The organism is Mucilaginibacter sp. (genome assembly GCF_965277465.1).
GTDB lineage: Bacteria > Bacteroidota > Bacteroidia > Sphingobacteriales > Sphingobacteriaceae > Mucilaginibacter.
In genome coordinates, this window is record NZ_CBDICW010000001.1 from 173,014 (window position 1) to 230,684 (window position 57,671).

The 57,671-nt window shown below is 41.1% G+C and carries 57 protein-coding genes (1 of these 57 running past the window's edge); 27 read left to right on the forward strand and 30 right to left on the reverse strand.

Annotated features, from left to right (window positions below; genetic code table 11):
- Together cysM and epsC are read right to left on the reverse strand one after the other, a co-directional pair.
- Positions 1–343, reverse strand: the start of a protein-coding gene (cysM, locus tag ACQY4U_RS00700) for a cysteine synthase CysM (protein WP_428327435.1). 530 nt of this gene lie to the left of the window's left edge; only the first 343 of its 873 coding nucleotides appear in the window; its start codon is at positions 341–343; its stop codon lies beyond the left edge, outside the window.
- 5 nt (positions 344–348) lie between these two features.
- Entirely contained in the window at positions 349–1,158 is an 810-nt protein-coding gene (gene epsC, locus ACQY4U_RS00705; RefSeq protein ID WP_428327436.1) for a serine O-acetyltransferase EpsC, read from the reverse strand.
- Between the two features lie 289 nt (positions 1,159–1,447).
- On the opposite strand from epsC, the gene ACQY4U_RS00710 reads away from it, so the two are divergent.
- The 10 genes from ACQY4U_RS00710 to ACQY4U_RS00755 all read left to right on the forward strand — a co-directional run bounded on the left by ACQY4U_RS00710 (position 1,448) and on the right by ACQY4U_RS00755 (position 10,845).
- Complete coding sequence (locus tag ACQY4U_RS00710; RefSeq protein ID WP_428327437.1) at positions 1,448–2,332, forward strand: sugar phosphate isomerase/epimerase family protein; 885 nt, start codon at positions 1,448–1,450, stop codon at positions 2,330–2,332.
- 209 nt (positions 2,333–2,541) lie between these two features.
- Positions 2,542–3,084, forward strand: a complete 543-nt coding sequence (locus ACQY4U_RS00715; protein ID WP_428327438.1) for a peroxiredoxin — start codon at positions 2,542–2,544, stop codon at positions 3,082–3,084.
- Positions 3,085–3,122: 38 nt separating this feature from the next.
- Positions 3,123–3,995 (forward strand): acyl-CoA desaturase, encoded by an 873-nt coding sequence (locus ACQY4U_RS00720; protein WP_428327439.1) that lies wholly within the window; start codon positions 3,123–3,125, stop codon positions 3,993–3,995.
- Positions 3,992–4,327, forward strand: coding sequence for a DUF1475 family protein (locus tag ACQY4U_RS00725; protein WP_428327440.1), 336 nt, complete (start codon positions 3,992–3,994; stop codon positions 4,325–4,327). The genes ACQY4U_RS00720 and ACQY4U_RS00725 overlap by 4 nt, the downstream gene beginning before the upstream one ends.
- Complete coding sequence (locus tag ACQY4U_RS00730) at positions 4,320–5,114, forward strand: DUF1295 domain-containing protein (RefSeq protein ID WP_428327441.1); 795 nt, start codon at positions 4,320–4,322, stop codon at positions 5,112–5,114. The genes ACQY4U_RS00725 and ACQY4U_RS00730 overlap by 8 nt, the downstream gene beginning before the upstream one ends.
- Before the next feature lie 121 nt (positions 5,115–5,235).
- On the forward strand, positions 5,236–6,270 hold the full coding sequence (locus ACQY4U_RS00735) for an SAM-dependent methyltransferase (protein WP_428327442.1): 1,035 nt from the start codon (positions 5,236–5,238) through the stop codon (positions 6,268–6,270).
- Positions 6,267–7,409, forward strand: coding sequence for an alpha/beta hydrolase fold domain-containing protein (locus tag ACQY4U_RS00740; protein WP_428327443.1), 1,143 nt, complete (start codon positions 6,267–6,269; stop codon positions 7,407–7,409). Before ACQY4U_RS00735 ends, ACQY4U_RS00740 begins: the two co-directional genes overlap by 4 nt.
- 1 nt (position 7,410) lies before the next feature.
- Complete coding sequence (locus ACQY4U_RS00745; protein WP_428327444.1) at positions 7,411–8,697, forward strand: NAD(P)/FAD-dependent oxidoreductase; 1,287 nt, start codon at positions 7,411–7,413, stop codon at positions 8,695–8,697.
- Between the two features lie 15 nt (positions 8,698–8,712).
- A complete protein-coding gene (locus ACQY4U_RS00750; RefSeq protein WP_428327445.1) occupies positions 8,713–9,522 on the forward strand; it encodes a DUF1365 domain-containing protein in 810 nt (269 codons plus the stop codon).
- A gap of 84 nt (positions 9,523–9,606) precedes the next feature.
- Positions 9,607–10,845, forward strand: a complete 1,239-nt coding sequence (locus ACQY4U_RS00755; protein WP_428327446.1) for a class I SAM-dependent methyltransferase — start codon at positions 9,607–9,609, stop codon at positions 10,843–10,845.
- Between the two features lie 9 nt (positions 10,846–10,854).
- Here ACQY4U_RS00755 and ACQY4U_RS00760 read toward each other — a convergent pair whose 3' ends face one another.
- The 10 genes from ACQY4U_RS00760 to ACQY4U_RS00805 form a co-directional block, all read right to left on the reverse strand.
- The gene (locus ACQY4U_RS00760) at positions 10,855–12,372 is read right to left on the reverse strand and encodes a S41 family peptidase (protein WP_428327447.1); all 1,518 of its coding nucleotides are present in this window, start codon (positions 12,370–12,372) and stop codon (positions 10,855–10,857) included.
- A 61-nt stretch (positions 12,373–12,433) separates the two neighbouring features.
- Positions 12,434–13,798, reverse strand: a complete 1,365-nt coding sequence (locus ACQY4U_RS00765) for an MFS transporter (protein ID WP_428327448.1) — start codon at positions 13,796–13,798, stop codon at positions 12,434–12,436.
- Between the two features lie 73 nt (positions 13,799–13,871).
- Positions 13,872–16,031, reverse strand: a complete 2,160-nt coding sequence (locus ACQY4U_RS00770) for a xanthine dehydrogenase family protein molybdopterin-binding subunit (RefSeq protein WP_428327449.1) — start codon at positions 16,029–16,031, stop codon at positions 13,872–13,874.
- A 6-nt stretch (positions 16,032–16,037) separates the two neighbouring features.
- Positions 16,038–17,018, reverse strand: coding sequence for an FAD binding domain-containing protein (locus ACQY4U_RS00775; protein WP_428327450.1), 981 nt, complete (start codon positions 17,016–17,018; stop codon positions 16,038–16,040).
- A complete protein-coding gene (locus tag ACQY4U_RS00780) occupies positions 17,015–17,164 on the reverse strand; it encodes a 2Fe-2S iron-sulfur cluster-binding protein (RefSeq protein ID WP_428327451.1) in 150 nt (49 codons plus the stop codon). The genes ACQY4U_RS00775 and ACQY4U_RS00780 overlap by 4 nt, the downstream gene beginning before the upstream one ends.
- Positions 17,165–17,208: 44 nt before the next feature.
- Positions 17,209–17,658 carry a (2Fe-2S)-binding protein gene (locus tag ACQY4U_RS00785; protein ID WP_428327452.1) on the reverse strand — a complete coding sequence of 150 codons (450 nt, stop codon included), beginning with the start codon at positions 17,656–17,658 and terminating at the stop codon, positions 17,209–17,211.
- 192 nt (positions 17,659–17,850) lie between these two features.
- Positions 17,851–18,855 carry a glycoside hydrolase family 43 protein gene (locus ACQY4U_RS00790; protein WP_428327453.1) on the reverse strand — a complete coding sequence of 335 codons (1,005 nt, stop codon included), beginning with the start codon at positions 18,853–18,855 and terminating at the stop codon, positions 17,851–17,853.
- 12 nt (positions 18,856–18,867) lie between these two features.
- A complete protein-coding gene (locus tag ACQY4U_RS00795) occupies positions 18,868–20,076 on the reverse strand; it encodes a DEAD/DEAH box helicase (RefSeq protein ID WP_428327454.1) in 1,209 nt (402 codons plus the stop codon).
- Between the two features lie 98 nt (positions 20,077–20,174).
- Positions 20,175–21,242 (reverse strand): acyltransferase, encoded by a 1,068-nt coding sequence (locus tag ACQY4U_RS00800; RefSeq protein WP_428327455.1) that lies wholly within the window; start codon positions 21,240–21,242, stop codon positions 20,175–20,177.
- Between the two features lie 45 nt (positions 21,243–21,287).
- On the reverse strand, positions 21,288–21,716 hold the full coding sequence (locus ACQY4U_RS00805) for a CBS domain-containing protein (protein WP_428327456.1): 429 nt from the start codon (positions 21,714–21,716) through the stop codon (positions 21,288–21,290).
- Positions 21,717–22,370: 654 nt separating this feature from the next.
- Here ACQY4U_RS00805 and ACQY4U_RS00810 point away from each other — a divergent pair.
- From ACQY4U_RS00810 to ACQY4U_RS00820, 3 genes are all read left to right on the forward strand, one after another.
- Positions 22,371–23,033: a 3-keto-disaccharide hydrolase gene (locus ACQY4U_RS00810; RefSeq protein ID WP_428327457.1), complete on the forward strand. Its 663-nt coding sequence runs from the start codon at positions 22,371–22,373 to the stop codon at positions 23,031–23,033.
- A gap of 92 nt (positions 23,034–23,125) precedes the next feature.
- Complete coding sequence (locus ACQY4U_RS00815) at positions 23,126–24,865, forward strand: GMC oxidoreductase (RefSeq protein WP_428327458.1); 1,740 nt, start codon at positions 23,126–23,128, stop codon at positions 24,863–24,865.
- A gap of 21 nt (positions 24,866–24,886) precedes the next feature.
- The gene (locus ACQY4U_RS00820) at positions 24,887–25,534 is read left to right on the forward strand and encodes a gluconate 2-dehydrogenase subunit 3 family protein (protein WP_428327459.1); all 648 of its coding nucleotides are present in this window, start codon (positions 24,887–24,889) and stop codon (positions 25,532–25,534) included.
- A gap of 137 nt (positions 25,535–25,671) precedes the next feature.
- On the opposite strand, the gene ACQY4U_RS00825 is transcribed toward ACQY4U_RS00820, so the two are convergent.
- Positions 25,672–26,154 carry a hypothetical protein gene (locus tag ACQY4U_RS00825; protein ID WP_428327460.1) on the reverse strand — a complete coding sequence of 161 codons (483 nt, stop codon included), beginning with the start codon at positions 26,152–26,154 and terminating at the stop codon, positions 25,672–25,674.
- Complete coding sequence (tilS, locus tag ACQY4U_RS00830) at positions 26,151–27,488, reverse strand: tRNA lysidine(34) synthetase TilS (RefSeq protein WP_428327461.1); 1,338 nt, start codon at positions 27,486–27,488, stop codon at positions 26,151–26,153. The genes ACQY4U_RS00825 and tilS overlap by 4 nt, the downstream gene beginning before the upstream one ends.
- 101 nt (positions 27,489–27,589) lie before the next feature.
- Here tilS and ACQY4U_RS00835 point away from each other — a divergent pair, with 101 nt between their 5' ends.
- Positions 27,590–30,055 carry an OstA-like protein gene (locus tag ACQY4U_RS00835; protein ID WP_428327462.1) on the forward strand — a complete coding sequence of 822 codons (2,466 nt, stop codon included), beginning with the start codon at positions 27,590–27,592 and terminating at the stop codon, positions 30,053–30,055.
- 9 nt (positions 30,056–30,064) lie between these two features.
- Here the strand turns inward: ACQY4U_RS00835 and ACQY4U_RS00840 are convergent, their stop codons facing one another.
- Together ACQY4U_RS00840 and ACQY4U_RS00845 are read right to left on the reverse strand one after the other, a co-directional pair.
- Positions 30,065–30,643 (reverse strand): non-canonical purine NTP diphosphatase, encoded by a 579-nt coding sequence (locus tag ACQY4U_RS00840; RefSeq protein ID WP_428327463.1) that lies wholly within the window; start codon positions 30,641–30,643, stop codon positions 30,065–30,067.
- 3 nt (positions 30,644–30,646) lie between these two features.
- The gene (locus ACQY4U_RS00845) at positions 30,647–31,192 is read right to left on the reverse strand and encodes a hypothetical protein (protein WP_428327464.1); all 546 of its coding nucleotides are present in this window, start codon (positions 31,190–31,192) and stop codon (positions 30,647–30,649) included.
- Positions 31,193–31,372: 180 nt separating this feature from the next.
- Here ACQY4U_RS00845 and ACQY4U_RS00850 point away from each other — a divergent pair, with 180 nt between their 5' ends.
- Together ACQY4U_RS00850 and ACQY4U_RS00855 are read left to right on the forward strand one after the other, a co-directional pair.
- On the forward strand, positions 31,373–32,758 hold the full coding sequence (locus ACQY4U_RS00850) for a peptidylprolyl isomerase (protein ID WP_428327465.1): 1,386 nt from the start codon (positions 31,373–31,375) through the stop codon (positions 32,756–32,758).
- A gap of 8 nt (positions 32,759–32,766) precedes the next feature.
- Complete coding sequence (locus tag ACQY4U_RS00855) at positions 32,767–33,729, forward strand: AAA family ATPase (RefSeq protein ID WP_428327466.1); 963 nt, start codon at positions 32,767–32,769, stop codon at positions 33,727–33,729.
- Positions 33,730–33,770: 41 nt separating this feature from the next.
- On the opposite strand, the gene hemH is transcribed toward ACQY4U_RS00855, so the two are convergent.
- From hemH to ACQY4U_RS00870, 3 genes are all read right to left on the reverse strand, one after another.
- Positions 33,771–34,790, reverse strand: a complete 1,020-nt coding sequence (gene hemH, locus ACQY4U_RS00860; protein WP_428327467.1) for a ferrochelatase — start codon at positions 34,788–34,790, stop codon at positions 33,771–33,773.
- A 166-nt stretch (positions 34,791–34,956) separates the two neighbouring features.
- Positions 34,957–35,808, reverse strand: a complete 852-nt coding sequence (locus ACQY4U_RS00865; RefSeq protein ID WP_428327468.1) for a 4-hydroxy-3-methylbut-2-enyl diphosphate reductase — start codon at positions 35,806–35,808, stop codon at positions 34,957–34,959.
- Between the two features lie 68 nt (positions 35,809–35,876).
- Entirely contained in the window at positions 35,877–36,965 is a 1,089-nt protein-coding gene (locus ACQY4U_RS00870) for a glycosyltransferase (protein WP_428327469.1), read from the reverse strand.
- Positions 36,966–37,207: 242 nt separating this feature from the next.
- On the opposite strand from ACQY4U_RS00870, the gene ACQY4U_RS00875 reads away from it, so the two are divergent.
- Positions 37,208–37,840 carry a hypothetical protein gene (locus tag ACQY4U_RS00875; RefSeq protein WP_428327470.1) on the forward strand — a complete coding sequence of 211 codons (633 nt, stop codon included), beginning with the start codon at positions 37,208–37,210 and terminating at the stop codon, positions 37,838–37,840.
- 47 nt (positions 37,841–37,887) lie between these two features.
- Here ACQY4U_RS00875 and ACQY4U_RS00880 read toward each other — a convergent pair whose 3' ends face one another.
- The gene (locus ACQY4U_RS00880; RefSeq protein WP_428327471.1) at positions 37,888–39,114 is read right to left on the reverse strand and encodes a 3-deoxy-D-manno-octulosonic acid transferase; all 1,227 of its coding nucleotides are present in this window, start codon (positions 39,112–39,114) and stop codon (positions 37,888–37,890) included.
- 112 nt (positions 39,115–39,226) lie between these two features.
- On the opposite strand from ACQY4U_RS00880, the gene ACQY4U_RS00885 reads away from it, so the two are divergent.
- Genes ACQY4U_RS00885 through ACQY4U_RS00905 form a run of 5 tightly spaced genes read left to right on the forward strand, consistent with a single transcriptional unit; the run spans position 39,227 to position 44,359 of the window.
- Positions 39,227–40,540 (forward strand): UDP-glucose dehydrogenase family protein, encoded by a 1,314-nt coding sequence (locus tag ACQY4U_RS00885; RefSeq protein WP_428327472.1) that lies wholly within the window; start codon positions 39,227–39,229, stop codon positions 40,538–40,540.
- A 4-nt stretch (positions 40,541–40,544) separates the two neighbouring features.
- Positions 40,545–41,531: a UDP-glucuronic acid decarboxylase family protein gene (locus tag ACQY4U_RS00890; RefSeq protein ID WP_428327473.1), complete on the forward strand. Its 987-nt coding sequence runs from the start codon at positions 40,545–40,547 to the stop codon at positions 41,529–41,531.
- Positions 41,531–42,553: a UDP-glucose 4-epimerase GalE gene (gene galE, locus ACQY4U_RS00895; RefSeq protein ID WP_428327474.1), complete on the forward strand. Its 1,023-nt coding sequence runs from the start codon at positions 41,531–41,533 to the stop codon at positions 42,551–42,553. Before ACQY4U_RS00890 ends, galE begins: the two co-directional genes overlap by 1 nt.
- A gap of 10 nt (positions 42,554–42,563) precedes the next feature.
- Positions 42,564–43,616 carry a dTDP-glucose 4,6-dehydratase gene (rfbB, locus tag ACQY4U_RS00900; RefSeq protein WP_428327475.1) on the forward strand — a complete coding sequence of 351 codons (1,053 nt, stop codon included), beginning with the start codon at positions 42,564–42,566 and terminating at the stop codon, positions 43,614–43,616.
- 2 nt (positions 43,617–43,618) lie between these two features.
- Positions 43,619–44,359, forward strand: a complete 741-nt coding sequence (locus tag ACQY4U_RS00905; RefSeq protein ID WP_428327476.1) for a tyrosine-protein phosphatase — start codon at positions 43,619–43,621, stop codon at positions 44,357–44,359.
- Positions 44,360–44,446: 87 nt separating this feature from the next.
- Here the strand turns inward: ACQY4U_RS00905 and ACQY4U_RS00910 are convergent, their stop codons facing one another.
- Positions 44,447–45,688 carry an ABC transporter permease gene (locus ACQY4U_RS00910; protein WP_428327477.1) on the reverse strand — a complete coding sequence of 414 codons (1,242 nt, stop codon included), beginning with the start codon at positions 45,686–45,688 and terminating at the stop codon, positions 44,447–44,449.
- 167 nt (positions 45,689–45,855) lie between these two features.
- Here ACQY4U_RS00910 and ACQY4U_RS00915 point away from each other — a divergent pair, with 167 nt between their 5' ends.
- Positions 45,856–46,575 carry a TlpA family protein disulfide reductase gene (locus ACQY4U_RS00915; protein WP_428327478.1) on the forward strand — a complete coding sequence of 240 codons (720 nt, stop codon included), beginning with the start codon at positions 45,856–45,858 and terminating at the stop codon, positions 46,573–46,575.
- Positions 46,576–46,636: 61 nt separating this feature from the next.
- Here the strand turns inward: ACQY4U_RS00915 and ACQY4U_RS00920 are convergent, their stop codons facing one another.
- Entirely contained in the window at positions 46,637–46,990 is a 354-nt protein-coding gene (locus tag ACQY4U_RS00920; protein WP_428327479.1) for a HesB/IscA family protein, read from the reverse strand.
- A 91-nt stretch (positions 46,991–47,081) separates the two neighbouring features.
- Here ACQY4U_RS00920 and ACQY4U_RS00925 point away from each other — a divergent pair, with 91 nt between their 5' ends.
- The 4 genes from ACQY4U_RS00925 to ACQY4U_RS00940 all read left to right on the forward strand — a co-directional run bounded on the left by ACQY4U_RS00925 (position 47,082) and on the right by ACQY4U_RS00940 (position 51,544).
- Positions 47,082–47,612, forward strand: a complete 531-nt coding sequence (locus ACQY4U_RS00925) for a hypothetical protein (RefSeq protein ID WP_428327480.1) — start codon at positions 47,082–47,084, stop codon at positions 47,610–47,612.
- Positions 47,613–47,617: 5 nt separating this feature from the next.
- Positions 47,618–49,165 (forward strand): acyl-CoA mutase large subunit family protein, encoded by a 1,548-nt coding sequence (locus tag ACQY4U_RS00930; RefSeq protein ID WP_428327481.1) that lies wholly within the window; start codon positions 47,618–47,620, stop codon positions 49,163–49,165.
- 421 nt (positions 49,166–49,586) lie between these two features.
- Positions 49,587–51,014, forward strand: coding sequence for a chromosomal replication initiator protein DnaA (dnaA, locus tag ACQY4U_RS00935; protein ID WP_428327482.1), 1,428 nt, complete (start codon positions 49,587–49,589; stop codon positions 51,012–51,014).
- Between the two features lie 71 nt (positions 51,015–51,085).
- A complete protein-coding gene (locus ACQY4U_RS00940; RefSeq protein WP_428327483.1) occupies positions 51,086–51,544 on the forward strand; it encodes a nuclear transport factor 2 family protein in 459 nt (152 codons plus the stop codon).
- 5 nt (positions 51,545–51,549) lie between these two features.
- Here ACQY4U_RS00940 and ACQY4U_RS00945 read toward each other — a convergent pair whose 3' ends face one another.
- The 8 genes from ACQY4U_RS00945 to ACQY4U_RS00980 all read right to left on the reverse strand — a co-directional run bounded on the left by ACQY4U_RS00945 (position 51,550) and on the right by ACQY4U_RS00980 (position 57,546).
- On the reverse strand, positions 51,550–51,867 hold the full coding sequence (locus tag ACQY4U_RS00945) for a DUF5615 family PIN-like protein (RefSeq protein ID WP_428327484.1): 318 nt from the start codon (positions 51,865–51,867) through the stop codon (positions 51,550–51,552).
- A gap of 15 nt (positions 51,868–51,882) precedes the next feature.
- Entirely contained in the window at positions 51,883–52,020 is a 138-nt protein-coding gene (locus tag ACQY4U_RS00950) for a DUF433 domain-containing protein (RefSeq protein WP_428327485.1), read from the reverse strand.
- Complete coding sequence (locus ACQY4U_RS00955; protein ID WP_428327486.1) at positions 51,965–52,111, reverse strand: DUF433 domain-containing protein; 147 nt, start codon at positions 52,109–52,111, stop codon at positions 51,965–51,967. Before ACQY4U_RS00955 ends, ACQY4U_RS00950 begins: the two co-directional genes overlap by 56 nt.
- Before the next feature lie 32 nt (positions 52,112–52,143).
- The gene (radA, locus tag ACQY4U_RS00960) at positions 52,144–53,562 is read right to left on the reverse strand and encodes a DNA repair protein RadA (protein WP_428327487.1); all 1,419 of its coding nucleotides are present in this window, start codon (positions 53,560–53,562) and stop codon (positions 52,144–52,146) included.
- Positions 53,563–53,611: 49 nt separating this feature from the next.
- Positions 53,612–54,427 carry a hypothetical protein gene (locus ACQY4U_RS00965; protein ID WP_428327488.1) on the reverse strand — a complete coding sequence of 272 codons (816 nt, stop codon included), beginning with the start codon at positions 54,425–54,427 and terminating at the stop codon, positions 53,612–53,614.
- A 144-nt stretch (positions 54,428–54,571) separates the two neighbouring features.
- Positions 54,572–56,122 carry an Rne/Rng family ribonuclease gene (locus tag ACQY4U_RS00970; protein ID WP_428327489.1) on the reverse strand — a complete coding sequence of 517 codons (1,551 nt, stop codon included), beginning with the start codon at positions 56,120–56,122 and terminating at the stop codon, positions 54,572–54,574.
- Positions 56,123–56,343: 221 nt separating this feature from the next.
- Positions 56,344–57,222, reverse strand: a complete 879-nt coding sequence (locus tag ACQY4U_RS00975; protein ID WP_428327490.1) for a tetratricopeptide repeat protein — start codon at positions 57,220–57,222, stop codon at positions 56,344–56,346.
- A gap of 9 nt (positions 57,223–57,231) precedes the next feature.
- Positions 57,232–57,546 (reverse strand): HU family DNA-binding protein, encoded by a 315-nt coding sequence (locus tag ACQY4U_RS00980; protein ID WP_428329710.1) that lies wholly within the window; start codon positions 57,544–57,546, stop codon positions 57,232–57,234.
- Positions 57,547–57,671: the final 125 nt, after the last annotated feature.

Genomic DNA, 57,671 nt, shown 5'->3' on the forward strand with positions numbered 1-57,671 from the left:
CATCAAGCAGGGTAACTTTTGCGCCAAAGGCTTCCATAGTTAAGGTACGCTCGCGGGTTGAGTTTGATGGCATTACCAGTTCAATCTCCAGGCCAAAAAGGCTGGCTATCATGGCTAAGGCAATACCTGTATTACCGCTGGTGGCTTCTATCAGCTTGGTTCCGGGTTTAATATCTCCACGCTCAATGGCACTTTTTACCATGTTCAGCGCTGCACGGTCCTTAACGCTGCCACCGGGATTGTTCCCCTCCAACTTGGCAAAAATGCGCACGTTGGGGTTAGGGTTAAGTCGTTGTATCTCGGCCATAGGCGTGTTGCCTATCAGGTCAATTATTCCAGCCATACTGATTAATCTTTATTTTTATTATACACCGTAATTGCCGGCTTATGGTACACGGTTGAAGCAGGTGGAACACTTTTGGTTAACCATACATTGCCGCCAATAATACTGTTATGCCCTATCACGGTTTCGCCACCCAAAATAGTAGCACCCGAATAGATCACCACATTATCTTCAACCGTAGGATGGCGCTTGGTAAAGGCCATATCTTTGGCTACACTTAAGGCACCAAGCGTAACACCCTGGTAAAGCTTTACGTTTTTACCTATTTTGCAGCTTTCGCCAATTACAATCCCGGTGCCGTGGTCTATATGAAAATACTCATCAATTTGCGCAGCGGGGTGTATATCAATCCCGGTTTTTGAGTGTGCATATTCGGTAAGTATCCTTGGTAATAAAGGTACTTTGTAATTATAAAGGGTATGCGCTACGCGATAAATGGAGATAGCAAAAAAACCCGGATAGGTACGGATCACCTCAAACTCGGTTAATGCAGCCGGGTCGCCATTAAAAATGGCCTGTATATCGGTATTTAGCACCTGGTACAAACGCGGTATCTCGCCAAAAAAAGCTTTGGCAAGCTGTTCAATATCACAATCCTCGCAGGCTTTGGTGGCATTCATTATTAAGGCCAGCTCATTTTGCAGGCGTAAAAACTCGTCCTGCAGTTGTGCTACATCAGCAAAGATCTGTTTGGATTGTTCAGGAAACAATAAACGGATCAGCTGCAATGCCCAAGCCGTTATTTCATCGTTTGACGGAACGGCCTCTACATTGTGATGCTTATCAAATATCTGCCGGTAAAACTGCTCGTTCATTATTTATTTTGTGATTCAATATTGGGATGATCTGTGATCAAAGCCAAAACTTATGACAAAAATAAAGAATTTGCCGTTTGAGTTCCTACTAAAACCATAGACTTAATATTACAAGTGTATATAAAATATTGTTGTTGGTATGTAAAAAGGAAAGATAATAGTTTAGAGCTACAGTTTAGATGGACAGCCAATATCCCTTTAGCTCATTTATGTTATTTAAAAAAATTAAACCCTGCCACTTGTTTGGTGTCTATTATACACTATATTTACCTCACCAATAATTAAACCAATGACTACCAGACGATCATTTATCAAAACTTCGGCGGTTCTTTCTGCCGGATTGTTAGTGGCACCTAATTTATTTGCTTACGACAAAAAGTACATCGGCCTGCAATTATACACCGTTCGCGATGCTATGGCTGCCGACCCAATTGCCGCTTTGGCTAAAGTTGCGCAAATAGGCTACACATCTGTTGAGGGAGCTACCTATACCGGCACCGAAATGTTTTATGGTATGGATGCCCTAAAGTTTGCTAAGGTATTAAAAGATAACGGCCTGGTAATGCCAAGCAGCCATTATCGCCTGGGCGAAGAACTGGTTGACGGATCACAACAAAAAGGCACTTTACTAAACGACTGGAGCAAGGCTGTTGATGATGCTGCACAAGTAGGCATTAAATATATGGTATGTGCATACCTTTCAACTGCCGAACGCGGCAACCTTGATCATTATAAAAAAATTGGTGAAGATTTTAATAAAGCGGGCGAGATCTGTAAAAAAGCAGGCATCCAGCTTTGTTACCATAACCACGATTTTGAATTTATACAAGAGAACGGCAAATACCCTTACGAAATTTTACTTGCCGGTACAGATAAAGAATTAGTGAAAATGGAAATGGACCTGTACTGGGTAACCAAAGCCAACCAGGATCCTATTGCTTTAATTAATGAAAACCCCGGCCGTTTCCCGCTATGGCATGTAAAGGATATGGATAAAACTCCAACCCGTATGTTTACCGAGGTTGGTAACGGTATAATTGATTTCAAAAAAATATTTAAACATGCTAACAAAGCAGGCTTAAAGTATTTCTTTGTTGAGCAGGATAAATGCCCGGGCAACCCTTATGATAGCATTACGCAAAGCATAACTTACATTAAAAACAACTTAGTTTAAAAATAATCTCAAAATCAATCAACTCTGGCCGGGCTTCCAATTGGAGGTCTGGCTTTTTTTTATTTTTGTAATACAGAACTATACCATTTATATTGCCGTTAAATAAAGTGACCTTTAACTATTTATAGTATCCCCCTTAAAAAGGTTATTCAACAATAAATAATGCTTTAAAATAAATCGCATCCCTATTAAAATTTCGTAAGTATATTATGATCAAAATATCCATCTCCGGTTTTATAGTAGCTGCACTGCTTACTTTATTTGTACATACAGGTGCCAAAGCACAAACAGAGCAAAAAACATTAGCCGTTGGCGATGTGATGCCCGCCTTTTCGTTAACAGATCAGGATGGTAAAGTATTTAACAGTGCCGATTATGTGGGCAAAAGCATTTTAGTAATATACTTTTACCCAAAGGATGAAAGTATGGTTTGCACCAAAGAGGCCTGCTCTTTCAGAGATAGTTTTGACGATTTCACCAAAGCTGGTGCAAAGGTTATTGGTATAAATGGCGGTACTGTTGCCAGCCACAAAAGCTTCCGCGATCATTATAAACTGCCTTTTACTTTATTGAGCGACCCTGACAATAAGGTTTATCACAAGTTTGGCGTAAAAAATAAAATGTTTATGACCGGCCGCGAAACTTATGTAATTGATAAAAACGGTAAAATAGGGTTTGCTTATGAGGCCATGATGCAGGGTAAAAAACATGCTGATGATGCACTGGCTTACATAAAATCGCAAAAAAGATAAATAGCTGTACCCAAAGGCTCAGCAATAAATAAATAGTTATGCTTATTATATTAACGTTCTTCTTTTGTCACTGGTTCCTATCCTTATTCTTTCAAACATTTTTTTTGCATAGGTACGCCTCGCATAAAATGTTTAAGATGAATGCTTTTTGGGAGAAGACCTTTTACTTTTCCACCTTTATTTTCCAGGGATCATCATTTTTAAACCCGCGGGCATACGCAATAATGCACCGTATGCACCATGCCTACAGCGATACGGAGAAAGACCCGCATTCGCCGCATTTTATTAAGGATGTATGGGGGCTGATGATTAAAACCAAGAATATATACCTTGATTATTTAAAATTTAAGTTAGAGCCAGAGCCACAGTTTCGTGACCGTTACCCTACCTGGCCGGTAATTGATTATGTGGGCGATCTTTGGATAACACGTTTAACCTTTATAGCTTTTTATATTACTTTTTACGTGGTGTTTGCAACACATTGGTGGTTGTTTTTACTATTGCCAATCCACTTTTTGATGGGTCCTTTACACGGTGCAATTGTAAACTGGTGCGGCCATAAATATGGTTATTCTAATTTCGATAATGGCGATCACAGCAAAAATATGCTGCCGCTTGATTTTTTTATGATGGGCGAACTTTTTCAGAACAATCACCATAAAAAACCAAACGATGTAAACTTTGCCCAACGCTGGTTTGAGCTTGATCCATCCTTCCCAATTATTAAAATGATGCATTGGATGCATATCATCCGCTTACGGAAGCAGTTTGATGCTGCACCTGCCGATAAAGTGATTACCAAACCGGCGGATAGCTTTAGCCCTGCAAAAACAGGCGAGGCTTTGTTAAATGCCATTGAAGAACAGATCATTATACATAAAAGCACCTTAGCCCGACCAAAAATTAAATGATCACTGCATTAAAAGTATTTTTTAGCCTTCTTTTTGTATGGATGTGCTACCAGGTAATTAATACCAGCATTCACAGCAGCCTTTTTAAGGAGTGGGATTTTTTAGGTTCCATACCATGGATGCAGGCAACACTTTGGGATTTTTATGCCAATGTAACCGCCATTTTTTTATGGGTTTGCTACAAAGAAAAAAATATCGCTTTTAAAATAATCTGGTTAATATTATTGGTAGTTTTAGGCAGCATAGCAACTTGCGCCTATATACTTATACAGCTGTTTAAGCTTAAGCCCGGCGAAGGTTTAAAAGAATTTTTCAGTAAACAAAATGGATAGCCACTCATTACTTAGCGTAATTATTTATTGTTTAATAGCCTGCTGCGGTATTATGCTGTTAGTTTGGTTTTGGGCACACAAGATAAAAAACGCAGGGGTTGTTGATATTTTTTGGTCGTATAACTTCCCGGTTATCGCTATTATACTGTTACTGTTGGCCCCGGGTTTTGAAACACGTAAGCTGCTAATTTGCGGAATGGTTATCATAGCCGGATCGCGCTTAGGCACTCACCTTGCTGTGCGGATTGTTAAACATTTGGATGAGGAAGAAGGCCGTTACCAGCAATTACGTAAAGAGTGGGCGCCCAATCCCGACAGGAAATTTTTCTTTTTCTTTCAATTCCAGGCCATTTCAAATGTGTTATTGGCTGTTCCATTTTTTGTAATTGCATTTAACACGGCAACTGAATTATCACCTTATGAATATGCAGGCGCAGGCCTTTGGTTAATAAGTGTTTTGGGCGAAGCTATTGCCGATGCACAATTAGCCGCATTTAAAAAGGATCCAAAAAATAAAGGTAAAGTTTGCGATACGGGGCTTTGGGGCTATTCAAGGCATCCCAATTATTTTTTTGAATGGCTGATGTGGGTATCCTACTTCCTGTTTGCTTTAGGTTCGCCTTACTGGTATTTTGCCATCATCAGTCCGTCAATTATCCTGTACTTGTTGTTAAAGGTTACAGGCATACCCGCTACCGAGCAGCAATCGCTACGCTCAAAAGGCGAAGCTTTCAGAAAATATCAGCAAAAAACAAGCGTGTTTATACCGTGGTTTAAAAAAAGCTGACCAGAGAAATATAGCTAATAGCTCTAAATTTTCTATTTTTAAAATCCATTCATCTTCAAAAAACGTAAACTCCTTAAAAAGAATTATAACTGATAGCGGCTAAAAGCCAAACCTGGTCACAATGTGGTACGATAAACTAATAGAAGAAAACAAGGTCCCCGATTTTTTGCTTAGAAAGGGAATCCGTAAACTATTGAAGCAAAGGCTTGATGATGAGAACAAGGGGGATGTAGAAGCACAGCAGGCACATTTAATTGCCCTGATAGATCAACTAAAAGCATCGCCAATTGCAGTTAACACTGCCGATGCAAATACCCAGCATTACGAAGTGCCTACCCAGTTTTACCAGTATTGCCTGGGTAAAAACTTAAAATATTCAAGCGGTTACTGGAAACCGGGTGTTACAGATATTGATACATCCGAAGATGATATGCTGGAGCTTACCTGCCAGCGTGCCGGCTTAACAAACGGACAGCAGGTGTTGGAACTTGGCTGCGGCTGGGGATCATTATCGCTATACATGGCTGCAAAATTCCCAAAAAGTACATTTAAGGTAGTATCAAACTCGCGCACCCAAAAGCTGCATATTGATGAGCAGGCCAAACAACGCGGCATCAGTAACTTAACTGTTATTACTGCCGACATGAATACCTTTAGCATTGACGAACAGTTTGACAGGGTAGTATCAGTAGAGATGTTTGAGCACATGCGCAACTATACCCTGCTGATGAAAAAAGTAGCCTCCTGCTTAAAACCTGATGGCAAGCTATTCATCCATATTTTTACCCATAAGGAATATGCATATCTGTTTGAAGTAATTGACGATACCGACTGGATGAGCAAATACTTTTTTACCGGCGGTATTATGCCAAGCGACGACCTGATGTTTTACTTTAACGATGATTTGATTGTTGAAAAGCACTGGCACGTTAACGGCACCCATTACGGTAAAACATCCGAAGCATGGCTGAGCAATATGGATAAACATAAAGCGGAGATAATGCCTTTGTTTGAGCAAACCTATGGTAAAGACCAGGCCGTTAAATGGTGGGTTTACTGGCGTTTGTTCTACATGGCATGTGCCGAGCTATGGAGCTATAATGGAGGGAATGAATGGATAGTTAGTCATTATTTATTTCACAAAACAGGCGCATGATCCGTTTTTACTTTATACTGCTTTTTTTCCTGATCTCGTTGCTTAGCTTTTTAAAAGCACCTGCTTATTATTTATGGCTGTTAGCAATCGGGGTTACCGAGTTCCCTTTAATTTTTGCGGGCATTACTGCATTGCTAACAGTATCTGGCATATGGGTTCAAAAATACCAGCTGGCCGGTACCGTTTTGGGTTTGGTTACAGTGGCTATTTTTTTATCGCCGATAGTTAGGGCCTATTGGGTAGCTAAAGATGTTAAGGCAGATATGAACCTATCTTTAAGCGGCATTAAAACCAGTAACGCGCCGGTAATATTTGATGCCAATACCCAGCCATTCAGCTTTTTAAACCTCTTCAAAAAAACAAAGGATCTTTCTTACCGCAGCTTAACTTATGTAAAGTATAAGGATACTTCCATGAGCCTTGATTTTTATCCATCGCAGATCATCAGTAAAAGGCCTTGTGTTATTGTGGTGCACGGCGGTTCGTGGGCGGGCGGCGATAGCCAGCAATTGCCTGAACTGAACAGCTACCTTGCGGCCAAAGGCTATAATGTAGCATCTATTAACTATCGCATGGCGCCAAAATACCAAACGCCGACTCCTGTTGAGGATATACAGGCGGCCATTGCTTACCTGCGCCAGCATGCCGAAGAATTGCACATAGATACCACCAAACTGGTGCTGTTAGGACGATCAGCCGGCGCGCAGATTGCCTTATTGGCAGCCTATACCATTCATGAACCCGCCTTAAAAGGGGTGATAGATTTTTATGGCCCAGCCGATATGGTTTGGGGTTATTCAATCCCATCAAACCCTTTGATAATGGATTCAAGAAAAGTAATGGATAATTATATCGGAGGATCGTACAGCCAGGTACCTCAAAAATATGTCGCCTGCTCGCCGCTTGAGTTTGTGAGCAGGTCATCAGTACCTACACTGCTTATTCATGGTAATAATGATGTTTTGGTAGCACCCGAGCATAGCCGCAGGCTGAACGAGAAATTACAGAAGAACAGCATTAAACATTACTGGCTAAAACTGCCCTGGGCAACACACGGCTTCGATTTTAATTTGAACGGGCCGGGTGGACAATTATCTACCTATGCGGTTTTAACCTTTATAAATACCATCACTCAATAACATGCAAAAAACAGCCATTATAGGAACCGGGATAGCAGGAATGGGATGCGGCCACTTTTTGCATAAGCATACCGATTTAACCATTTATGAGCAAAACGATTACGTTGGCGGCCATACCAATACGGTTACCGTTGATGAGGAAGGCAAACCCGTTTATGTTGATACCGGCTTTATGGTATTTAATTATAAAACCTACCCTAACCTTTGCAAGCTGTTTGCTGAAATTAAGGCCCCTGTTAAAAAAACAGATATGTCATTCAGTGTGCAGCACCTGCCCACAGGTTTGGAGTACAGCGGATCGAGCATTAACCATCTTTTTGCCCAGCGTAAAAATATTTTCAACCTGAAATATATTAAAATGCTGAACCAGATAGGCCGGTTTAACAAGGAAAGCGTAAAGATAATTGACGACCCGAAATATGCTAATTACTCAATTGGCCAGTATGTTAAGGAGTTTGGTTTTGGCGAGGATATGCTTTGGAAATACCTGGTGCCCATGAGTTCGGCTGTATGGTCGACCCCGATGGAGCAGATGCTTGATTTTCCGGCAGTAACGCTGATACGCTTTTTCCTGAACCATGGTTTTTTAGGTCTCGATACCCAGCACCAGTGGTACACGCTCGAAAAAGGAAGCCAATCATACCGCGAAATTTTGATCAAACCGTTTAAAGATAAGATCAGTGTAAACCGCAAAGCCGTTAAAGTAGTGCGCGAAAATGGTAAGGTAACTATACATGCTTCGGATGGATCGCAGGAAACATTCGACAGGGTAATAATAGCCTCACATGGCGACCAGGCATTAGCCATGCTCGATGCGCCTACGGCTGATGAGCAAAGGCTGTTATCAACCTTTAAGTATCAATACAACAAAGCTGTTTTACATACCGACAAAAGCATTATGCCCAAAGCTAAACTTGCCTGGAGCAGCTGGAACTACAGCATTAAAATGCAAAATGGTAAGCTTGAACCCACTACCATATACTGGATGAACCGCTTACAGCAGGTATCAGATAAAAAAGATTACTTTGTTTCTATCAACCCGCATGCCGGCCTGGATCCTAAAAAGATCATCAAAGAGCTTTATTATGAACACCCGCTGTTTGATGTACCTGCCATAAATGCCCAGGCCGAACTACATACGCTGAACGAAACAGGCCCCGTATATTTTTGTGGCAGCTATTTTAAATATGGCTTTCACGAAGATGCTTTTGCCAGTGCGGTACAACTGTGCTCACAACTTTTAGGCAAGCCTGTTTATGATGATGTTTTGATCCAGCCAGCCGAATAATCCGTATCTTCAATTATGGCAAATGCGGCTATTAATTCATGCTTATATAAGGCTACTGTTATGCACCACCGCCTGGCGCCTAAGGTACATAGCTTCCATTATAACATTTTTATGTTTTACCTGGATCTGAACGAGATTGACAGCCTTGCAAAGCGCCTGAAGTTTATGAGCCGCAACAGGTTTAATCTTTTCAACTTCAGGGATAAAGATCATTTACAGCTGCCTAAAGAAAAGCCCGATACCTCAAAAAACATACGCCAGCATATTACCGATTACCTACAGATAAACGGGGTAAACATTGGCACCGGCCGCATAATGGTTTTAACCAATTTATGCACCATGGGCTACCAGTTTAACCCGGTATCGTTTTATTATTGTTATAATGAACAGGATAAACCTGTATGCGCAGTTGTTGAGGTTTGCAATACCTTTTTAGAGATGAAGCCCTACTTTTTAGGTGCTGATACTAAACAGAATGATCAGTTTAAACTCAATACAGAAAAGTACTTTTATGTATCGCCGTTTATTGATATGGATACCAATTTTGATTTCGACCTGCACATTCCCGGCGAAAAACTACAGGTAAAAATTGACGACTATGATAAAGAAGGCAAACGTTTTTTTATCAGCACACTCAGCGGAACTAAAACGCCCCTGAAGGACAGCACCCTGTTGATTTACTTCTTGAGTTTTCCGTTGATAACACTAAAAATCATTATACTTATACACTGGCAGGCGCTAAAATTGTGGCTTAAAAAAATACCATTTCATAAAAAAGGTGATGACCTGCAACTTCAAAAAGAAGTTTACAGGCCTTATAATTAATTACAAACTTTGTATATTAACAAAACTTTTGGGTAATTAATTTACGTACATATTACAATACTAAAATTTGCAGATAGTTTTCTCATGGCTAATACAATATCGATCGTTAAAAAAAGCAGCTTCTACCAGGATGTAGTTTTAAAATTCATGTATAAAATGAATAAAGGCACATTGCACCTTACTTTAACCGATGGCGAACAAATTACTATTGGCAATGGTGAAGGCGGTATAAGCGCAAGTATTGTAGTTAACGATGATGAATTTTATAAACGCATTATCCTTTTTGGTGATATTGGTTTCGGCGAGGCCTATGTTGATGGGTTGTGGGATACCAATAATATTACCAATGTAATTAACTGGGTATTGCTAAATATTGATAATGCACCGGGCGTATCGGGCAGTAATATTCAAACACTATCGCTTAACCTGCTTAAGCTATATAATAAGTTATTCCATTTTAAAAGGGCCAATACTATTGAGGGCTCGCGTAAAAATATTTCGGCACATTACGATCTGAACAACGATTTTTTTGCAAGCTTCCTTGATCCAACCATGACTTACTCCAGCGCTTATTTTTATAAGGACGGCTTAAGTTTGGAAGAAGCACAATTAGCAAAGTATGAACGCCTTTGCCGCCAGCTGCACTTAAAACCAACCGATCATGTTTTGGAGATAGGCAGCGGCTGGGGTGGTAATGCCATTTATATGGCTAAAACCTATGGCTGCAAAGTAACTTCCTTAACCATATCGGCAGAGCAGCATAAAATGGCGGTTGAACGTGTGGAAGCCGCAGGCCTCAGCGACAGGGTAAGTATCCTTTTAAAAGATTACCGACTGATGGAAGGTGTGTTTGATAAAATTGTATCTGTTGAGATGCTGGAAGCGGTTGGCTTTAGCTATATGGATGTATACTTCAAAAAATGTCACGACCTGCTAAAGAAGAACGGCATCCTGGCCATACAGGTGATAACATCGCCCGATTCAAGGTACGAGAGTTTAAGAAAAGGGGTGGATTGGATCCAGAAGCATATTTTCCCGGGCTCCCTATTACCTTCAGTTGGGGCTATTAACAGCGCCATAAACCGTACCGGCGATATGACGATGGTTGATTTGAAAGATATAGGCCTTGATTATGCCCGCACACTTAAGCTTTGGTACGATGTCTTTAATGCCAACCTGTCAAAAGTAAAAGCGTTGGGTTTTGATGATACCTTTATCCGTAAATGGAACTATTACCTATGCTATTGCGAGGCTGCTTTTGCCATGCGAAATATTAACGTAATGCACCTTGTTTATTCAAGGCCCAATAACACTGGCAGGTAATTTATAACCCTACTTTATCAGGCTTAGGGCTTTTTTCAAATCCGGATCATTCTTTGCAACTACGTCCCCGGGGGTATAATTAACAGTATAGGCTGGCATAAGCCCAGGGCCACGTGATGGTTTTTTTGCTGCCGATACAACCCGCATCCACGGAAAATCAACCCTGATTTTAGTATTTGGCAACGTTAGTTCCTGAATAGTACCTCCGTTGCAACCTTCTTCGGCACCGGCTGTTTCCCGGCCAATAAATATCACATTTTTGCGCTGTGCCTTTAAAGCCACCGAAAAAAGTGCCGCCGATGAAAAAGTTGCCCCATCAATTAAAACAAACAGGTTTCCGTTAAAATGATTTGCTTTGGTTAAAGGAAGCGGCCCATACAATTTTCCAAATACAGGCTTAGCTTCTATATGAAACCACTGGCCTTCTTTAACACCCGGTTTAAAGCCCTGGTTAAAGCTTGAAGTACGTGCCGTATCAAAATACTTTTCAAAATGATTTATTGAAGGATTGGGCACTCTTGATTTAATGTCATTAACAATATTAAAAGGCGCATCAGCCAGGTATGATAAAAGCTGGATAGCCACCCTAAGATCTCCGCCTGTATTATGCCGCATATCCAAAATAAGGTTTTTGATTCCTCTTTGCTGTATCTGCTTAAAAGCCTCTTTATAAACAAGCGTATCAGCGTAAGCAAATGGTTTGGATTCAAACAACGCTGTTTTGGAGTTATTTAAAAACCGGAGGGATAATGCCCCGGTATTTCTTGCTGTTGTCCAATCAGTATAATTATCGGTTGCTTTATTATTTAAAGGCCATTGTGAAGCATCGGTAGAAACGGCATTTACCTGCAACGTTTGCACCGCACCACGTTTATTAAGTAATTGGATTCGGTAAGGACCGGGCCAATGATAGTATTTGTTACAGGCATCTTCAAAGCCATCATATTCGCTCAAAAACAATTCCTTAAAGGTTTCATTGTAGCCGTCTCCGCAATAAAGCTCAGCGCCATGATCAATTATTTCATTAACAGGTATACCATTTATACTGATGATCTCATCACCGGTGGTAAGTCCGGGCGTTATATGAGTTGTTACCCAAGCTTTATGATTACGCACCAATACCTCAAAAGGCAAATGGGGTACTTTTATATTTGGCGATGGCTTATAATTAACCGCATGTTTAAGCTGGGTATGCCCGCATCTTAAATTACATAAAAATGGATAAATATTGGCCATAAACTGCCCCTCATTAAGCGGCGAATTAATGGACGTATACATCTTATCATAAGCCCTTTGCAAACTATCAGTAGTGGTATAAAATCCATAGCCCGGATGAATTTCTTTTATGGCCGACCATAAGATAAATAAATCATCGTGCATACTTTTAACCGTTAGCTTTTTATCAGCTGTATCTATATTGTCTGAAATTGGTTTGGAAGCATTTTTAGTTACAGGTGCATTACAGCTGATTATTTCGCAAGCTATCAGCAAGCAAAAAACAGTTTTAAAAATAGCTTTGGCAATCATATGTATTGCTTAAAGGGATAGTATATGGTTAGGTTATATTTAAACGGTATAATTATTTCACTCAGTTAACAGTCTTTTTTATCCGCGGCTTTTTCTCCCTGAAACGCATAAAAAAGAAAAATGCGACCATACAAAGCACAAACCCGCAAATACCATTCAGCCGCAGGCCGTAATCATGGCCGGGATCTTTTCCGTAAACGGTTAAAAATGCAAACAATGCGATGCCCAGCGTTTGGCCTAATTTTACAAACAGATATTTTACTGCAAAAAACATCCCTTCGCGGTTTTCACCACTTTCTTTTGCATCCTTTTCGGCAATTTCGGCAAGTATGGCATTAGGCAGAATACCCAGCGATGCCAATGGGAAGGCAGCACAAAGCACTAATGTATAAACCTGCACCTTTGGCGAAAAGGGGAACTTCCCTAAAAAGTAGATCATCGCAAAAATGAGGCTCAGCAAAGCGAACGAGAACAATACGATAGGCTTTTTTCCCTGCCTTTTTGAAAGGTAATTGATAAGCGGATAAAACACCAATGATCCTAATACCATGGTAAGCATAAGTAAGCCGCCCATTGACTCTGGCAATCGCAGCAGCACCGTAACGAAAAACAGCAAGCCGCTGGAAATAATGCTCAGCGCCATGTAGTACGAAAAATCAGAGATCAGGTAATATTTAAAATTACGCTGGGAAAAAGTTTTACGGATAGCCAACAGCACCGGCAAATGTGATGGTTTGGTATTAGTTGAATACTTTTTTTCATCTATTGACAGTACGGGTACCAGCATGATCAACCCGGCAAAAACACATACGCCCCAAATGGTATACTGTACTGCCGAATCGCGGTTGGTAACGTGAAATGAACTTTGTACCAGGTCGGCAAAATTATTGATAAGGGCGCTGATAATTATCCCAATAACAAAACCAACCTGCTGAAATGAGGAAAGTTTAACTTTTTCGGCAGCAGTATCGGTAAGCTCGGGCAGTAAGGCATTGTAGGGTATAATATAGGTGGTAGCACCCATAAAAAAGCAAATAAGCGTAAAGGTGAGCCAAATGGCATTATGAATACTTTCGGCTTTAACCAGGGGGCAAAAGGTAAGTGCACAAAAAACCGCAGCCGGTAAAATAGACCATTTCATGAACGGGATGCGCCTGCCTTTTTTGTTTTCGCTTTTATCGCTTAACGAACCAATAAAAGGATCGTAAAAGGCATCAACCAACCGGCCCGAGGCTGCAATGATTGACATAATATTGAGCACGCCAAAAAGCAATAGTTGCGGCACAAATGGAACCAGGCCTGAGTTTGATGGTGGTAAATAAAAATATGGCAGCATCACGATTATGGTATTGGTCATGATGCTCCACCCTATCATCCCGCAGGCGTAGGACAGCTGTTTTTTGAACGGAAGTTTAGCAGCCGGCATATAGCTGCAATATGCGAATATTTAGGTGAATTTTTTTAACTAAACAACTATCTGGCCTGTCCATTTTTACATCTTAACTTAAATCAGCATCCATACCAATCAGTTTATCCGGTGTTATAGGTAATTCACGTACCCTTTTGCCGGTAGCGTTATAAACTGCATTGGCTACTGCCGCTGCCATGCCTATTAAAGCAATCTCGCCCATGCCTTTTGCACCTAAGGCATTTATATATGGATCGGGCTTATTGATGAAAAGGGCCTCTATCTGTGGAATATCAGCATTTACAGGCACATGGTAATCGGCAAAATTATTATTTACCAGTTTGCCATAACGGTGATCTATCACCACCTCTTCCATCAGCGCCATGCCTATACCGCCTATTGCACCGCCTATTATTTGGCTGCGCGCTGTTTTGGGGCTAACTATATGGCCAGAGTCGGCAACGCAAACTACTTTATCTATTTTAACCACGCCGGTTGCGGGGTGAACATTAACCCTTATAAAATGAACCGACCATGAGTACATGGCATATTTGCCCTGCTCAGGGCCGCCATGCGATGTGGTAGTTACTTCTAACTTTGGCAGGTTATGTTGTTTTAATACCTTTATATAATCAAGCTTATCCGTACCGCCGTTACCTATTAATTGCTGAAACTTTTCTTTCAGATCTTTACAGGCATCATACACCGCTGAACCTACCGAGGCCGTAATAGCCGAACCGCCCTGTGTTGGTGATGGTGGCAAGGACGAGTCGCCCATATCAAACCTTATTTTTTTGGGATCAATACCCATTGCTTCTGATGCTATGCTTACCATTGCTGTGCCGGTACCGGGGCCAATATCACTTACTGCTGTTTGCAGTATCAAAGTGCCGTCAGCCATCATTACGGCCCTAACGGTTGCTTCGCCGCGGTAAGCACCAAACATACCGCCGCCCATGCCGTAACCAACCAGCCAGCCGTCTTTTGTTTTGGTGGCAGGTTTAGGGTCGCGGTCTTTCCAGCCAATTCCTTCGGCACCCATTTTATAGGCCTCGCTTAAATATTTGCTGGAGAACTGTTTATTATTCTGCGGATCTGTTTCGGCATAATTTTTCAAACGCAGTTCTATCGGGTCGATATTTAAAGCGTATGAAATTTCGTCCAATGCAGATTCCAGCGCAAAAGCACCGGTAGCCTCGCCAGGCCCGCGCATCCAGGTAGGTACCCCAACATCCAGCGAAACCAGTTTATAAGTAGTATTTACATTTGGGCAGGCATACAGCGAACCGCTTATACCTGTTGGTCCTTCGGCAAAATTATCGTAAGATGATGTTTGCCCGGCAGCCTCGTGGGTAATGCCTACTAACTTTCCATCAGCAGTAGCACCTATAGCTATCTTTTGCCAGGTATGCGGCCTGTAACCTACCGAAGTAAACATATCGGCACGACTTAAAACCAGCTTAACCGGGCGTTTAATAACTTTGGCAGCCATAATAGCCGCAACCTCGTGCGGCCAGGTTTGTAAAGCACTGCCAAAAGCACCACCTACAAATTTGGAGTTTACCTGCACATTTGCCTCGGGGAGGTTAAACAGCTTTGCTATCCCGCTTTGCGCATCCTTTACACCCTGTGTTTTATCCCAAACGGTCAGCCTATCATCAGCATCCCATTGGGCAATAATAGCATGCAGCTCCATAGGGCTATGCACTTCGGATGGGATAATATATTCCTGCTCAATTTTAACCGGGGCCGTTTTCCAGGCATCGGCAATACCGCGTTTATATTCGCCGCCATCATTTGATGTTACAGCTTTACTGATATTTGCCCGCAGGTCGGTTTGGTGAGCCTCCTCATTATAAGTTGCCTTTATTAGTGATGCCGCAAACAGCGCGCGCTCAAAAGTATCCGCTATTACCAATGCAATGGGCTGCCCGTTAAAATAGATCTTATCGTCGTAAAATATCTTAAGCGGGCCTTTTTCGTCCGGTTTGCTATTTTGGTAGCCGGGCACTTTAGGTGCATTTAAATAGGTTATTACCTTTATAACACCGGGTGCTGCTTCGGCCTTTTTGATATCTATGCTTTTGATGCTTCCTTTGGTGATGGTACTGCCTGCCAATACCCCGTAGGTTAAGCCCTTAACATTATATTCGGCAGAGTAACGGGCAGCGCCTGTTACTTTTAACCGTCCGTCTATCCGGCTCATTCCTGCGCCCGAAGATGGTTTCACTGTGTTGATCTCTTCTTTCATAGCGTATTAAACTAAGCCTGCAGCATGTTTCAATGCCTCGGTAATGGTGGCCGGGGCCAGTTTTAACTTAAACGAATTATATTGATAAGCCTTAGCACCCTGCATAGCAATTTGCGCTGCCTGTTTAAAGCTTTCTTCGGATGCTGGTTTGCCAATTAATGATTTCTCGGCATCAAACAAACGCCACGGCTTATGCGCCACGCCGCCCATTGCTAAACGGGCCTGCTTAATAATGCCATCACTTATTACTAAACCGGCGGCTACTGATACCAGCGCAAAAGCGTAGGATTGCCTGTCGCGCACTTTTAAGTAATAACTGTTTTTAGCAAAGCTGTTCTCGGGTATCTCCACACCTGTTATCAGCTCGTCTTTACCTAAATGATTATCCATTTCGGGATGCTCGCCTGGCAAACGGTGAAACTCAGTAAAAGGGATCCTGCGCTCGCCTTTTTTACCTGCTATAATTACTACAGCATCAAGCGCAGCCAGGCTTACACACATATCACTTGGGTTTACTGCTATACACTGTGGATTTGCACCAAATATGGCATGCATACGGTTAACACCCTCTAATGCACCACAGCCTGTGTCGGGTGCACGTTTATTGCAGGTCATAGTGGTATCATAAAAATAAGTGCAGCGGGTACGTTGCATCATGTTACCGCCTACGGTTGCCATGTTGCGCAACTGCGGCGATGCCCCCGCCTGTAACGCCATAGATAAAAGCGGAAAATGTTGAAGTACCAGCTCATTTTCAGCTACTGCGCTGTTTAAAGCCAATGCACCAATACGAAGGCCGTTTGGCGTTTGCGAAATACTTTTCAATGGCAGATGATTTATATCAACCAATTTATCGGGCGCGGTAACGCCACGTTTCATCAGATCGACCAGGTTGGTGCCGCCTGCTATAAATTTTGTACCGGGCTTGGTTATAGCCTCCAAAGCAGCCTGCTGGGTTGCAGGGCGGGTGTATTGAAACTGTTTCATATAGCCTGCCCTCCTGCCTTAACTTCCTGTATGGCATTAACTATATTAGGGTAAGCGCCACAACGGCAAATATTACCGCTCATATATTCCCTTATCTCTGATTCAGAATTGGCATGCCCCTCGCGGATACAAGCCACCGCCGACATAATTTGCCCAGGCGTGCAGTAGCCGCACTGAAAGCCATCATGCTTTAAAAAGCCTCCTGCATAGGATGCAGTTCTTCGCCTTTGGCAAGCCCTTCAATTGTGGTTACTTTTTTACCGCTGGTCATGATGCCCAATGTTAGGCAGGAGTTTATTCTTTGCCCGTCCAAATGCACCGTACATGCGCCGCATTGGCCATGATCGCAGCCTTTTTTTGTTCCTGTCAGATCGAGCTGCTCGCGCAAAATATCAAGCAAAGTAGCACGCGGCTCAACCGAAAGGCTATGCGTTACACCGTTGACCTCCATTTTTAAAGGCATTTTTTCAAATGCAGATGCTATTTTTTCGTCAACACGCAATTCCGCAGCCTTAACAGCCGTGCCGGGTGTAAGGGCAATGGCAGTTAATAGGGTAGATTGCTTTAAGAAATTTCGGCGTGAATTATCCTGAGTATCCGAATCAGATGCGGCCTCAGTATAGGCTTTTTTGTCTTCCATATTCTAAATGGTATAGAATATAAAATTACGATTTTTAATTAAGAACAAATTACCGGCGAAGCATATTTACAAAAAATAGCATTATATTTTTATTTATATAACGCTATAAAACAGGTAATTATAAAAATGCCCGGTTTAAGTACTGCAATAAAGCAGCGCCTAAACAGGGCCTTATAATTTAGACAAAATGATTTATTTTATTGTGCGCGCAGCAACACCTTCATTGGTGATCTTCACGGCTTTAATGTGCCCATCGGCGTCAAAATACATGTGATCGATACAGGTTACACGGTGGTTACCATCGGTTTCGCCAAGCGGGCGGCGGTGATAAATAATGTACCAGTCGTCAGTCCCCGGAATTTGTATAACCGAATGATGGCCTGCGCCTGTAGCAATAGCCATATCCTGCGCCAATATAGTACTGATCCTTTTAAACGGACCAATTGGTGAATCGCCTATGGCATAAGCTACCCGGTAATCGGGGCCTGTCCAGCCGCCTTCGCTCCACATCAGGTAATATTTACCTTTGCGTTTAAACATAACCGAGCCTTCTACATACCCTTCGGGTGTTATGCGTTTAAAGGTTTCGCCATCGCTAAAAGGAATAAATCCGGTAAAATCATTATTCAGCTTAACAATATTACACTCACCCCAGCCGCCGTATATCATATAATACTGGCCGTCATCGTCCTGGTAAACAAATTGATCAATAGGCTGCGCCTTATTGTAAATTTTACCAATAAGCGGTTTGCCTAAATAATCTTTAAAGGGGCCTTCCGGCTTATCTGAAACTGCAACACCGATACCACCAATTTCCTTCTGATCATCGTGAATATCATTGGCCCCGAAAAACAGGTAATACTTACCATCCTTTTTGGTAACAGCAGGTGCCCATAAAGCACGTTTTACCCATTTAACCATACTTGAATCTACTACATGGCTATGCTTTGTCCAGTGCACCAGGTCGGTTGATGAATAGGCATCCATAAAAACCTGCTCGTTATAGCGTGCAGAGTAAGTTGGGTATACCCAATAGGTTTTGTCAAATATTTTAGCCTCGGGATCGGCATACCAGCCGGGGAATATTGGGTTGCCTGAAAATTCTTTTTTTTGTGCCGATACTAAGCCGCAGTTAACCATTAGCATGATCAACAAAATCAATTTAGCAAACTTAAAATACATGCTATTTTTCATCATGTGCAGATAAATTTATTTTTTAGGTTGGTTTTTATTCCAGCTGCGCCTTTGGGGTCTTTTGTTTGGCGCGTGTTCCTGCTTAACCATTTCTATACCTTTTAATTCATCAGGTACATCAATCAGGCGGATAGGTTTTTCTATCAACTGCTCAATGCTTTTAAGCTTGCGCTCATCTCTGTGGTTTACAAAAGTTATAGCGGTTCCGGTAGTTTCGGCACGTGCGGTACGGCCGATACGGTGAATATAATCTTCCGGATCGCCGGGAACATCGTAGTTAATTACCAGATCAATTCCTTCAACATCAATCCCGCGCGAAAGAGCATCGGTACCGATAATAACCGGCAGCTGCTTGTTTTTGAAGCTCAGCAAAATATCTTCCCGTTCTTTTTGTTCCAGATCGGAATGAAAAGCGCTTACCTTTAAATGTGCAGCCTTAAGTTCTTTAGTCAATGATTTTACGATCTCTTTTCGCGAAGCAAAAATAATGATGCTGGCGTACGATCCGTTCTTTAATATCAGTTGCAGCAAAGGCGTTTTCTGCTGATCATGCACCCGGTAAATCTGCTGGTCAATACCAACTGCCGGCTGCGATATGGCAATATTTACCTGCTCGGGGTTATTTAAAACCGACTTTGCAAGCGAGCGGATACGCCCCGGCATAGTAGCCGAAAATAACAGCGTTTGTCTTGTTTTTGGCAGGTAGCTGATGATCTTCATAATATCGTCGGAGAAACCCATGTCGAGCATGCGGTCGGCCTCGTCTAATACTAAGTGCGTTAAATGGTTAAGTTTCAAAACGCCCGATGTAAGGTGCGCAATAAGCCTGCCCGGTGTAGCTATAATAATGTTCACATTATTCTGGATTCCGCGGCGCTGCTGCTCATAAGCCATACCATCGCCGCCACCAAATATGGCTATTGAGCTTACCCCTGTAAAATAGGCAAGCCCTTCAACCTGCTGATCTATTTGCTGGGCAAGTTCGCGGGTAGGCGCTAAAATAAGCGTACTTATCTGGTGTGTATTGTTTTTGGCGATATGATCTAACACAGGCAATAAGTATGCACCCGTTTTACCCGTACCTGTTTGTGCACAGGCAATAATATCCTGCCCGTTAAGTATAATGGGGATGGCCATCTCCTGTATAGGTGTTGGGGTAGTAAACCCCATGCTTAAGACGCCTTCTAATAAATGTTCGTTAAAATTAAATTCCTTAAATGTCACTATATATATGTGATGAGGTATGCAAGGTATGAAAAATTGTTGTTTTATGTAGTATATAGGTTATTCCACATTTTTTACCAAACGTAATATTGTTGTATTTAAATTGTTTGCTTTAAAAATGGAACCTGCTTTAACAGCTTTACTATGCCATAAGTTATACCCACTATTACCACTGTTTTTAACGGCACCACCCAAATAACTGCCATGTTATTGCATTGTATATTAAGCAGCATTTTATTAAAAAGGGTTTGCATTACCAATACGTGTACTATATAAATGCCATAACTTTCCATACTCAATTCGGTAATTATAGTTTTCAGCCACGTTGCCTTATCCGTAAAATTAAAATTTTTCATAAACAGGAAAAGGCCTGCAATGGCAAAGGGAATATCGGGTGTAAAATCACTTTCAACCAGGTCATTACCATGGGCAATGTGGTAGTTGTAAAATATAATGATACTTGCTACCGATGTAATAAATGCCAGTACCGATAACCCGTAAATTATACGCGTATCTTGTTTGGTAAAACTGTAATTCTTTAAATAGTAGCCCATTACAAAATAGCCTATATAGCCCATAAAACCATATAGCTCCAGCCCTGTTGCGGTGCCGGTTACCATTTCAATTATGGCTGTGCCACAGCTGATGCAAAACCAGGCTGCAATAAAATAAAGGATCACACTTTGTGATGCTGAGGTAATAAAAGCATTAATAACCGGGTATATGAGGTAGATGCCTATCATCATATATAAAAACCAAAAATGGAATATTACCGGCCCCTTGTAAAACTGCAAAAGGCAATCCCATATATTAATGTGTGCAAAGCCAAGCTTTGAATAATGAAGAAAAGCGATATAAACTATACTCCAAACTACCAAAGGGATCAGCAATTTAGGCAGGCGTTTGCTGAATAATTCTTTTACAGTTGATTCTTTGTTTTTATTTAACAGCAGGCTGCCGCTCATCAGCACAAACAGCGGTACACAGAAACGGGTTAAACCGTTATAAACTGCGGCAGACAGCCAATCGAAGTTGGATACTTTACCAAAATTGTCAATCGTATCTACCGAGTTATGCAATACCACTACGGCTACTATGGCCAATGCCCGCAGCACATCAAAATAAAAAAAACGCGGTTTTTGCTTGTCGTGGTTGTTATTAACCATTACAAATAACAGGCATGGTGAACATTAAAGCTAAGGTAGCAATTATCAAGACTGAATATAGCTTTTTAAGTGTTCGATAGTTTCCTCGTGCGATAAAATGGTTTCAGTAACCACATCGCTCATTGATACAATGCCGCATAAATTATCGTCCTTAAAAACGGGCAGATACCGTATACTGCTTTCGCTCATGATATGCATACAGGTTTCAATAGAATAATCAGGCAATACATGCGGCAGGCCGGTGCTCATAATTTCCCTAACCGGGGTTTCAAATGATGATTTTCCCTGCAATATTACTTTGCGGGCATAATCACGCTCGGTTAATAAACCAGCAAAGCGGTTCTCTTCCGTAATAACTACCGAGCCGATATTTTTATCAGCCATTAATTTCAATGCGTCTAAAACAGTAGTACTGCCATCTATAGCAATAACTTTGCTCCCCTTACGGGTAAGGATGTTGGAAACTTTCTTCATAATTGGCTGGTAATAAATTGGTTATTGGCTTATCAAATATAATAAATCAAATTATTAAATTAACATTAAAGTATTATTAAATTTTACGAACTTTACGTAACCCAATCATAAACCGCTATTTAGAACGCACTCTATAAATGAGTGTCATTGTAAAAGTTTGATTACTTTATGGGCTTTAAATTATTTGCCCCTAATTTCGCAACCTGAATTTTTTTGATATGCCGAAACCAACTTTAAAATGCCACAAGTGCTATGCTCCGCTTCATTATGAAAAACCAAGAAATTGGGCTGGACGAAACCTCTTGTTTTTTTTACCGGTACACAGATTTTTTTGCGCTAAGTGTTTGAAGGACCGCCACATTTGGATAACTGATAAAGAATTGAAAAAATATCAGAAAGTATAACGCTTATACGTTTAACAAAACCACATACGGAGGTTTAATAACCTCTTTTCTTGTTTATATACAGTCTATTATTCCCCTTATTTTTCTCCAATCCCTGCTCCCCTCATCTATCAAACCTTAATTATACGGGCGCATTGTTTGTAACAGTGTTAATATATTCTTTATCATTTTTAATCAAACAGAAAATAATACTAATTTTACTAACCATTGTATTATTGCAGCATGCTGCGCTACCTATTTTAAATTAATAATGATGAAAAAAATTCTGCTAAGTATCCTGGCATTCACTGCCGTAAATTGTTCATTAATGGCTCAAACCACTAAACTATTTGACGGACAGACTACTAACGGATGGCACAGCTATCTTAAAACAGGCCCCGGTGCCTGGAAAGTTGTTGATGGCGCTTTACAACTCGACCCAAAGGCTGAAGGACAGGGCGATTTGCTGACCGACAAGGAATATGAGAACTATGAACTATCATTAGAGTGGAAAATTGCAGAAGGCGGTAACAGCGGTATCATCTTCGGGATACATGAAGATCCTAAGTTTGGAGCAACCTACCTTACCGGTATTGAAATGCAGGTATTGGATGATAAAGGTGCCGAGGATAATAAAAAAGCTAACCACTTAGCAGGCTCATTATATGATATGCGCGCACCTGCGCACCCGGCCAAACCTGCCGGCGAATGGAATAAAGTAAAGATCCGCAAGCTAAACGGTGCACTTACCTTTTGGCTTAACGGCAAAAAAGTAATTGAAACACAAATAGGCAGTGCCGACTGGAAAGAAATGATCAGCAACAGTAAATTTAAAACCTGGGCAGATTTTGCTGCATACCCTAAAGGCCACATAGCCCTGCAGGATCATGGCGCTGTAGTATCATTTAAGGATATTAAAATAAAGGAACTTTAATTAATTCAATTTTAACCCGAAGCTGTAAGTCGTAGTTAAATTGACCAGATAGCTTTGGAGAATAATTTTATACTATTGACTTTAATTTAAAAATGGATAATATTCAGATCAAAAAATCAGCAACTGTTTATGATGCTATTATTGTAGGCTCAGGAGCGGGTGGTGGTATGGCGGGTTATATATTGGCCCACGCAGGTTTAAAAGTATTAATGTTAGAGGCGGGCCCGTTTTTTGACCCCGCCAAAGATTCGCAACAGCTAAAATGGCCTTATGAATCTCCACGCAGAGGTGCAGGCACAACCCGCCCTTTTGGTGATTTTGATGCAGCCTACGGCGGATGGGAATTAGAGGGCGAACCTTACACTACTAAAGATAATACCGAGTTTTTCTGGTTCCGCTCGCGTATGCTGGGCGGCCGTACCAATCACTGGGGCCGTATCTCGTTACGTATGGGCCCTGATGATTTTAAGGGACATAAATTAGATGGACTAACCGACGACTGGCCAATAACCTATGATGAGGTTAAACCCTATTATGACAGGGTTGACCGCATGATTGGCGTATACGGTACCGTCGAAAACCTGCCCAATGAACCAGATGGTATATTTTTAGCCCCGCCAAAACCGCGCTTAAATGAGCTGTTTATAAAAAAAGGAGCTGCAAAAGCAGGGGTAAAAGTAATTACAGGCCGTGGCTCGGTATTAACTGAAGCATTGCCGGGTAATAAAGACCGTGGCGCTTGCTTTTACTGCGGCCAATGCGGTCGTAGCTGTAAGATCTATGGCGATTTTTCATCATCATCGTGCCTGGTTATCCCGGCCATTAAAACTGGTAACCTTAAGGTTATTGCTAATGCAATGGTGCGTGAGGTACTTACTGATGATAATGGATTAGCTACAGGCGTATCTTACATTAATAAAGAAGACATGCAGGAGTACCAGGTAAAAGCTGGTATAGTGATATTAGGTGCCAGTGCCGGCGAATCTGCAAGGCTGCTGCTTAACTCAAAATCAGCCAAACATCCAGGTGGTTTGGCTAACAGCAGCGGCGTGGTTGGTAAATACCTGCATGATTCAACCGGATCAAGCGCTGGCGGATGGTTACCTGAACTGGTAGACCGTAAGCGTTATAACGAAGACGGTGTTGGCAGCGTGCACATCTACTCGCCCTGGCTAAAGGATAATAAAAAACTAAACTTTCCGCGTGGTTACCATATTGAGTATGGCGGCGGCCTGCACATGCCGGGCTATGGCTTTAGCGGCGGTATCCAAAACATGAACGGCGCAATACCAGGCCGTGATGGTAAAATGAAAGAAGCTGGCGGTTATGGTGCATCGTTAAAAGACGATTACCGCAGGTTTTACGGTGTAGGCTTTGGTATGGCCGGCCGTGGTACCGCTATTGCCCGTATTGATAATTATTGCGAGATAGACCCTGAAGTGGTTGATAAATATGGCATCCCGGTATTGCGTTTCCACTATAAATGGAACAATGACGAGATTAACCAGGCTAAGCACATGCAGGATACTTTTCAGGAGATAATGCACAACATGGGTGCTGTTTACGGCCCTCCGGCTGGTAAAGAAAGCAATTATGGCTTAGAGGCTCCGGGCAAGATCATTCACGAAGTAGGTACCGTGCGCATGGGCGACGATCCTAAAACATCGGCCTTAAATAAATGGTGCCAGGCACATGATTGCAAAAATCTTTTTGTAGTTGATGCCGCTCCGTTTGTGCAGCAGGGTGATAAAAATGCTACATGGACCATACTTGCGCTATCAATGCGCACTGCCGAGTATATTATTGAGCAAAGAAAAAAATTAAACGTTTAACCAGTATTTTGATTTAACAAAATGAACAGACGTGATACATTAAAAGCAATAGGTTTAGGTACCCTTTCAACCGGGTTACTGCTGGATGCCTGTAAGCCAAATACCAATAAGTTAGCCGAAGATGATACCAAAAAGGAAGCCGCACCCGACGAAGCCGGACGCCAGCCCTTTGAAGTTGAACGTGATAAAAAGCTGCATGCCGATAAATTTTTTACCGAGCACGAAATGGCTACCATTACCATTTTAGGCGATATTATTATCCCCAAAGATGCACGCTCAGGTAGTGCATCAGACGCTAAGGTGCCTGATTTTATTGAGTTTATTGTGAAAGATATGCCCGATCATCAAACACCAATGCGGGGCGGCCTGCGCTGGCTGGATATGCAGTGCCTTAACCGTTTTGGCAAAACATTTGCCGATGCCGGGCACGGGCAGCAATTAGAAATGGTTGATGAAATAGCTTACCCTAAAAAGGCCAAACCCGAAATGCAGCAGGGCGTTTCCTTTTTTAACCGCATGCGCGATTTAACCGCATCGGGCTTTTACACTACAAAAATGGGTATTGAAGATATTGGATACGTAGGTAATGCACCCAATAAATGGGATGGCGTACCCGCCGATGTACTGAAACAGTACGGCATTGAAGACCCCTGGGGTAATAAGTTTTAATAAAACTAAAACCCTTTTAACGTTAAGCATCCTGGGATGCTTAACGTTTTTTTTGTTATATAAAGTAGAGACAAAATGTATTGTGTATCTACAAAAAAATGTGGTTAAGAAACAATCACGCTAAAATTAATAACTAATTAGCTCCTCATTTCATCCTGTATCGCCCGTAAAAATTCATTTACGTGTTGCGATCCAATGATGTAAACAAGGCCATCCCGGTCGGTGAGGTGAATGGCATCATTGCCGGCGGTGTAAAAGCGGATAGTGCCTTTTGTGTGCAGGTTATAAACCGGGTTGTTGAATAGATAACGACTGTAAGTACCTTTTTCGGCCTTAACGATACTGTTGAGATCTATCTTAACCAGGCGGGTAGTCCACAGGCCGTTAAGCAGGATACTCTTATTTTCTATACGGGTACGAAAATGCAGCAGGAACCCCATAATGATTGAAATGGTAATGATGGCAAAGCCAACAACTACCAGCAAGTCGCCATTGCGTTCGCGCTCATCGGTAAAAAAGTAGGCTGCAAAGCAAAACATAGCCAAAACAAGGCGTATGGTTATGGGGATAAATTCCCTGCCAAGGTATTGCTTCTCAATAAAGGGCTGTTTTTCGCTCATATACGTTTAAACAATTCGAATATAGTTACTTTTTTAGTATCTGCGGTAACTTTATAACGATCATCAGGGCGGTAACCGCCTATCCATATGATATCCCCGTTACCATTAACCAACAGCGGCACTTCGCTTTTATCGTGCAAAGATATCTTCTGATCTATAAAAAAATCACTTAGCTTTTTACGCGTTTTCATCCCCAGCGGATAAAAGCTATCACCCTGCTGCCAGGCGCGCAAAGTTAACGGATATACCAATAGCTTAGTATCAATTGATACGGCCATCGGGTTATTTTTTACTATCAGCGGGCTATCATCGTGTAATAAGTTAAGCTTATAGCTGCCATAATCAGCTTCTGTATCATTCAGGCTGATTGATACCTGCGCATTGCTTTGCTGCTTATTAGGCGTTAAGATCAGCTTATCCCGGTCAAGTATCAGCTTATAATCTGTGGCCTCAAATACTCGCCCGGAGTGTTTATCAAGCGATGCAATCAGGTCGTTCATCGCTGTTTCATTAAATCCATAAGGCTTTAATAAGTTATAAAGCAAAAGATGCTTGGGCTCCAGTGTTTTTATTTTAGCTAAGGGCAAGTGAAAGTCATTATTATCCGCAATAAACAATTCACCCCTAAGCTGCGCTATCCTAATGTCTAAAAGTTGCTCCAACTCTCGGAAATGCTTTAGGTTGCTTTCAAAGGTTTGCTCAAGCGCCGGGTTTAGTTCTTTTAATGCAGGGATAACCTGGTGCCGTATTTTATTGCGGGCATACTTTACCGATGAATTTGAGTTGTCCTCGGCATAAGCAATATTACCCTGTTCTATAACCTGCTGAATATCATCCCGCTTTAAAAAAAGCAGGGGCCTAACCAATAAGCCGTTCTTTGGTAAAATACCATGCAGGCCTGCAATGCCGGTACCACGGGTAAGGTTTAACAATATTGTTTCAATTGCATCGTTTTGGTGATGCGCAAGTGCAATTTCAGTATAGCCGTGCTGCTGTCTTATCTGCTCAAACCAGTTATAACGCAGCTGGCGTGCAGCCATTTGGGTTGATACCTTATGAGCGGTAACGTGTTGTAAAGTATCAAAACGAATATTGTGAAAAGCAACATCAAGCTGTTGAGCCAAATCACGGCAAAACTGCTCGTCGCTGTCTGATTCATTGCCGCGCAGCTGAAAGTTACAATGTGCTATACCAAAACTAAACCCTGCCGCCTTTAACAAGTTAACCATAATGACAGAATCCATACCCCCACTTACCGCAGCAAGTACCTTACTGTTAGCATTAAACAGCTTATTATGTGCAATAAAATCAATAAATTGTTTAACGGGCAGCATCCTTCAAAATTATTAATTTAAAACCCCAACAAAAAACTAATTTTGCCAACGTGATTAAATATGTGTTAAGCCTTCTTTTATTATTGACCGCGGTATCAGCAATGAGCCAAAAAAAGTCGGTAGTGAACCTTATCCGTTCAACCAGCAGTACGGGGATAAAACTTAACGGCAAAGATATGGTTAAGGTTTACCAGGGTACGTTCAAGCAGGATTTTTCGACCCTAACGTCAGATAGCGCGTACTTTTATCCGCAGGATAATGCCTTTGATGCCTTTGGCCACGTTAACATTAACCAGGGCGATACGCTTAATATATATTCGGATAAGCTGAACTATAACGGTAATACCAAAATTGCCCTACTTACCGATAATGTTCGCATGGTTGATAAAGATGCCACGCTTACCACCAACCACCTTACTTACAACACTTCTACGCGCATAGGCACGTATACAGATGGCGGCAAGCTGGTAAATAAGGATAATACACTGCTTAGTAAAAACGGTTATTACTTTGCCTTTACAAGAGATTCATACTTCAGGTACGATGTAACGCTTACCACGCCCGATGCATTGATAAAAACCGATACTATGCGCTATAATACAGGCAGTAAAATAGCCTACTTTTATGGCCCTACAAATATTTACAGCACCAAAGGCCAGAAAGACAGGGACACCCTGTATACCGAAAATGGAAATTACAACACCGTGGTTGAACAGGCTGCGTTTGGTAAAAATAACCTGTATCACTCAGGTACCAAATCATTAAAAGGCGATAGTCTGTTTTATGATAAGGTTAAGGGCTATGGCCGCGCTGTAAAGCATGTTACCTTTGCTGATAAAGAACAAAAAACCATTATAAAAGGCAACTTAGGCACATATTTTAAAGCCGAAGAAAAAGCCATTGTAACCGAGGACCCCTATATTGTTATAGTTACCGAGCAAAAGGACAGCACCAAACATGATACCGTTACCAAAGCCGATTCGATATTAAAAAAGGCACCACCCACAAAGGGAAATGGTAATATGAACATGGCGCAGGTGATAAAAAACTCTATTCCATCCAAAACAGATACGCCTGCAGCCATTAAACAAATAGTTGCCGTTGCCCCAAAAGATAGCATTACAAAAAATGCAGGAAAACTGCAAAAATTAGCCAACGATCCTAAAAACCGTGCGCAGGCTGATGAATTGATTAAAGGGCTTGCCAATGACCCCAAAGTAACCAACATGGTGAGCACGGCCATTAAAAAACAAAGCAATAACCCCAAGGTTAAAAATGCACTTACCGCCGCCAAAACAAATAGCCCTGAAAAGGAAACAGTAGCGAAAGATACCAGCCATATTAAGCGCGATTCTATTTATATGTCGGCAGATACTATTGAAACGCAGATATTAACTTACAAGGATCTTAAAATATACCAGGAAAAGCAACGGCTTGCCCATATAAGGGATACTGCCACAAGGGTAAAAGCTAAGGTTGCCGAAAAACCATCAAAGTTTTTGGTGGGTAAAATGGCCTGGATAGCGCCGGATACTACATTCAGGCATACGCTGTTTTTTGGCAAGCCCAAGCCTGTGCCTGTAAAGAAAAAGCCGGTAAGGGTCCTCACCAAAAAACAATTAGCTGCTGATAGTTTACGAAGGCAAAAAATGGATGACTCTATCGCGACAGCAAAAAAACTGGAGCCAAGCGACACGGCGCGTATAAGGATAGTTATAGCGCACCATCACGCCAAGCTGTTTAAATCTGATTTGCAGGCAAAGGCCGACTCTATGTTTTATAGTTACAGCGATTCAACCATCCGCTGTTTTGTAAACCCGATCATCTGGACGGAAGGTTCGCAGCTATCGGGCGATACTGTTTTTTTACAGATGAAGCATAAAAAGCTGGATAACATGGCCATGTTCCTCTCGGCGCTCATTGTAAATATTGACAAAGGCGATTCTGTGCATTTTAACCAGATTGCCGGGAAACGGATGCGCGGTTATTTTAAGGATGACAAGCTGAACCGCATGTATATTAACGGGAATGCGGAAAGTATCTATTTTTCGAGGGATAGCGTTAAAAAGATTGTGGATGGTATGGAAAGATCATTAAGCAGCCGCATGACCATTGATTTTAAAAACAGCCAGGTAACCAATATTGGCTGGTATGTTAAGCCCGAACATAAATACACCCCGATAGCAAAGGTTAAAGAGGATGATAAGATATTGAAAGGCTTTTTATGGAAACCTAAAGAAAGGCCAATATCCAAGGAGTCGATCATTCCATCGTACAACAAAAAAATAAAGGATAATGAAAAGGCTGCTGCCGATAAGCTGAAAAAGAACAAACCAGTTACAGGTAAATTAACGGGGGGCAAAACGGCTGTAAAAGACAGCAGTAATGCCATCCCGCTAAAGCTGCCCGGGTTAAAAACAGCTAAGGACAGCACGCTTAACCCGGTAAAGGACGCAATAAAAACAGCTAAGGACAGCACGGGTAAAGCTGCCCCGCCTGTTAAACTCCCCGGCGTTAAAGCAGCAAAGGATTCAACAACGGTAAAACCTGCAATTAAAAAGAATTAATAAGCAAGCTTAAACGGAAGCCAAAAAAGTAAGCAGCTTTTCCATAGCTATAGCGCGATGACTGATGTTGTTCTTTTCGGTGAGGCTCATTTCTGCAAATGTAATATCGTAGCCATCCGGTTGAAAGATGGGGTCGTAACCAAAACCTGCCGTGCCTGAGCGTTCATGGCGGATAGTGCCTTCAACTGCGCCATCAAAAAAATATTCGTCACCGTTCCAAATCAGGGAGATTACAGTACGGAAACGCGCTGTACGGTTAGCTGCATCTTTTAAATTAACCAATACCTTATCCATATTTGCAGCGTGATTACCATGCTGGCCCGCATAGCGTGCAGAGTAAACGCCCGGTTCTCCATTTAGCGCATCTATTTCTAAACCGCTATCGTCGCCAAAGCAGTTCAGCTTATACTTGTTATAAATATGTTTACTCTTGATGGATGCATTTTCGGCAAAGGTCACTCCTGTTTCGGCAATATCATCGGTACAGCCAATATCGTTTAAACTTAGCAGCTTTATTTTTCCTTCTATTTTGGCGGCAACCTCTTCCAGCTTATGGCTGTTATTTGTGGCAAAAACTAATTGTTGCATGGCTTATAATTGCTTCATTTGTTCCCAAAACGCCTTTTTATTTTCGTTGCTTTCCATCATTTCATCAAAGCTGAAGGTGAACAGAATACGATGCGCAGGCTTTTGTACCACACTATTTAAAAGGGGTGCCTCCAGGTCTCTTGGCAGGCTGCTTTTACCAAGTACCAGCATTTTTTGAGGTTTAAAAAACTCATGGATTACCTCAAACTCTGCATCAATATAGGTTGCCCTGTTAAAAATGGCCACATCATCCATACCAAAGCCTAAACGGCTAAGCGTGCTGGTTAAAGCAGTTAAGTGTTTATCGTAAATAAAATCCACAGCCGGATAATGAACGAGGATCAGGAAACCTTTTTTATGCCCGCCTAAGTAATTAAAGCTAACCGGCAGCGTTTCTACAATTGGTTGCTGCGGTATAATAGTTTCAGTCAGTACCTCCGCAGCAGGCTGGACCGCGGCAATGTTACTGTACTTTTCCTTATCGCTGTTTAACAGGTAAATTTCATCCTGCATAATAAAACTAAAGGCAAGGGGATTTTCTATGTTCACTTTAACAAATTTTAACCAAAAGTAGTTAAACAGTTTGAAGCATTATCAGCATATTCGCACAATTATAGCCTGCATAAATTAATTGCAGTTGATAAATCAGTCAGAATTAATAAATTTTACCGAAATTCGGAGTTTTTAACAGACTAATGGTCTGTGGTTTAATTAGCATATAAAGCATACATGAGAAAGTTTGGGATAGCCATTTTAAGTATTATTTTATCAATATCAGCCGCACAGGCACAAAAGCATACACTTGATAAAATTGCAGGGGTTGTGGGTAGTGGTATCATACTCCAGTCGGACGTTGAACTGAAATATGCGTCGTACCTTGCACAGGGTAACCCGCCAAACAATGATATTAAATGCCAGATATTGCAGAGTCTTTTAACACAAAAACTACTTGCACAACAAGCGGTTATTGATAGTATTGAGGTAAAGGACGATGACGTTGATAACGATGTAGAGCGCCGTATGCGCGGAATGATACAAAGAGCCGGCGGAACGGATAAACTGGAGCAGTTTTTAGGCCGTTCGGTTATCCAGTATAAAGATGAGATCCGCCCGGATATTAAGGAAGGTTTGATTGCTCAAAGGATGCAGCAAAAGATCACCGCAAACGTAAATACTACGCCTGCCGATGTGCAGAAGTTTTTTAACGGGATCCCTAAAGACAGCTTACCTACCTTTAACAAGGAAGTAGAGGTTGGCCAGATAGTGTTTAACCCTAAACTGAGCGATGCCGAAAAGGATGCTTACCGCCAAAAAGCCGAAGGCTTAAGGAAAAGAATATTAGCAGGTGAAGATTTTGGTAACCTGGCACGTTTATACTCACAGGATCAGGGTTCGGCACCATCAGGTGGTGACCTTGGTTTTAACGACCGTACCGCATTTGTAAAGGAGTTTACCGCAGTAGCCTTTAAACTAAAAGCGGGCGAAATTTCGCAGGTATTTGAAAGCGATTTCGGGTTTCACTTTTTACAGGTAATTGAGCGCCGCGGCGAGCAGGTACACGTAAGACACATTTTGATACAGCCAATAATTACACCAGCCAGTTTAGAACGTGATAAAGCAAAGGCCGACAGTGTTTATGATCTGTTAATGAAGAACAAAAAGATCGACTTTTCATCAGCAGCAACCTTTTATTCGGACGATAAGGATACCAAATATAATGGCGGTATGATGCTGAATGCAGATAACGTTGAAGCACGCTCTACTTATATCCCTACCGATAAATTAGACCCGCTGATAGCTTTGGTTACCGATACCATGAAGGTTGGCAGCATATCAAAACCGATTTTATTTACAGGTGCCGATGGTAAACAAGGGTACAAAATATTATACCTGAAATCAACCACTAACGCGCACAAGGCTAACCTTGCACAGGACTATCCAAAAATTAAGGAATATGCCAATAATGATAAGATAAACCGTACGGTAAGCGAGTGGTTCCAGAAAAGAAGAAAAGAAACCTTCATAAAAATCGATCCGCAATATCAATCGTGTGTAACATTAAAAGGTTGGGGAACACCTGTATCAGCAACTACAACAGCCGAAGTTAAACCTTAATATATTATATGCAACACCGCTCTGATGTGGAAGCTGCCGATGCTTTAAAAAAAGCGTATGAGCAGGTTAGTGCCGAAATAGGGAAAGTTATTATAGGCCAGCAGGAAGTGGTTAAGTTTGTGCTCATTTCTATTTTTAGTAATGGGCACTGTTTATTGGTTGGTGTACCCGGCCTGGCTAAGACCTTATTGGTACAAACCGTTGCACAGGTACTTGACCTTGATTTTAAGCGCATACAATTTACTCCCGACCTGATGCCATCAGACATTATTGGTTCGGAGATATTAGGCGAGGACAGGAATTTTAAATTTATACCCGGCCCGGTTTTCTCCAACATAATTTTAGCTGATGAGATAAACCGTACACCACCAAAAACCCAGGCTGCTTTATTAGAGGCTATGCAGGAAAAAGCGGTAACTGCTGCCGGTATTACCCACAGGCTGGCACAACCATTTTTTGTTTTAGCCACACAAAACCCGATTGAGCAGGAAGGTACTTACCCGCTACCGGAAGCACAGTTGGATCGTTTTATGTTTAACGTGGCATTGAACTACCCTACCTTTAAAGAGGAGCTACAAGTAGTTAAAAACACCACCAGCACCAACAAGACCGGGGTTAGCAAGCTTTTAAATGCCGAGCAAATCATTTATTTTCAGCAATTGGTACGGAACATTCCCGTGGCCGATAATGTGCTTGAATATGCTGTAAAGTTAGTTGCCAAAACTCGCCCTACCAGCGAATTTGCCACACCGCAAATAAAACGCTTATTAAACTGGGGAGCAGGGCCACGGGCGTCGCAGTTTTTAATACTGGGCGCCAAGTGCCATGCGGTATTGAACGGAAAATATTCGCCGGATATTGAGGATGTACAGGCTATTGCCAAACCGATACTAAGGCACCGCATAGTACGCAGCTACCATGCTGAAGCCGAAGGCCTATCAGCCGATGATATTATTGAGCAGTTATTTTAAGCATTTAAGCCAAACTTAATTGCTGACTTAAAAACTGTTCATTAAGCTTCTCTCACCATTTTTTCAAGGGCATCTATCCATTTTGGCGAATCGTTTAGGCTTTCAACTAACTGAACATGCTCGCCGCCCAATTCCTTAAACTCATCACCATATTCTACGGTTACTTCGTAAACAGTTTCAAGGCAATCGGCAACAAATGCCGGGCAAAATACCAACAGGCGCTTTTTACCTTCTTTGGCTAACTGGGCAACAATTTCGCTGGTATATGGCTTAACCCAGGGATCGCTTCCTAACCTTGATTGAAAGCAAATGGTATAATTTTCTTTGGGGATATTTAGCTTTTCTGCAATCAGTTTTGCAGTATGGTGTGATTGTGCTGAATAACAGTATTTGTTAACATCGTTCAATGAATCGCAGCAACCGTCGGTTTTAAGGCAATAATTTCCGGTATGATCGCATTTTTTTAATTGCCTTTGTGGCAACCCGTGAAAGCTGAACAGAATATGATCATAAGTTTCGGGCTGATACTTTCTGCCGTTATCAGCAAAGGTTTCGATCATCAGTTCATTATCGTGAAACGAATTAACGAATGAAAGGGTTGGGATTGTTTGCCAGTCCTTTACCAGGTTCATCACCTTATCATACACAGATCCTGTACTTGCCGATGCATATTGAGGAAACAGGGCAATCACCTGGATACTTTCAACCAGTGAAGCCTTCAAACAATCTAATGCTGATTCAATTGAAGGGCTTTGATAGCGCATAGCCAGTTCAACCTGGTATTCATCGCCCAAGCGGTCTTTTAACAACTTGTGCTGAATTTTACTGTAATGCAATAAAGGGGAACCAGTTTCCTTATTCCAGATATACTTATATAATTTTGCAGATTTTGGGCTCCGGAAAGGGGCAATAATACCCTTTACCAAAAGTGTGCGCGAAATTGGATTTATATCAATTACGCGGGGATCCATCAAAAACTCATTTAAATATTTACGAACATCCTTAGTTGCAGGACTGTCGGGCGTACCTAAATTAACCAGTAAAATTCCTTTTTTTGCCATAGATATATCAGAAGCTCAAAAATAGCTTTTTTTAGCGATTACGTTTGACTCACAGGCCGGAAAGTATGAACAAAGAAAAATAAATGACGGGATAATGAGCAATTGCGCAATTAAAGTTTGAACAGCAGCAATAACACGATTTCCTGATGAGGCTTTTCTGGTTAACCTAAAACTTCTCTAACTCAGCCTTTACTTGTTGCATCAGCCACATTGGGGTTGAGGTTGCACCGGCTATACCCACTTTATCGCCCGGGGCAAACATGCCTTTTTCAAGCTCGCTTACAGATGATATAAAATAAGTATCGGGATTATGCTTGCGGCAAACCTCAAACAACACCTTACCATTTGATGATTTACGGCCCGAAACAAATACAATTTTATTAAACCGGGTTACAAACTTAGGCAGATCCATATCGCGGTTTGATACCTGGCGGCAAATGGTATCGTTAGCTTTAAGGTTATAACCACGAGCCAAAAGCTCGTCTTTAACATGGTAAAACTTTTCCATGCTTTTGGTGGTTTGGCTGTAAAGGGTAATATTTTGCGGCAGCTCCACATTATCCAGCTCGGCTATATCCTGAAAAACGAGGGCCTCGTTATTGGTTTGCCCTTGCAGGCCCACAACTTCGGCATGGCCATGCTTACCAAATATCAATATCTTTTCATCGGCATCAAAAGATGTTTTGATGCGGTTCTGTAGTTTTAATACTACCGGGCACGATGCATCAATAAGGGTAATATTATTTTCTAAAGCGGTACGGTAAGTATCCGGTGCTTCACCATGGGCGCGGATCAGTACCTTTTCATTCCGCAGGTCTTTAAGCTGGGCATGCTCTATAATCCTTAAGCCTTTGGCTTTAAGGCGCTCTACCTCTTCGTCGTTGTGTACTATATCGCCAAGGCAATATAAATAACCATCTTCGGCCAAAATCTCCTCGGCCATATCAATGGCATAAACCACCCCGAAGCAAAAGCCCGAATCCTGATCAATAGTTACCTGAAGTTCGTAATCGCCCATTGTGTTGCAAAATTAATCAAAAATGTTCATTGCTGGTATAAGTATTATCCCGGCAAATATTTATTATGCTAAACCCGCCGTCCTTTCCACAAATTTGTTTTTGCCAGGTGCCTTTGGATAGATGAAAAAGCAATAATAACCAAATTGAACATTTGCAGCGGGTGCAAAACCACATTATACCAGGCATTTTGCCCGGATGAAAGGGATACCATAACCCTTGTAAGTAGTATTAACCCACTCATAAAAAATATGAGGTTAAAGTTTAGCGTCATTATTACTATCATAGGGCCGCCAATAACTATCAAGATATACAGCAGTAAACTAAGTGCATTGTAGTTAAATACAGCAAACAGGTTTTTGCTGAACCCGCTTACGGCTTCGGTATAACTTTTATACATGCGGCAGCTTATCATCCCGTTGGCCAGTAAAACCTCGCCATTAAGCGCTTTGGCCTTTACCAGTTTCATTATTTCGGCATCCTCAACTACCTTTTCCTTAACCTGCAAGTGCCATTGTTTTTGGCGGTAAGTGGCTGCATCAAATAGCATAAATTGCCCGCAGGCAGTAGCTATTGAAGCATTTTTTGAAAGATAAACTAACCTTAAGGGTAATAAATTAAGCAGCATATAATGTAGCATGGGCACTGTGGTTTGTTCTCCAAAAGTTAACATCTGCTGGTTGCAAAACAGGCTTAATAAACTTAGCTTGTGTAACTGCATGCGGTAAACTGCACTATTTATAAGGTTGTTATTGACAGTGGTATCTGCATCAATAAATAAAAAATATTTGCCTTTGGCCTGCTTTGCTAACTGGTAACAGGCATAGTTTTTTCCCGTCCACCCAGCAGGCAGTTCTTCTCCTTTAATAACCTTAATGCGGAGGTGCGTCTTTGCAAAAGCTTCACAAATTGTATATGTATCATCGGTAGACAGATCATCATAAACGATTACCTCGTAGTTTTCATAATCCTGCATTTGGATGGATTGCAGCAGGTTTAAAATATTGTGTTGCTCATTACGGGCGGGGATCAGTATGGATACCAGGTCGGTATAAGGGCGGTTTACCCTGGTAAGCTTAGGGTTTGAAACAAAATTAAAAACAGTTACTGTAAAGCGTAATACAATGAAAAACAAGGTTATTGATATAGCAATGATCACTTTTATATAACGGGTTTGAATTAAAGAAATTTTGCAGCAACACTGCTAAATTAATAATTTATAACATCAGGTAAATTTACTGATGGCGCTATCGGTTATTGCGCAGTTAAAATTCCGTAAAAGCACGGTTACTATTAAGTAATTATCCTGATTAATGTTTTTGCCGGGAACGCCAATTTTGGGTCAGTAAGAACAAGTGCTTTGTTCTTTTTTGAAACATTATAAACTTCATCATTAATCACATGAAAAAAATTAATTACCTTTTAGTATTGGCCGTTGTTATGCTGTTTGCATCATCATGCGGTAAAGACGGAGCCGTTGGGCCACAAGGCGCCACAGGCCCGCAAGGCCCCATCGGTGCTACAGGCGCAACGGGCGCTAATGGCACAGCCGGAACAAATGGAACAAACGGCGCTACCGGAGCAACAGGTGCTACAGGCACTGCTAATGTAATTTATTCGGACTGGGTAACACCCGCTGCCTATACAAAAACCACCCTTTTTAACACCTATCATTTTACTTATGATATAGCTGCAGCAAAAATAACCCAGGCAATATTAGATAATGGCGTTGTATTGGTATATGCAAAGTTGAACGGATACATTTCAACCATTTGGCCTACCAACCAGGTTAGCGAACTACCTATAATTATTAATTATTTGCAGGGTACCACGCCCGAGATTGATACATGGTCGGCACTGTCAACAGTTGGCAATGTGCGGATTGATGTAACTAACAATAATAACGTTTATGGCAGTATATCAAACCAGCATAGCTTCAGGTATGTTATAATTCCGGGTGGTGTTAAGGCATCGTCGTCCATAAACTTTAAAGATTATAACCAGGTAAAAGCAACCTTCCACATAACCGACTAAAACAATTAAAATGATGCATCTGCTGGAAGTTTAACCCGGCGGCTGCATCATGATAATACCTTATCAATATAATCAACAATAGCACCGGTTGCACCGGTATTGTTTTTTACATAGCTGCTGGCTTTTTGAGCTGCACCATTATAAAAAGGCACATCGTTTATTAAACTGTTGGTTATGGCTTTCAATCCCGCTTCATTGGTAATACTAAAGCCTGCTTTTAAAGCAACTAACTCTTTCGCCTCGTTAAACTTTGCATAATTAGGGCCAAATATTACAGGCAGGCCAAAAGCTGCGGCCTCTAAAGTGTTATGGATACCAACCCCAAAGCCACCTCCTATATATGCGATATCAGCATATTGATATAGGGATGATAGCATGCCGATATTGTCAATTATCAGTACTTTAAAATCATTAATTGGCATTGTAAGTTTTGAAATAGCAGAGTACCGCAAAAACGATCCTTTGGGGAGAAGCCCGATCAGCCCCTTTATCTTTTCCTCATTAATCTCGTGGGGGGCAAAAATAAATTTCCAGCCGGGGTAGTTATCAATAAGGGTGGCTATTAGCTTTTCATCGGGTGGCCAGGTACTGCCGGCAATAAATACTTTGTACCCGTTTTTAAATTCGGCAATGTTGTTTATAGGTTTAGTATCAGTAGCATTGGCCCAAACCCGGTCAAAGCGGGTATCTCCACTTACGGTAACATTACTTACCCCTATATTTTGTAACAACTGCTTTGAATTAACATCCTGAACAAAAAAATGAGTTACAAATCCAAGCATGCTGCGGTGCAAACTACCGTACCATTTAAAAAACACCTGCCCCGGCCTGAAGATACCCGATATAATATACAATGGAATTTGTTGCCGATGCAGCTCATTAAAAAAATGATACCAGTATTCGTATTTGGTAAAAACAGCAAATTCGGGCTGTATGGTATCAATAAAATTCCTGGCATTTTTTGCTGTATCCAGCGGCAAATAGTAAACCGCATCGGCCAGGGGGGTATTTTTTCGCACCTCAAATCCCGAAGGTGAAAAAAAGGTGATCACTATTTTTTTTGCCGGATATTGTTTGCGCAGCTTTTCCATAACGGGTCGCCCCTGCTCAAACTCGCCAAGTGATGCAAAATGAAACCAAATACTACCCTTTTCACGTATAAGTTCACAATTATTTCGGCCGGTTATCCATAGTTTAGCTTTTTTGTTGAAAAAGGAAACTAACCAAACAATAATGAAATATAATCGTATCCCTATGTTATATATTAGAAGCATTTTAAGCTATGAATTATTAACTTCGCAGGGGATAAATGTAATCACAATAAAATAAATTGAGCGATAGCGGCTCATGAGTTCACTGAAATTAACAATTTAACAAAAAAAATTTATGAAAATTGCTGTTATCGGAACAGGTTATGTTGGCCTTGTAACCGGAACTTGTTTAGCTGAAACGGGTAACGAGGTTGTTTGCGTTGACATAGTTGAAGAAAAAGTTAACAAAATGCGCGCCGGCGAAATGCCGATTTATGAGCCGGGCCTTGATCTGTTATTTCACAGAAATATAAAACAGGAAAGGTTAACATTTACCACCAACCTGGCCGAGGCCATAGCCCCCGCAAAAGTTATATTTTTAGCACTGCCAACCCCTCCGGGTGCTGATGGTGCTGCGGATTTAAGCTACGTGCTTGGAGCAGCCAAGGATATTGCAAAACTTATTACTGAATATAAGGTTATTGTTACCAAATCAACCGTGCCGGTTGGTACTGCCGATAAAGTGACTGCGGTAATGAAAGCAAATACCGATATTCCTTTTGCAGTAGTATCAAACCCTGAGTTTTTACGCGAAGGGGTTGCTGTTGAAGATTTTATGAAACCAGACAGGGTTGTTATTGGTACTATGGATGAAAAAGCACGCCTGATAATGGGCGATCTTTATGCCCCGTATGTACGCCAGGGTAACCCTATCCTTTATATGGATGAGCGCTCATCTGAATTAACAAAATATGCTGCAAACGCATTCCTGGCAACAAAAATCACCTTTATGAACGAGATTGCCAACATGTGCGAGCTTGTGGGTGCCGATGTTGATATGGTGCGTAAAGGTGTAGGTGCCGATGCCCGTATAGGTAAAAGGTTCCTGTTTCCGGGTGTTGGTTATGGCGGCAGTTGTTTCCCTAAAGATGTACAGGCGCTTTCAAAAGCAGCCGAAGAAAATAAATATGAGTTTAAAATATTAAACTCCGTAATGGAGGTTAATGAAACCCAAAAGAAACGCCTGGTTGTAAAACTGCGCGAATATTATGGCGAAGGCGGCCTTAAAGGTAAAACATTTGCATTATGGGGCTTGGCATTTAAACCCGAAACTGATGATATACGCGAGGCCCCGGCTTTATATATTATTGATGAGCTGCTTGCCGCCGGCGCCAATGTAGTTGCTTATGACCCTGAGGGAATGCCAAACGTTAAAAAATTAATTGGTGATAAAATCACTTATTCGGCAGACAGGTATTCGGCCCTTGAAGGCGCGGATGCCTTGCTGATCGTAACTGAGTGGCCGGTTTTCAGAACCCCGGATTTTGATTTCATGAAAGAAAAGCTTAAAGCAGCCGTTATATTTGATGGCCGTAATCTTTATGATCTGGACAGAATGAAGGATTGTGGTTTTTATTATAACAGCATCGGACGTAAAATAGTAGGTTAAATTAATGGCAAATCGTAAAAGAATATTAATAACTGGTGCAGCCGGTTTTTTAGGCTCGCACTTATGCGACAGGTTTATAAAGGAAGATTACCATGTTATAGGCATGGACAACCTGATTACAGGCGACCTTAGAAACATTGAGCATCTTTTTAAACTGGAAAACTTTGAGTTTTACAATCACGACGTATCCAAGTTTGTGTATGTGCCCGGCGATTTGCATTACATTCTGCATTTTGCATCGCCAGCAAGCCCTATTGATTATTTGAAGATCCCTATACAAACCTTAAAAGTAGGATCGTTGGGTACGCATAATCTTTTAGGTTTGGCACGTTCAAAAAAAGCAAGGATGCTTATCGCTTCAACATCTGAAGTATATGGCGATCCAAGTGTAAACCCGCAACCGGAAGAGTACTGGGGTAACGTTAACCCGGTTGGCCCGCGTGGTGTTTATGACGAGGCCAAACGTTTTCAGGAGGCTATCACAATGGCTTACCATACTTTTCACGGTTTAGAAACCCGCATCATCCGCATCTTTAATACCTATGGCCCGCGCATGCGCCTTAATGATGGCCGTGTACTGCCTGCTTTTATTGGCCAGGCTTTAAGGGGCGAATCATTAACCATGTTTGGCGATGGTTCACAAACCCGTTCTTTTTGTTATGTAGATGATTTGGTTGAAGGTATTTACCGCCTATTATTTAGCGATTATGCCCAGCCAATGAACATTGGTAACCCCGATGAGATAACCATCCGCGAGTTTGGTGAAGAGATCATTAAGTTAACCGGTACCGATCAAAAACTGATCAGCCTGCCATTACCTACTGATGATCCTAAACAACGCCGTCCGGATATTACCAAGGCAAAAGCTATTTTAGGCTGGGAGCCAAAAGTTTCAAGAAGCGAAGGTTTAAAGATCACCTATGATTACTTTAAATCATTGCCCGAAAAAGAAATATTACACAAGGATTTTACATACTACAACAAAAATTAATGGCAAAAATATTAGTAACAGGTGGTTTAGGTTTTATTGGCTCGCATACGGTAGTTGAACTTATCAATTCGGGCTATGAACCTGTTATTGTTGATGACCTGTCAAACTCAGATCCTAAAATATTAGATCAGCTTGCTAAAATAATAGGTTACAAACCGGCCTTTCACCAGCTTGACCTTTGCGATGAGCAAGGTGTAAAAGCCCTGGCAGCGGCCGAACCTGATATTACCGGAATTATTCATTTTGCTGCATTTAAAGCAGTGGGCGAATCGGTACAAAAACCATTAAAATATTACCGCAATAATTTTTATTCGCTGATAAACATATTAGAAGCTTATTACAGCAGGCCTATAAACTTTGTTTTCTCATCAAGCTGTACCGTATATGGCCAGCCTGAGCAGTTGCCGGTTACTGAAAATGCCCCGGTAAAACCTGCTGAATCTCCATACGGAAATACCAAGCAGATTGCCGAAGAGATATTAAAAGATATGATGGCTTCGGGTGCTAACTACAAGGTTATATCGTTAAGGTATTTTAACCCTGTAGGTGCGCATGAAACCGCCCTTATTGGCGAATTGCCGATAGGTGTACCGCAAAACCTGGTGCCTTTTATTACGCAAACAGCCATTGGCAAACGCGAAAAGATCACCGTATTTGGTAACGATTACAATACGCCCGATGGCAGCTGCATCCGCGATTATATTCACGTGGTTGACCTTGCAAAAGCACATGTAGCTGCTTTAAAGCTATTGGAAAAAGACAGCTTTACCGGTTATGATGTATTTAACTTAGGTACGGGTAATGGCAATTCGGTACTGGAGGTAATTCATGCTTTTGAACGTGCAACAGGCGTAAAAGTGAATTACGAGATAGGCGCGCGCCGCGGTGGCGATGTTGAACAGGTTTGGGGCGATGTTACCAAATCACAAAACGAATTGCACTGGAAGGCAGAACTTGGTATTGATACCATGATGTCGTCGGCATGGGAGTGGGAAAAATACATCTCTCAAAACCCTTTATAGTTCAAAGTAAATGAAAAAGATCATTATCACCGGTGGTGCCGGCTTTATTGGCTCGCACGTTGTTCGCCGCTTTGTAAAAAATTACCCTCAGTATCAAATCATCAACCTTGATAAGCTTACCTACGCAGGTAACCTTGCCAATTTAACCGATATTGAAAATGAGCCTAATTATAAGTTTGTAAAGGGCGATATTGTTGATACTGATTTTATAAGCAAGCTTTTTGCACATGAGCAGCCGGATGCCGTAATACACCTTGCAGCGGAATCACATGTTGACCGGTCAATTACTAACCCTGTTGAGTTTGTGATGACCAATGTTGTAGGTACCGTTAACCTTTTAAATACCGCCCGCCACCAATGGAAAGGACGTTATGACCAAACGCGATTTTACCATGTATCAACCGATGAGGTTTACGGCACATTAGGCGAAAGCGGCATGTTTACCGAGGAAACGGCTTATGATCCACATTCGCCATACTCAGCATCAAAAGCTGGTTCAGATCATTTTGTAAGGGCTTATTTTGATACTTACGGGCTTGATACCGTAATATCCAATTGTTCAAATAATTATGGCTCGTATCATTTCCCCGAGAAACTGATCCCATTGGCCATTCATAATATTAAACAAAACAAACCGGTACCGGTATACGGCAAAGGCGAGAACATCCGCGATTGGTTATGGGTTGAAGACCATGCAAGGGCGATTGACCTTATTTTTCATAAAGCAAAACCCGGATCAACCTATAACATAGGCGGCCATAACGAATGGAAAAATATTGACCTGATCAAACTGCTGTGCAGCATACTTGATAATAAGTTAGGCAGGGCTGCGGGAGAGTCTGAAGGTTTGATTACATTTGTTACTGACAGGGCCGGGCATGATCTGAGATATGCCATTGATGCAACAAAACTTAAAAACGAGTTAGGCTGGGTACCATCCATTACTTTTGAAGAAGGTTTAGAGAAAACGGTTGATTGGTATCTTGATAACGAGAAATGGTTAAATGATGTTACTTCAGGCCATTATCAGCAATATTATAGTGAGCAATATAACAACCGCTAAGCATGTTTGGGTTATTTAAGAAAAAGGAAGCAAAGAAAAATATCACCTTTGACTATAGTTCATTAATAGTTGATATGCATTCGCATGTTTTACCCGGAATTGATGATGGTGCACAAAACACGGATGAATCTATTTTCCTGATAAAAAAGATGATGGATCTGGGCATTAAAAAAATAATTGCCACCCCGCACATCATGATTGATTATTACAGGAATACAGCCGAAACTATTAATGGCTCACTCGAAATTTTAAAAGCAGCCCTTATAAAAGAGAATATACAAATAGAAATAGAAGCCGCTGCCGAACACTATTTTGACGAAACTTTTGAAGCGCGTGTTAATGACGGCAAGCTAATGGTAATGGGTGATAATTATGTGCTTTTTGAGTTTTCATTTATCAATAAACCACCAAACACTATTTCGGTTGTACAAAAGTTAAGAGAATTAGGGTATAAACCTATCCTTGCCCACCCGGAAAGATACCCTTACTTAACTATGGATGATTTTGAAATGCTGCACAGCTGGGGTGTTGATTTCCAGCTGAATACCATTTCACTAACCGGTTATTATGGCTCGGAAGCCAAAAAGCTTTCTGAAAATTTAATAGATAAGCAGCTAATTGATTTTATATCGAGTGATATGCACCACCCAAGGCATGCCGATGCTTTAAAAAATGCTTTACGAATGCCTTATGTTGAAAAGCTACTTTTTGATTATCCGCTAAAAAACAGCTTATTGCGATAGTAGCAGTAAATAAATAAATGATCAGGAGCCTTGGGGGTTAAGAGCAGATAAAATCGATCTTAAATCCAGGCTCTTTTTTGATTAGGGTTATTCGTATCGCAAAGCCTCAACAGGATCAAGCTTTGAAGCCTTTTTAGCCGGATAAAAGCCGGATATCAACCCAATAAAGGTACAAAGTATCAAGGCCGAGATTAGCCAGAACCACGGCGCTACAAACGTGCCGCTTATATTAACGGCAATAAGGTTACCAACCGCCATACCTAATATAATACCGCCAATACCCCCTATAAGGCATATTACAATGGCTTCTATTAAAAATTGCTTGCGTATTACGGCTGGTGTTGCACCTAATGATTTTCTTAAACCAATTTCGCGGGTACGTTCTGTTACCGAAACCAGCATAATATTCATTAAGCCAATGGCTGCACCAATCAGGGTAATAATACCTATGGCAAAACCGCCGGCGGTCATCCCGGCTAACTGTCCGGATAGTTCCTGCTGAATAGAGTCACTTCTTTCAATTTCAAAATTAGCATCATTGGCTACGTTCAGGTCGCGGATATTTCTGAACAGTGAAGTAGCTTCGCCAATGGTTGCATCCAGCGCAGCCGGGCTGTTAACCATAATGGTTATGGTGAAGGATGGATTGGTGGTTGCTATGATCTGCTTTGCGCGCAGCACCGGGATCACACAAAACTTATCGCCGCCAAAACCCGCGCTCGATCCTTTTGAGGCAAACACGCCAACCACCTTAAACTTATTATCCCCAATAAATATTAACTTATTAATGGGGTCGCTCTCTTTAAAAAGGCGCTTTTTTATCTCGTTACCAATAATAACCACGTTTGAGCCATGCTCAAGTTCGGATGATGAAAAGTTGCGGCCAAAAGCTATTTTTTGCCCGCTGGTAGCCAGGTAGTTTTCGTTTGAGCCGGATACAGATATATTAGGATTGGTTTTTTGACTATTGTATTTTGCCACAGCCGTACCGGTTACCTGCAAGTTTACAGCCACAACAACGGGCAGCGTAAAGAGCTTTTTGAACCTTTCGGCCTGGTCATACCGGATGGCAGGGTAAACCTTTCTGTGCCCACCGTTACCAAAGTTAAGGCCCGACCCCCTGTTTTGTATAGTGAACGAGTTTGCCCCTAAGCCTGCAAAAGCATCGGTAGTATATTGTTTAACACCTTCAATTGCTGTTAATATACCTACAAGGGCCATAATACCAATAGCAATAATTAACGAGGTAAGCGCGGTACGTAACCGGTTACCCGCTATTGACTGTAAGGCTATTGAGATATTTTCTTTGTAGGAGGTTTTGACAGGCATGGTTTAAAATTAACAAAACTGTAGGGATAAGACTTACCTATGCTATAGTTTGTTACAGTTTGCCACAGTTAATTTATCGCCCTGAAAACACTTGTTTTTTACCATATTAAATTTGTTTTGGAGTTAAACAAGCTTTACTTTCATCAAACCTAAAACTTGTATAGATCATGAAGAAATTTCTTGTACTTATTTTATTAACAGCAACAGCTTTTATTGCCAATGCCCAGATTGAGCTTACCCGCCCGGTTGAAGATTATGCAGTTAATAAAACCACCATTGTTACCAATAAAGATGGTGCAAAATACCCTTACGACAAATGGAGTAAGTTATTAGCTACCGGAAATTACAAGTTAAAACCCGTACATGATGACAGTGACAGCACCGATTTTATCTTGGTAAAAAGAGATGAACAAGCAATTGATAAAACACTTTCGGCAGCTGCAAAACCCGAGGAAAGTAAATTTTTTAAAACCGGCGATCCATTTAAGTTCCTTACGCTTAAAGATATGGATGGGGCGATTATAAAGCCCGAAGATTTGCAGGGCAAGGTTGTGGTAATTAATTTTTGGTTTATAGCCTGCCCGCGTTGCAGGTATGAAATGCCAGAATTAAACCGCCTGGTTAATGCTTATCAAAATAATAAAGATGTCGTGTTTATTGCTATCTCCTTAGATAAAATGCAAAACATAGAACGCTTTTTAAAAGTATCCCCTTTCAACTACCGTATAATTGGTAATGCAATGCCATTATTCGCCTATTATAAAGTAAGCGAATGCCCGGTTAGTTTGGTAATTGATAAAGCAGGCATTATCAGGTTTAACAGCGTAGGTTATGGCGATGGCTCCATACCCGAGTGGATAAAAAAAACTATCGACGAAGTAAAATAATGGGTACAAAAAAAGCAGCTCATTCAGAGCTGCTGATTATTTATTGAATTTCTATTTGTATTTATACCGAAAACGAAGTACCGCAACCGCAAGTGCTGGCTGCATTAGGGTTATTAAAGGTAAAGCCACGTGCATTTAAGCCATCCTGAAAATCTATCTGCATGCCAACAAGGTATAAACCATGTGCCTTATGCATAAAAACCTTAATATCGTTTATAATGTATTCCTGATCGCCGTCTTTTTTCTGGTCGAAACCTAAAATGTAGTTCATACCCGAGCAGCCACCGCCTTCAACACCCACACGTAATCCAAAATCCTCACCAATCTCTTGCTGATCTTTCAACTTAAAAAGTTCTTTAACGGCGCCTTCAGTAAAGGTTACCGGTCCGGTTTCTGTTTCAACTGCAGTACTCATCTTATTTTTAATTAACTACACAAATATAATGTAAAATGCGGATTTTTGTTGCAAGCGGTTTATTTATGACCTCTATTTAACATTCGTACTCATGAACTTTTTACCGTACTTTCTTGATATTTTAAAATACACCATAGCAGGCCTGAGCATTGTATGGATTGCTTTTTACCTGGTTAAGCCCTATTTAGACAGGGACGAAGCTATACAACTGCTTGAATTTAAAAAGGCCATCAGCAACCAAACGCTGCCACTGCGCTTACAGGCTTATGAGCGTTTAGTGCTTTTTATTGAGCGCGTAAACCCCGCAAGCCTGCTCATCAGGTTAAATGCCACAGCTTACTCCGCACAGGAACTATATGCCCTGATACTTGAAGAAACACGCAATGAATATCAGCACAATATAACCCAGCAAATTTATGTGAGCAGCAGGGCATGGTCTGTAGTTAAGCGGGTAAAGGAGGATACTACCGGTATTGTAAACAACGCCTTCCGGTCGTTACCCGATACTGCAACAGGGCTTGAATTGAGTAAAGCCATATTAGGCTCATTAAGTCAGCTGGAAGATAACCCTTATGATATTGGTGCCAGTTTGCTTAAGAAAGATCTTGAAGATTTATTTTAAGCAATATGCCCGAAAAAAAAATAACCACATCGTCCGGTATCGAAATTAAAGAAGTTTATACCCAGCAATCAGGTATGGACGAACTGCCGGGTCAGTTTCCATATACCCGCGGCATACAAAAGGATATGTACCGGGGCCGCCCCTGGACCATGCGGCAGTATGCCGGTTTTTCAACCGCCGAAGAATCAAACAAGCGCTACCACTACCTGCTAAGCCAGGGTACAATGGGGTTATCTGTAGCGTTTGACCTCCCTACACAAATTGGTTACGACTCAGACCATGAACTATCCGAAGGCGAGGTTGGCAAAGTAGGGGTAGCTATTGACTCATTAAAGGACATTGAGATTTTGTTTAACGGTATCGAGCTAAAAAACATAACCACCTCCATGACTATTAATGCTACGGCACCTATATTACTGGCCATGTATATCGCATTAGCAAAAAAACAGGGTGCCGACCTCAGCCAGATCTCGGGCACCATTCAAAACGATATATTAAAAGAATACGCCGCGCGTGGTACCTATATATACCCACCCCAGGCATCCATGCGGTTAATTACCGATGTGTTTGAATATTGCAGCACTGAAGTACCCAAGTGGAACACTATATCTATATCAGGCTACCATATCCGCGAAGCGGGATCAACCGCAGTGCAGGAACTGGCCTTTACGCTGGCGAATGGCAAAACCTATTTAAAAGCGGCCTTACAGAAGGGGCTTGATATTAATGTATTTGCCAAGCGTCTTTCCTTCTTTTTTAACTGTCATAATAATTTTTTTGAGGAGATAGCCAAATTCAGGGCGGCAAGGCGCATGTGGGCACACATCACCAAAGAGCTGGGCGCTACAGATGCGGGGGCCCAAAAATTACGTTTCCATACCCAAACAGGTGGCTCAACCTTAACGGCCCAGCAACCCATGAATAATATTGTAAGGGTAAGCAACCAGGCCCTGGCAGCAGTATTGGGCGGCACGCAATCATTACATACCAACGGTTATGACGAAGCTATATCATTACCTACCGAGGCCGCAGCAAAAATAGCACTGCGTACCCAGCAGATCATCGCATTTGAAAGCGGGGTTACTGATACGGTAGATCCTTTGGCAGGCTCCTACTTTATAGAGGCCCTGACAGACGAATTGGAACAGGCCGCCCAGGTTTACATTGACAAAATAGATGCTATGGGTGGCTCTGTAAAAGCCATTGAGCAGGATTACATGCAGCAGGAAATTGCAATTTCGGCCTATCAGTACCAAAATGAAATAGAGAGCGGCGAAAAAGTTTTGGTTGGCGTAAACAAGTTTATAGAGCCGGAGCCATCTGCAATTAATGTATTCAGGGTTGATGACAGTATCAGGATACAGCAAACTGAAAAATTAATATCGCTTAAAGCTGAGAGAAATAGCGAAGCCGTTAATTTATCGCTTAAAAATTTGAGCGAAGCAGCAAAAGGAACGCAAAATCTGATGCCCTTTATATTAACAGCTGTAGAAAACTATGCCACATTAGGTGAAATTGCTGACACATTACGCGACATATTTGGGGAATACTGACAATATCAAACTGCCAAATTAATCCACTGACAATTTATCAACATTCCTGAAAATTCTATTCCCTGTAGTTACAGCCACTTACATTTTTTTTGTGCCAACAATGGCGGCGTGGCTCAAAAATTGTAAGTCCCCTAACCCTCGTTAACCGGGAACATAGTGTTTATAATAAATTGACAGATAAACAATTAAAAAACTATTGGCATAGTTAAATATTGCTGTTAAAGGGGCTTTTTTACCGCGAAATATAATATTTAAAATTGAATTTCGCGGTAAAAAAGGTCGAATAAAACAGATATTTATTTTACTAAAATGTTAAAAATTAATTTTTTTATCCGCTTTTTTTTAGAATATTCGATGTTCCGTAACGGGCCAAAAGATTATCAACTGGAAGGTTGGAAATCAATATTTTAATTAAATTTATATGGAAAAAACTTGTACTAACGTTTGGAATAGTTGCCTTCAAATCATAAAAGATAACATACCGGCCCAAAGCTTCAAAACCTGGTTTGAGCCGATCAAAGCTTTAAGGATGGAAGGGAGCGTATTAACCATACAGGTACCAAGTTTATTCTTTTACGAATGGCTTGAAGAGCATTACGTTGGCCTTTTGCGCAAAACAATAAAAAAACAATTAGGCGATGACGGACGTTTGGAATATAATATAGTTGTAGAACAATCATCATCCAGCAAGCCATACACTACCAATATCCCTTCAAACGGAAATGGCGCTGAATCAAAAAATCAGTCTATGCCGATACCTATTTCAATAAATAAGGATATAAAGAACCCCTTTGTTATTCCAGGATTAAAGAAATTGAATGTTGATCCGCAGCTTAACCGCAATTACACCTTCAATAACTTTGTTGAGGGCGATTGTAATCGTTTGGCACGTTCGGCAGGTTATGCAGTAGCAGCTAAGCCAGGTGGTACTTCATTTAACCCATTAATGATATATGGCGGTGTAGGTTTAGGTAAAACACACCTTGCGCAAGCCATCGGTAACGAAATTAAACAAACCCTGCCCGATAAGCTGGTACTATATGTATCGTGCGAGAAATTTACCCAGCAGTTTGTTGATGCCTTAAAACATAATAACATTAATGATTTTGTGAACTTTTACCAGGCCATTGATGTATTGATTATGGATGATGTGCACAACTTTGCCGGTAAAGAAAAAACACAGGATTTCTTTTTCCATATTTTTAACCACCTGCACCAATCGGGCAAACAGGTTATCATCACATCCGATAAAGCACCTAAAGACCTTGCCGGTTTAGAGGAACGCTTGTTATCAAGGTTTAAATGGGGCCTTTCTGCCGATCTTCAGATCCCTGATCTGGAAACCCGCATGGCTATCCTTAAAAACAAAACCTACCAGGATGGTATCGAATTATCAAACGATGTAATTGAGTACGTTGCCCATAACATTGATAATAACGTACGTGAGCTTGAAGGTGCAATGGTATCCCTGCTGGCACAATCAACCCTTAACCGCAAGGAAATTGATTTGAACCTGGCTAAACAAATGTTGAAAAACTTTGTGAAAAACTCATCGAAAGAAATTTCGATGGAATATATACAGAACTTAGTTTGCGAGTATTTTGAAGTGCCTATTGAAATGGTAAAATCACAAACCCGTAAACGCGAAATTGTACAGGCCAGGCAAATCTCCATGTATTTGGCAAAGGCACATACCAAAAGCTCACTAAAATCAATCGGTCATTTCTTTGGCGGCCGCGATCACTCCACAGTGATATATGCCTGCCAAACAGTTGAGGATTTAATTGATACCGATAAAAAGTTTAAAGGCTACGTAGCCGATATTCAGAAAAAACTGAAGATGTCGTAACTGATCTTATAATAAACTATTAATGAGAGCCCTGCATTTTATGCGGGGCTTTTTTTGTATATATTTAGGTTATGAAAAAACTTTTAATGATCGTACTTTTTGCCGCTACCGGCACAATAGCTTATTGCCAGCAATCGGCAACGGATGGTGTGAAGCAAACTATTAACACCTTATTTGATGGCATGCGAAAGGGCGATAGCACCATGTTAAGGGTGGCTTTTGCAAAGGAGATGATACTGCAAAGCATATCTACCGGTAAAGACGGGCAAGCCGTAATCTCAACCGATAACGCAAATGATTTTGTAAAAGTAATCGGAACGCCGCATGCATCCGTTTATGATGAACGCATTACCTTTGGTGATATTAAAATTGACGGCAGCCTTGCTACAGTATGGGCGCCGTACAAGTTTTACCTGGGCAATAAATTCAGCCATTGCGGTGTCGACGTATTTTCGTTAATGAAAACACCCGCCGGCTGGAAGATAATTTACATTGTAGATACCCGCAGAAAAGACAATTGTATTGAATGATACCGCTACAAGTATATTTCATAAATACCAGCTTCGGTATTATTAATAAAAGCTGCAATGTCGTCTTTTAACATAATAAGAAGTTCAGCTATTTCAACCGTACTAACATTACCTGTTCGGAGCCAGATTATTTGGGGTGGGTAAGATAAAAGATTTTGAAGCTCAGAGAAATCTTCGTCGAAAGTTAAAATAGTGTATTGATTTTCTTTGGCAAAATGCCATATCATTTGGTCAGTTAAGCGTTGTGATGGCCTGATTTCATTTGATGGCAAGATCTCCCATTGAGGGATCAACTTTTTTAAACGCCATGAAATTATTCTCATCAGCAATTAAGCGCATTAAGCTACTTTTATTATACGTTCTTTATTTGCTGCATAGGCAAGGCATGCCAATATTTGATTTTCAGTAAGCTGAGGAAAGTCATTTATTATTTCCTGGTGGCTTAATCCTGATGCAAGCCATTGTAAAAACATCATATAAAGTTATCCTTGTGCCTTTAATTACAGGCTTGCCAAACCTTATTTCAGGGTCAACTTCTATATACTCTTTATAATTAACCTGCGCCATATACAAATTTAATTAATTTGTATAACAATACATCATCCAAAAAGCATCTCAAAAACCTCTTCAATCCGGCTTACTACTTTAACGTCAATTTTATAGCGCGACAAGTCTATCCGTTTTTTATCCTGCCCGGCAGTGGGCATGTTATATTTTGAGATAAATATTTGTTCAAAGCCTAATTTTTGCGCTTCGGCAATACGCTGCTCCACACGGTTAACCGCGCGGATCTCGCCCGATAAACCTATCTCCCCGGCAAAGCAGGTTTTAAAAGGGATGGGAATATCTTCGTGCGATGATATGATGGCAGCGGCAAGGCCAAGGTCAATAGCAGGGTCTTCCACCCTGATACCGCCCGTTATATTTAAAAACACATCCTTTGCACCTAATTTAAACCCGCAGCGCTTCTCAAGCACGGCTAATAACATGCTCATCCGCTTGGTATCAAAACCGGTTGCAGTACGTTGTGGCGTGCCATAGGCTGATATGCTCACCAGTGCCTGCGTTTCAATCAGCATGGGCCTCATGCCCTCTAAAGTGGCGGAAATAGTGATACCACTCAAGGGCTCATCCCGCTGCGAAAGCAATATCTCTGACGGGTTGGATACCTCGCGCAGGCCCTCGCCCAACATTTCGTATATACCTAATTCCGATGCCGAACCAAAACGGTTCTTAACCGTGCGCAGTATGCGGTAAACATGGTGCCTGTCGCCTTCAAACTGTAAAACCGTATCAACCATATGCTCCAATATTTTAGGCCCGGCTATCATACCGTCCTTGGTAATATGGCCTATCAAAAATACAGGGGTCGAACTTTCCTTGGCAAAGCGAAGCAACTCGGCAGTACATTCACGCACCTGCGATACACTGCCCGGCGTTGATTCAATATGTGATGAATGCAGGGTTTGGATCGAATCAACCACCACCAGGTCGGGCTGCAATTCTTCTATCTGTTTAAATATATTCTGGGTTGATGTTTCGGTCAGGATAAAACAATCCTTTCCAAAAGTACCATCCGTAGCTTCAGGCGCTAAGCGCTCTGCACGCATTTTAATCTGCTTATCACTTTCCTCGCCCGATACATACAGCACTTTTACGCCTTTCATATTCAAAGCTAACTGCAGCATCAGGGTTGATTTACCAATCCCTGGTTCGCCGCCTATCAGCACCAGCGAACCGGCAACTATCCCACCGCCTAAAACACGGTTAAATTCATTGTCGGGCGTTAGCAGGCGGTCTTCTTCTTTAAAAGTTATCTCGGCAACCTGTACAGGTTTATTGGCGCGCTGCTGCGTTGTTGAGTTACTTGCCTTCCAGGTTGGTACCGATGTATTGGCTTTTTCTATGATCTCTTCAACAAAAGTATTCCATTGTGCGCAAGACGGACATTTACCAAGCCATTTTGCCGATTCATAGCCACAGCTTTGACAGAAATACGCGAATTTAGTTTTAGCCAATTTGATTTTAGATTTTAGATGTACGATTTACGATTGTTTATATTTAGAGCTAAGAGTTGCAGACAGCGATGATACTTTTATTTATACAGTTATACAACTTTTCTGAAAGCTTGTTATACAGATTATTAATTTCATCATTATTAAAACACATATCATTCCACGTGCCCATGCCTCCAAATACCCAAGCTAACCCTGCAGAATATATTATCTGTCGAGCAAGAAGTGTATAGTTTTTTGCTATGATAAAGTCTTTATGATAAAAATTATTTTCCGGGGTCTGACTACTCAAATTTTTGGCCGCATTCTCAAAAGTCTCTCCCCAATTAGTAGTCGTATTTTTAAAGGCAAAATCTGCGATTTCATTTAACGCCATTTTTAATTCTTCCCATACTATATGCAATTGATAGGTATTATTAATGGTTTTGTGATTCAATAAAGTAGCACCATATTTAACACTCCAAATTTTCTTTTCAATAGCTTTATTATTTGAAACCTCCCAATTATTCACCCAAAAGTCAGAATGGTTATGATAAATCGCTTCTATAAACCAATTTCCACCACCTCCAACTAAACCAGCCAATTCATGATCAAATGATTTTGATTGCTCAGAATTTTGAAAATATAAAGCGAGTTTTTTACAGTTCTCATTTTTTAGTAGTTCAAACCATAAATAAGGATTATCCGCAATAGTCTTTTCTTTAATTTTTAAATTAAGGATTGATTTCTTGAGAGCAACAAATTTTACGCTATTACAAAATTGAAAAGTTGAATTATCCGGATAAAAATCAGAAGGTAGTGTTGATGTTTGAAGAAAATCGTTGCCGAACGATACCAAAGCAATAACTTGGGCTAAATTCCCTGTCATATTTAATAACTAAACCAATTACTAAATATAATAGCAATTTATCAATAAACAAAACTGAATGATCAGTAAAATGAGAAGATTCGATTTTTAGGCTTACGATTTACAATTTAAAAAAAATCGTAAATCGTAAATCTAAAATCGTAATTATAATTTTATCTCTTCGTCTTTAGCCGAGAAGAAATGAAACTCAGTGATCTGGTAAGCAGGGTTGCTTTTAACCTTTATCCACTGGTTATATTTCATAAACCATTTTACCTGGCGGCTGATAATTCCTTTTTTGATATAAGCTTCAATATACGGATGAACACAAAGCGTAATGCTTTTCTCGTTCTGCTCAACCAATATGTAATTAAAGTTGTTCTCAATATCATCCAGCAATAAAATGGTAGGACGTATAGCACCCGTACCGTGGCAGGTTGGGCAAACCTCGTTAGTAACGATGTTCATCTCAGGCCTTACACGCTGGCGGGTTATTTGTACCAGTCCAAATTTACTTGGCGGTAAAATAGTATGCTTAGCCCTGTCGTGTGCCATTTCGCCACGCAGGTAGTCAAACAGATCCTTGCGGTTGTTTGGTTTATGCATATCGATAAAATCGATCACCACAATACCACCCATATCACGCAGGCGCAGCTGACGTGCAATTTCTTTAGCAGCCTCTTTATTTACCTGGAAGGCATTCTCCTCCTGGTTTTCTTTACTGGCTGTGCGGTTACCGCTGTTTACGTCAATAACGTGCAATGCTTCGGTATGCTCAATTACCAGGTAAGCACCGCCTGCAAGGTTCACTGTTTTACCAAAAGCTGATTTTATTTGTTTATCAACCCCGTAATGTTCAAATATCGGCGTTCCATTTTTATGGAAGCGGACAATACTTTCCAAATCAGGTGATATTTCATGAACGTACGAGCGCACTTCTTCAAACATGCTGTTATCGTTCACATAAATATGATGAAAATCCGGGTTAAGGATATCACGCAATAATGTTGAAGTACGGTCAATTTCGCCTAACACCTTTTTGGCTGGCTCAATTGATGGCAGGCGGGTGATGAACGACTCCCATTTAGAGATCAGATCAAGCAAATCCTTCTGCATTTCTTCAACACCCTTACCTTCGGAAACTGTACGAATAATTACTCCAAAATGCTTTGGTTTAATACTCTCTACAATTTTGCGTAAACGGTTGCGTTCGGTGTTGCTCTTTATCTTTTTTGAGATAGAGATAACCTCCGAAAACGGCACCAATACGACATAGCGTCCGGCGATAGATATATCCGAGCTTAAGCGGGGGCCTTTTGTTGAAATAGGCTCCTTAGCTATCTGCACAGGTATAAGCTGGCTTTTTGATAATAACTCAGAGATCTTTCCTCCTTTGTTAATATCAGCTTCCGGCTTAAAATTATCTAAAAGCTTTGACTGGTATCCCCCGCTACGTACTTGCTTGGTTAGTTTAAGCAGGCTCTGAACCTGCGGACCAAGATCAAGGTAATGCAAAAAGGCATCCTTCTCGTAACCTACATCAACAAATGCAGCATTTAGCCCTGGCATGATCTTTTTGATACGCCCGAGATAGATATCACCAACCGTATAATTGTTGCTGACCTGCTCTTTGTGTAGCTCTACAAGTTGTTTATCCTGTAATAATGCAATAGTAGTCCCGCTGGGGGATGAATCGATAATTAATTCTTTTATCAATTGCTACTCCATTTCTTAAAACGATTAAAACCGCATGTTAATAAGTGGGTAAAAAAACAAATTAACCTGTCTTTTTTACAAAAGACAGGTGTATAAGCTGAGGTATTAGCTTATTTCTTTTTATGTCTGTTTTTTCTTAAACGTTTTTTACGTTTGTGGGTAGCCATTTTGTGTCTTTTACGTTTTTTACCGCTCGGCATAATAATAATTTTTAATTGTGATTAATTCTTTAATTCCTTTATATACTCGTCAATGCGTTGATCAAAAGCCTGATCAGGCATCATTTCCTTACATTTCTGGTAAGCTTCAATAGCTTCCTTTTTCATTCCAAGCTGTTTATAGCTTTCTGCAAGGTAAAAATAAGGTTCAACTTCGGGCTTTTGTGCAATAATGTTTTTAAACCTTACCACAGCCTTTTCGTACTGGCCTGATTTCATTGCAAACATTCCTAAGCTCAGGTTTGCATTCCTGTTGTTTGGGTCCTGCTTTACAACATCCAGCAATAACATAATTCCCTGCATCGGCGAACCGCCTTCAGGATCTGTCATGCCCATGCTGGTTTGGTTTACATAAGCAATACCTAAACCGGTTTTAGCGCTCAGGTCAGCAGGTTTAAGTTTAACAGCATTTTTGTAACACTCAATACCATTTACTACAAATGATGGTTGAGTTAATGTGTCCTGAGTGGTTAGTTTAAAGGCATCATTAAAATGGCTGCCTGCATTTAACCAATCCTCAAACTTGTTCTCTTTGCGGGCTACCGCCTGGTAATAATAAGCTGCCGGTGCCGGTTGATTTACATCATCCCATGCCTTGGCCAGTTTCTTTTGCAGATCGAGCTGCGCATCCACACCCGAAGCATTTTTTAACTGGCCTTCCAGATCATTGATCTGCGCGGCTAATGCCGGGCCTATTAAAATTTTTGCAGGGGCTGATACCATCTCAACCGTTACATTAGTAACCGGTTTGCTTTCAGCAGTTACCTTGTTAGTATGGCCTTGTGCTTCTTTTGGCTTTATAAGGCCCTTTACAGGCATAAAAAACAAACAGCCCATAACAGCAAAAACTATTACGATTACGACTATTTGTTTCTTATACATTGCCTGAAATTAATTGGTTACTTTGTTACCAGTTCTAACTTTATCAACAAAAGTTTTTGCCGGTTTAAAACTTGGAACGAAATGCTCCGGGATGATTATGGCAGTATTCTTTGAAATATTACGTGCTGTTTTTTTAGCTCTTTTCTTAACAACAAAACTTCCGAAACCTCTTACATAAACGTTTTCACCACCCATCATTGAGGTTTTTACTACTTTAAAAAACGCCTCAACAGTTTCCTGAACGTCAACTTTCTCAATACCTGTCTTGGATGAGATTTCAGTTATAATTTCCGCCTTAGTCATATCTGATTTACTTTTATTTATTATATAATTACTTAACTGATTTGGGGTTGCAAAAGTATCGCTTTATTACTAAAGATTGAAATAATTAACATATTATTTTTATTACCAGCTGAAATACAGCTTAAAGCCAAAAAAATCAGCATAAA

Excerpts from the sequence above, each read along its gene's own strand:
- epsC (WP_428327436.1), bottom strand. The coding sequence starts at position 1,158 with ATGAACGAGCAGTTTTACCGGCAGATATTTGATAAGCATCACAATGTA.
- ACQY4U_RS00710 (WP_428327437.1), top strand. The coding sequence starts at position 1,448 with ATGACTACCAGACGATCATTTATCAAAACTTCGGCGGTTCTTTCTGCC.
- ACQY4U_RS00715 (WP_428327438.1), top strand. The coding sequence starts at position 2,542 with ATGATCAAAATATCCATCTCCGGTTTTATAGTAGCTGCACTGCTTACT.
- ACQY4U_RS00720 (WP_428327439.1), top strand. The coding sequence starts at position 3,123 with ATGCTTATTATATTAACGTTCTTCTTTTGTCACTGGTTCCTATCCTTA.
- ACQY4U_RS00725 (WP_428327440.1), top strand. The coding sequence starts at position 3,992 with ATGATCACTGCATTAAAAGTATTTTTTAGCCTTCTTTTTGTATGGATG.
- ACQY4U_RS00730 (WP_428327441.1), top strand. The coding sequence starts at position 4,320 with ATGGATAGCCACTCATTACTTAGCGTAATTATTTATTGTTTAATAGCC.
- ACQY4U_RS00735 (WP_428327442.1), top strand. The coding sequence starts at position 5,236 with ATGTGGTACGATAAACTAATAGAAGAAAACAAGGTCCCCGATTTTTTG.
- ACQY4U_RS00740 (WP_428327443.1), top strand. The coding sequence starts at position 6,267 with ATGATCCGTTTTTACTTTATACTGCTTTTTTTCCTGATCTCGTTGCTT.
- ACQY4U_RS00745 (WP_428327444.1), top strand. The coding sequence starts at position 7,411 with ATGCAAAAAACAGCCATTATAGGAACCGGGATAGCAGGAATGGGATGC.
- ACQY4U_RS00750 (WP_428327445.1), top strand. The coding sequence starts at position 8,713 with ATGGCAAATGCGGCTATTAATTCATGCTTATATAAGGCTACTGTTATG.
- ACQY4U_RS00755 (WP_428327446.1), top strand. The coding sequence starts at position 9,607 with ATGGCTAATACAATATCGATCGTTAAAAAAAGCAGCTTCTACCAGGAT.
- ACQY4U_RS00760 (WP_428327447.1), bottom strand. The coding sequence starts at position 12,372 with ATGATTGCCAAAGCTATTTTTAAAACTGTTTTTTGCTTGCTGATAGCT.
- ACQY4U_RS00765 (WP_428327448.1), bottom strand. The coding sequence starts at position 13,798 with ATGCCGGCTGCTAAACTTCCGTTCAAAAAACAGCTGTCCTACGCCTGC.
- ACQY4U_RS00770 (WP_428327449.1), bottom strand. The coding sequence starts at position 16,031 with ATGAAAGAAGAGATCAACACAGTGAAACCATCTTCGGGCGCAGGAATG.
- ACQY4U_RS00775 (WP_428327450.1), bottom strand. The coding sequence starts at position 17,018 with ATGAAACAGTTTCAATACACCCGCCCTGCAACCCAGCAGGCTGCTTTG.
- ACQY4U_RS00780 (WP_428327451.1), bottom strand. The coding sequence starts at position 17,164 with ATGTCGGCGGTGGCTTGTATCCGCGAGGGGCATGCCAATTCTGAATCA.
- ACQY4U_RS00785 (WP_428327452.1), bottom strand. The coding sequence starts at position 17,658 with ATGGAAGACAAAAAAGCCTATACTGAGGCCGCATCTGATTCGGATACT.
- ACQY4U_RS00790 (WP_428327453.1), bottom strand. The coding sequence starts at position 18,855 with ATGATGAAAAATAGCATGTATTTTAAGTTTGCTAAATTGATTTTGTTG.
- ACQY4U_RS00800 (WP_428327455.1), bottom strand. The coding sequence starts at position 21,242 with ATGGTTAATAACAACCACGACAAGCAAAAACCGCGTTTTTTTTATTTT.
- ACQY4U_RS00805 (WP_428327456.1), bottom strand. The coding sequence starts at position 21,716 with ATGAAGAAAGTTTCCAACATCCTTACCCGTAAGGGGAGCAAAGTTATT.
- ACQY4U_RS00810 (WP_428327457.1), top strand. The coding sequence starts at position 22,371 with ATGATGAAAAAAATTCTGCTAAGTATCCTGGCATTCACTGCCGTAAAT.
- ACQY4U_RS00815 (WP_428327458.1), top strand. The coding sequence starts at position 23,126 with ATGGATAATATTCAGATCAAAAAATCAGCAACTGTTTATGATGCTATT.
- ACQY4U_RS00820 (WP_428327459.1), top strand. The coding sequence starts at position 24,887 with ATGAACAGACGTGATACATTAAAAGCAATAGGTTTAGGTACCCTTTCA.
- ACQY4U_RS00825 (WP_428327460.1), bottom strand. The coding sequence starts at position 26,154 with ATGAGCGAAAAACAGCCCTTTATTGAGAAGCAATACCTTGGCAGGGAA.
- tilS (WP_428327461.1), bottom strand. The coding sequence starts at position 27,488 with ATGCTGCCCGTTAAACAATTTATTGATTTTATTGCACATAATAAGCTG.
- ACQY4U_RS00835 (WP_428327462.1), top strand. The coding sequence starts at position 27,590 with ATGAGCCAAAAAAAGTCGGTAGTGAACCTTATCCGTTCAACCAGCAGT.
- ACQY4U_RS00840 (WP_428327463.1), bottom strand. The coding sequence starts at position 30,643 with ATGCAACAATTAGTTTTTGCCACAAATAACAGCCATAAGCTGGAAGAG.
- ACQY4U_RS00850 (WP_428327465.1), top strand. The coding sequence starts at position 31,373 with ATGAGAAAGTTTGGGATAGCCATTTTAAGTATTATTTTATCAATATCA.
- ACQY4U_RS00855 (WP_428327466.1), top strand. The coding sequence starts at position 32,767 with ATGCAACACCGCTCTGATGTGGAAGCTGCCGATGCTTTAAAAAAAGCG.
- hemH (WP_428327467.1), bottom strand. The coding sequence starts at position 34,790 with ATGGCAAAAAAAGGAATTTTACTGGTTAATTTAGGTACGCCCGACAGT.
- ACQY4U_RS00865 (WP_428327468.1), bottom strand. The coding sequence starts at position 35,808 with ATGGGCGATTACGAACTTCAGGTAACTATTGATCAGGATTCGGGCTTT.
- ACQY4U_RS00875 (WP_428327470.1), top strand. The coding sequence starts at position 37,208 with ATGAAAAAAATTAATTACCTTTTAGTATTGGCCGTTGTTATGCTGTTT.
- ACQY4U_RS00880 (WP_428327471.1), bottom strand. The coding sequence starts at position 39,114 with ATGCTTCTAATATATAACATAGGGATACGATTATATTTCATTATTGTT.
- ACQY4U_RS00885 (WP_428327472.1), top strand. The coding sequence starts at position 39,227 with ATGAAAATTGCTGTTATCGGAACAGGTTATGTTGGCCTTGTAACCGGA.
- ACQY4U_RS00890 (WP_428327473.1), top strand. The coding sequence starts at position 40,545 with ATGGCAAATCGTAAAAGAATATTAATAACTGGTGCAGCCGGTTTTTTA.
- galE (WP_428327474.1), top strand. The coding sequence starts at position 41,531 with ATGGCAAAAATATTAGTAACAGGTGGTTTAGGTTTTATTGGCTCGCAT.
- rfbB (WP_428327475.1), top strand. The coding sequence starts at position 42,564 with ATGAAAAAGATCATTATCACCGGTGGTGCCGGCTTTATTGGCTCGCAC.
- ACQY4U_RS00905 (WP_428327476.1), top strand. The coding sequence starts at position 43,619 with ATGTTTGGGTTATTTAAGAAAAAGGAAGCAAAGAAAAATATCACCTTT.
- ACQY4U_RS00910 (WP_428327477.1), bottom strand. The coding sequence starts at position 45,688 with ATGCCTGTCAAAACCTCCTACAAAGAAAATATCTCAATAGCCTTACAG.
- ACQY4U_RS00915 (WP_428327478.1), top strand. The coding sequence starts at position 45,856 with ATGAAGAAATTTCTTGTACTTATTTTATTAACAGCAACAGCTTTTATT.
- ACQY4U_RS00920 (WP_428327479.1), bottom strand. The coding sequence starts at position 46,990 with ATGAGTACTGCAGTTGAAACAGAAACCGGACCGGTAACCTTTACTGAA.
- ACQY4U_RS00925 (WP_428327480.1), top strand. The coding sequence starts at position 47,082 with ATGAACTTTTTACCGTACTTTCTTGATATTTTAAAATACACCATAGCA.
- ACQY4U_RS00930 (WP_428327481.1), top strand. The coding sequence starts at position 47,618 with ATGCCCGAAAAAAAAATAACCACATCGTCCGGTATCGAAATTAAAGAA.
- dnaA (WP_428327482.1), top strand. The coding sequence starts at position 49,587 with ATGGAAAAAACTTGTACTAACGTTTGGAATAGTTGCCTTCAAATCATA.
- ACQY4U_RS00940 (WP_428327483.1), top strand. The coding sequence starts at position 51,086 with ATGAAAAAACTTTTAATGATCGTACTTTTTGCCGCTACCGGCACAATA.
- ACQY4U_RS00945 (WP_428327484.1), bottom strand. The coding sequence starts at position 51,867 with ATGAGAATAATTTCATGGCGTTTAAAAAAGTTGATCCCTCAATGGGAG.
- ACQY4U_RS00950 (WP_428327485.1), bottom strand. The coding sequence starts at position 52,020 with ATGATGTTTTTACAATGGCTTGCATCAGGATTAAGCCACCAGGAAATA.
- ACQY4U_RS00955 (WP_428327486.1), bottom strand. The coding sequence starts at position 52,111 with ATGGCGCAGGTTAATTATAAAGAGTATATAGAAGTTGACCCTGAAATA.
- ACQY4U_RS00965 (WP_428327488.1), bottom strand. The coding sequence starts at position 54,427 with ATGACAGGGAATTTAGCCCAAGTTATTGCTTTGGTATCGTTCGGCAAC.
- ACQY4U_RS00975 (WP_428327490.1), bottom strand. The coding sequence starts at position 57,222 with ATGTATAAGAAACAAATAGTCGTAATCGTAATAGTTTTTGCTGTTATG.